The organism is Streptomyces hyaluromycini (genome assembly GCF_002217755.1).
Classification (GTDB): Bacteria; Actinomycetota; Actinomycetes; order Streptomycetales; family Streptomycetaceae; genus Streptomyces; species Streptomyces hyaluromycini.
In genome coordinates this window covers 342,183-399,853 of the sequence record NZ_BCFL01000023.1, presented here as the reverse complement: position 1 = coordinate 399,853, position 57,671 = coordinate 342,183, and the positions used below count along the sequence as shown (strand labels likewise).

Annotated in this window: 43 protein-coding genes and 1 pseudogene (2 of these 44 cut by a window edge); 22 read left to right on the top strand and 22 right to left on the bottom strand. The window is 70.7% G+C overall.

Annotated elements, in window-relative coordinates; genetic code table 11:
• A protein-coding gene (locus tag SSP29_RS30675; RefSeq protein ID WP_438363819.1) for a DedA family protein crosses the window boundary here: on the bottom strand, positions 1-296 show its 5' end (the start). Its footprint begins 340 nt before the window's first position; the window shows 296 of its 636 coding nt (coding positions 1-296); it begins with the start codon at positions 294-296; the stop codon falls past the left edge of the window.
• Positions 297-301: 5 nt separating this feature from the next.
• Positions 302-1,075, bottom strand: coding sequence for an MBL fold metallo-hydrolase (locus SSP29_RS56675; protein WP_089104083.1), 774 nt, complete (start codon positions 1,073-1,075; stop codon positions 302-304).
• An 84-nt stretch (positions 1,076-1,159) separates the two neighbouring features.
• Here SSP29_RS56675 and SSP29_RS56670 point away from each other — a divergent pair, with 84 nt between their 5' ends.
• From SSP29_RS56670 to SSP29_RS30650, 4 genes are all read left to right on the top strand, one after another.
• Positions 1,160-1,591 (top strand): hypothetical protein, encoded by a 432-nt coding sequence (locus SSP29_RS56670; protein WP_089104082.1) that lies wholly within the window; start codon positions 1,160-1,162, stop codon positions 1,589-1,591.
• Between the two features lie 131 nt (positions 1,592-1,722).
• Positions 1,723-3,783, top strand: a complete 2,061-nt coding sequence (locus SSP29_RS30660) for an alkaline phosphatase family protein (protein WP_150135210.1) — start codon at positions 1,723-1,725, stop codon at positions 3,781-3,783.
• Positions 3,784-3,967: 184 nt separating this feature from the next.
• Positions 3,968-5,029 carry an ATP-binding protein gene (locus tag SSP29_RS30655; RefSeq protein ID WP_089104081.1) on the top strand — a complete coding sequence of 354 codons (1,062 nt, stop codon included), beginning with the start codon at positions 3,968-3,970 and terminating at the stop codon, positions 5,027-5,029.
• The gene (locus SSP29_RS30650) at positions 5,026-6,834 is read left to right on the top strand and encodes a vWA domain-containing protein (protein WP_089104080.1); all 1,809 of its coding nucleotides are present in this window, start codon (positions 5,026-5,028) and stop codon (positions 6,832-6,834) included. The genes SSP29_RS30655 and SSP29_RS30650 overlap by 4 nt, the downstream gene beginning before the upstream one ends.
• Before the next feature lie 20 nt (positions 6,835-6,854).
• Here SSP29_RS30650 and SSP29_RS60990 read toward each other — a convergent pair whose 3' ends face one another.
• Together SSP29_RS60990 and SSP29_RS30640 are read right to left on the bottom strand one after the other, a co-directional pair.
• A complete protein-coding gene (locus SSP29_RS60990) occupies positions 6,855-9,266 on the bottom strand; it encodes a VWA domain-containing protein (protein WP_145968970.1) in 2,412 nt (803 codons plus the stop codon).
• An 88-nt stretch (positions 9,267-9,354) separates the two neighbouring features.
• Complete coding sequence (locus SSP29_RS30640) at positions 9,355-10,134, bottom strand: tetratricopeptide repeat protein (RefSeq protein WP_150135208.1); 780 nt, start codon at positions 10,132-10,134, stop codon at positions 9,355-9,357.
• A gap of 148 nt (positions 10,135-10,282) precedes the next feature.
• Between SSP29_RS30640 and SSP29_RS30635 the strand changes: the two genes are divergently transcribed.
• Complete coding sequence (locus SSP29_RS30635; protein WP_089104078.1) at positions 10,283-10,708, top strand: OsmC family protein; 426 nt, start codon at positions 10,283-10,285, stop codon at positions 10,706-10,708.
• 138 nt (positions 10,709-10,846) lie between these two features.
• Positions 10,847-12,694, top strand: coding sequence for a molecular chaperone DnaK (gene dnaK, locus SSP29_RS30630; RefSeq protein WP_089104077.1), 1,848 nt, complete (start codon positions 10,847-10,849; stop codon positions 12,692-12,694).
• A gap of 54 nt (positions 12,695-12,748) precedes the next feature.
• Here dnaK and narJ read toward each other — a convergent pair whose 3' ends face one another.
• The 6 genes from narJ to SSP29_RS30600 form a co-directional block, all read right to left on the bottom strand.
• Entirely contained in the window at positions 12,749-13,243 is a 495-nt protein-coding gene (gene narJ, locus SSP29_RS30625; protein ID WP_089104076.1) for a nitrate reductase molybdenum cofactor assembly chaperone, read from the bottom strand.
• Positions 13,243-14,847, bottom strand: coding sequence for a nitrate reductase subunit beta (gene narH / locus SSP29_RS30620; RefSeq protein ID WP_089104075.1), 1,605 nt, complete (start codon positions 14,845-14,847; stop codon positions 13,243-13,245). The genes narJ and narH overlap by 1 nt, the downstream gene beginning before the upstream one ends.
• Positions 14,847-18,455 carry a nitrate reductase subunit alpha gene (locus tag SSP29_RS30615; protein ID WP_089104074.1) on the bottom strand — a complete coding sequence of 1,203 codons (3,609 nt, stop codon included), beginning with the start codon at positions 18,453-18,455 and terminating at the stop codon, positions 14,847-14,849. Before SSP29_RS30615 ends, narH begins: the two co-directional genes overlap by 1 nt.
• 78 nt (positions 18,456-18,533) lie before the next feature.
• The gene (locus tag SSP29_RS30610; protein ID WP_089104073.1) at positions 18,534-19,349 is read right to left on the bottom strand and encodes an SAM-dependent methyltransferase; all 816 of its coding nucleotides are present in this window, start codon (positions 19,347-19,349) and stop codon (positions 18,534-18,536) included.
• A gap of 17 nt (positions 19,350-19,366) precedes the next feature.
• Positions 19,367-20,230 (bottom strand): Sco1979 family transcriptional regulator, encoded by an 864-nt coding sequence (locus SSP29_RS30605; RefSeq protein WP_089104072.1) that lies wholly within the window; start codon positions 20,228-20,230, stop codon positions 19,367-19,369.
• An 86-nt stretch (positions 20,231-20,316) separates the two neighbouring features.
• The gene (locus SSP29_RS30600) at positions 20,317-21,147 is read right to left on the bottom strand and encodes a helix-turn-helix domain-containing protein (RefSeq protein ID WP_089104144.1); all 831 of its coding nucleotides are present in this window, start codon (positions 21,145-21,147) and stop codon (positions 20,317-20,319) included.
• A 130-nt stretch (positions 21,148-21,277) separates the two neighbouring features.
• On the opposite strand from SSP29_RS30600, the gene SSP29_RS56665 reads away from it, so the two are divergent.
• The 3 genes from SSP29_RS56665 (at position 21,278) to SSP29_RS30585 (ending at position 24,375) form a co-directional block, all read left to right on the top strand.
• Positions 21,278-21,583, top strand: coding sequence for a 4a-hydroxytetrahydrobiopterin dehydratase (locus tag SSP29_RS56665; RefSeq protein ID WP_089104071.1), 306 nt, complete (start codon positions 21,278-21,280; stop codon positions 21,581-21,583).
• Positions 21,584-21,588: 5 nt separating this feature from the next.
• Complete coding sequence (locus tag SSP29_RS30590) at positions 21,589-22,374, top strand: class I SAM-dependent methyltransferase (protein ID WP_089104070.1); 786 nt, start codon at positions 21,589-21,591, stop codon at positions 22,372-22,374.
• A 120-nt stretch (positions 22,375-22,494) separates the two neighbouring features.
• Positions 22,495-24,375 carry a rhamnogalacturonan lyase gene (locus SSP29_RS30585; protein ID WP_089104069.1) on the top strand — a complete coding sequence of 627 codons (1,881 nt, stop codon included), beginning with the start codon at positions 22,495-22,497 and terminating at the stop codon, positions 24,373-24,375.
• 6 nt (positions 24,376-24,381) lie between these two features.
• Here SSP29_RS30585 and SSP29_RS30580 read toward each other — a convergent pair whose 3' ends face one another.
• The 4 genes from SSP29_RS30580 to SSP29_RS30565 form a co-directional block, all read right to left on the bottom strand.
• Positions 24,382-25,368: a MerR family transcriptional regulator gene (locus tag SSP29_RS30580; protein WP_089104068.1), complete on the bottom strand. Its 987-nt coding sequence runs from the start codon at positions 25,366-25,368 to the stop codon at positions 24,382-24,384.
• Positions 25,369-25,386: 18 nt separating this feature from the next.
• Entirely contained in the window at positions 25,387-25,974 is a 588-nt protein-coding gene (locus SSP29_RS30575) for a dihydrofolate reductase family protein (RefSeq protein WP_089104067.1), read from the bottom strand.
• Positions 25,975-25,992: 18 nt separating this feature from the next.
• Positions 25,993-28,656 carry a cellulose binding domain-containing protein gene (locus SSP29_RS30570; RefSeq protein WP_089104066.1) on the bottom strand — a complete coding sequence of 888 codons (2,664 nt, stop codon included), beginning with the start codon at positions 28,654-28,656 and terminating at the stop codon, positions 25,993-25,995.
• Between the two features lie 122 nt (positions 28,657-28,778).
• Positions 28,779-31,697 carry a glycoside hydrolase family 48 protein gene (locus SSP29_RS30565; RefSeq protein WP_089104065.1) on the bottom strand — a complete coding sequence of 973 codons (2,919 nt, stop codon included), beginning with the start codon at positions 31,695-31,697 and terminating at the stop codon, positions 28,779-28,781.
• A gap of 279 nt (positions 31,698-31,976) precedes the next feature.
• Here SSP29_RS30565 and SSP29_RS30560 point away from each other — a divergent pair, with 279 nt between their 5' ends.
• Complete coding sequence (locus SSP29_RS30560; protein WP_089104064.1) at positions 31,977-33,464, top strand: cellulose binding domain-containing protein; 1,488 nt, start codon at positions 31,977-31,979, stop codon at positions 33,462-33,464.
• Between the two features lie 33 nt (positions 33,465-33,497).
• Positions 33,498-35,213, top strand: coding sequence for a glycoside hydrolase family 6 protein (locus tag SSP29_RS30555; protein ID WP_089104063.1), 1,716 nt, complete (start codon positions 33,498-33,500; stop codon positions 35,211-35,213).
• A gap of 95 nt (positions 35,214-35,308) precedes the next feature.
• Here the strand turns inward: SSP29_RS30555 and SSP29_RS30550 are convergent, their stop codons facing one another.
• Positions 35,309-36,085 carry a phytanoyl-CoA dioxygenase family protein gene (locus SSP29_RS30550; RefSeq protein ID WP_245883290.1) on the bottom strand — a complete coding sequence of 259 codons (777 nt, stop codon included), beginning with the start codon at positions 36,083-36,085 and terminating at the stop codon, positions 35,309-35,311.
• A gap of 123 nt (positions 36,086-36,208) precedes the next feature.
• Between SSP29_RS30550 and SSP29_RS30545 the strand changes: the two genes are divergently transcribed.
• The gene (locus SSP29_RS30545; RefSeq protein ID WP_089104061.1) at positions 36,209-37,132 is read left to right on the top strand and encodes a class I SAM-dependent methyltransferase; all 924 of its coding nucleotides are present in this window, start codon (positions 36,209-36,211) and stop codon (positions 37,130-37,132) included.
• 280 nt (positions 37,133-37,412) lie between these two features.
• Here SSP29_RS30545 and SSP29_RS30540 read toward each other — a convergent pair whose 3' ends face one another.
• Complete coding sequence (locus tag SSP29_RS30540; RefSeq protein WP_089104060.1) at positions 37,413-38,108, bottom strand: glycoside hydrolase family 75 protein; 696 nt, start codon at positions 38,106-38,108, stop codon at positions 37,413-37,415.
• 227 nt (positions 38,109-38,335) lie between these two features.
• Between SSP29_RS30540 and SSP29_RS30535 the strand changes: the two genes are divergently transcribed.
• Positions 38,336-38,947, top strand: a complete 612-nt coding sequence (locus tag SSP29_RS30535; protein WP_089104059.1) for a hypothetical protein — start codon at positions 38,336-38,338, stop codon at positions 38,945-38,947.
• A 126-nt stretch (positions 38,948-39,073) separates the two neighbouring features.
• On the opposite strand, the gene SSP29_RS30530 is transcribed toward SSP29_RS30535, so the two are convergent.
• The gene (locus SSP29_RS30530) at positions 39,074-39,910 is read right to left on the bottom strand and encodes an aldo/keto reductase (protein WP_089104058.1); all 837 of its coding nucleotides are present in this window, start codon (positions 39,908-39,910) and stop codon (positions 39,074-39,076) included.
• A 332-nt stretch (positions 39,911-40,242) separates the two neighbouring features.
• Between SSP29_RS30530 and SSP29_RS58670 the strand changes: the two genes are divergently transcribed.
• The 5 genes from SSP29_RS58670 to SSP29_RS30510 all read left to right on the top strand — a co-directional run bounded on the left by SSP29_RS58670 (position 40,243) and on the right by SSP29_RS30510 (position 48,436).
• Entirely contained in the window at positions 40,243-40,383 is a 141-nt protein-coding gene (locus SSP29_RS58670; protein ID WP_167450036.1) for a hypothetical protein, read from the top strand.
• Between the two features lie 206 nt (positions 40,384-40,589).
• Positions 40,590-41,786 carry a glycoside hydrolase family 88/105 protein gene (locus tag SSP29_RS30525; RefSeq protein ID WP_089104057.1) on the top strand — a complete coding sequence of 399 codons (1,197 nt, stop codon included), beginning with the start codon at positions 40,590-40,592 and terminating at the stop codon, positions 41,784-41,786.
• Positions 41,787-41,811: 25 nt separating this feature from the next.
• On the top strand, positions 41,812-45,051 hold the full coding sequence (locus SSP29_RS30520) for a glycosyl hydrolase family 28 protein (protein ID WP_089104056.1): 3,240 nt from the start codon (positions 41,812-41,814) through the stop codon (positions 45,049-45,051).
• Positions 45,048-46,394, top strand: coding sequence for a glycoside hydrolase family 27 protein (locus tag SSP29_RS30515; RefSeq protein WP_089104055.1), 1,347 nt, complete (start codon positions 45,048-45,050; stop codon positions 46,392-46,394). The genes SSP29_RS30520 and SSP29_RS30515 overlap by 4 nt, the downstream gene beginning before the upstream one ends.
• Positions 46,395-46,405: 11 nt before the next feature.
• A complete protein-coding gene (locus tag SSP29_RS30510; protein WP_089104054.1) occupies positions 46,406-48,436 on the top strand; it encodes a PQQ-dependent sugar dehydrogenase in 2,031 nt (676 codons plus the stop codon).
• Between the two features lie 7 nt (positions 48,437-48,443).
• On the opposite strand, the gene SSP29_RS30505 is transcribed toward SSP29_RS30510, so the two are convergent.
• The gene (locus SSP29_RS30505) at positions 48,444-50,270 is read right to left on the bottom strand and encodes an AMP-dependent synthetase/ligase (RefSeq protein WP_089104053.1); all 1,827 of its coding nucleotides are present in this window, start codon (positions 50,268-50,270) and stop codon (positions 48,444-48,446) included.
• A gap of 354 nt (positions 50,271-50,624) precedes the next feature.
• On the opposite strand from SSP29_RS30505, the gene SSP29_RS30500 reads away from it, so the two are divergent.
• On the top strand, positions 50,625-51,605 hold the full coding sequence (locus tag SSP29_RS30500; protein WP_174856023.1) for an Lrp/AsnC family transcriptional regulator: 981 nt from the start codon (positions 50,625-50,627) through the stop codon (positions 51,603-51,605).
• 88 nt (positions 51,606-51,693) lie between these two features.
• On the opposite strand, the gene SSP29_RS30495 is transcribed toward SSP29_RS30500, so the two are convergent.
• Entirely contained in the window at positions 51,694-52,557 is an 864-nt protein-coding gene (locus SSP29_RS30495; protein WP_089104052.1) for a LysR substrate-binding domain-containing protein, read from the bottom strand.
• A gap of 186 nt (positions 52,558-52,743) precedes the next feature.
• Here SSP29_RS30495 and SSP29_RS30490 point away from each other — a divergent pair, with 186 nt between their 5' ends.
• Positions 52,744-53,766 carry a bile acid:sodium symporter family protein gene (locus tag SSP29_RS30490; protein ID WP_245883293.1) on the top strand — a complete coding sequence of 341 codons (1,023 nt, stop codon included), beginning with the start codon at positions 52,744-52,746 and terminating at the stop codon, positions 53,764-53,766.
• Positions 53,767-53,879: 113 nt separating this feature from the next.
• Positions 53,880-54,407: an isochorismatase family protein gene (locus SSP29_RS30485; RefSeq protein WP_089104050.1), complete on the top strand. Its 528-nt coding sequence runs from the start codon at positions 53,880-53,882 to the stop codon at positions 54,405-54,407.
• A gap of 4 nt (positions 54,408-54,411) precedes the next feature.
• Here SSP29_RS30485 and SSP29_RS30480 read toward each other — a convergent pair whose 3' ends face one another.
• A complete protein-coding gene (locus SSP29_RS30480; protein WP_089104049.1) occupies positions 54,412-55,131 on the bottom strand; it encodes an SDR family oxidoreductase in 720 nt (239 codons plus the stop codon).
• Positions 55,132-55,269: 138 nt separating this feature from the next.
• Here SSP29_RS30480 and SSP29_RS30475 point away from each other — a divergent pair.
• A pseudogene (locus SSP29_RS30475) lies at positions 55,270-56,137 on the top strand (LysR family transcriptional regulator).
• A 71-nt stretch (positions 56,138-56,208) separates the two neighbouring features.
• Here SSP29_RS30475 and fdhD read toward each other — a convergent pair.
• Both fdhD and SSP29_RS30465 read right to left on the bottom strand, forming a co-directional pair.
• The gene (fdhD, locus tag SSP29_RS30470) at positions 56,209-57,057 is read right to left on the bottom strand and encodes a formate dehydrogenase accessory sulfurtransferase FdhD (protein ID WP_089104048.1); all 849 of its coding nucleotides are present in this window, start codon (positions 57,055-57,057) and stop codon (positions 56,209-56,211) included.
• A 7-nt stretch (positions 57,058-57,064) separates the two neighbouring features.
• Positions 57,065-57,671: the 3' portion of a 2Fe-2S iron-sulfur cluster-binding protein gene (locus tag SSP29_RS30465; RefSeq protein ID WP_089104047.1), read on the bottom strand. The gene runs 254 nt beyond the window's last position; only the last 607 of its 861 coding nucleotides appear in the window; the start codon falls outside the window, past its right edge — the gene reads right to left on this strand; its stop codon occupies positions 57,065-57,067.

Here is a 57,671-nt window from a genome sequence, read left to right as displayed (position 1 = left end):
CACCGCGACCCGTTCTTCGACCCCATCCCGCGCCGCCCCAGCCAGTACAGCGCCGCATCCCCCAGGAACGCCGCCAGCGACGCCGTCACGAACACCAGTGCCAGCGCGAACGGCGCCGTCTGATGGAACGCCACCACCGCCGCCGAACTCACCAGCGCCCCCGTCGGCACCACCGGCACCAACGCCCCGATCAGCACCAGCAGGAACAGCGTCGGATACCCGATCGCCTGCTGCGCGGACTCGGTAGAGGTGGAGGTCGCCGCCGTGGAGCCGGCGGCGGCCGCCAGGACCACCAGCAGTCTCACCGCGCGACCTCCAGCCGCACGCTCTCCCCGTGGCCGAGCCTGTGCACCGCCACCTGCGGCGCGTACTCGGCGGCCAGGCGCACGAACTCCTCGCCCGGCGCATGGAATTCGTGCGGGCGCACCGCGTCCATGCCGATCGGCCAGTACGTTCCGTAGTGCACCGGCACCGCACTGCGCGGCGACAGCAGCGCCAGCGCCCGCGCCGCCCGGCCGGCGTCCAGATGCCCCTCGCCGAGGTGCGGCCCCCACCCGCCGACCGGCAGCAGGGCCACGTCCACCGGCCCGACCGCCTCGGCCATCTCGTCGAACAGCCCGGTGTCCCCGGCGAAGTACGTCCGCGCCGCACCCTCGACGACGTATCCGAGGGCGGGGGAGCGGTGCGGGCCGACCGGCAGCCGACGCCCGTCGTGCCGCGCGGGTACGGCTCGTACGACGAGGGGGCCGACGGATATCTCGTCGCCGACGTCCACCTCGGTGATCCGCAGCTGACGGAGCCGACGGAGCGCGGGGACCGCCCGTGGTGCGCCCCGGGGCACGAGCAGGCGCGTGCCCGGGGCGAGCCCGGCGAGCGAGGGCACGTGCAGATGGTCCGCGTGCAGGTGGGAGACGAGCGCGAGGTCCGCGTGACGGGCCTCGGGCGGCGGCGGGGCACCCCGGCGGCGGCGCAGGTGCGCGAGCCGGCGCGCGAACAGAGGATCGGTGAGCAGACGTATGCCCGAATCCTCGATCGTGCAGGTGGCGTGACCCCACCAGGTGATCTCCACCGGCACCTCTTTGCCTCCTTCGCGCGACTCCCCGAAGCCTACGTGCAGGAGTAGGGTCGGCGGCGAAACCCGGAGGTGAGGGGGGACGCCATGGGACAGGTGCGGGGTGCCTCCGTCGGGCTCGTGCCGGTGCGGGTGACCGCGATCGCGAGTCTGACGCCCCTGGAGGAACTGGAGATCGACCCCTTCCTGGTCGACTCCCGCAGCCAGCACGCGATGTGCGCGCGCTGGGCCGTGGAACACGGATACGTCATCGCCCGCGAACTCCTGGTCCGCGGCCTGCGCCACGACCACAGCGCCCTGTGGACGGGCGTCCGCCCGGGCCTCGACGTCTTCGTCGCCCCGAGCAGACGGGTCCTGGAGAGCGCGCTCTCGTCGGTCGAGGACTTCATGGCGGAGTGCGCGAGACGCGGGGTCCGGGTGGAGACGGTGGGCTGCGCGGAACCCCGCTACGACGCCCGGATGAAGGCCATGGTCCACCGCCGCCTGTCGATGCCGACGGCGGGCTACGACGGCAGGTAGGGCCCCCGCCCGCCCGCACTGATCGCCCGCACTGATCGACGCTCACCCGCATCCGGCGCACAGCCGTGTGACAGTGTGGACGGCGGCAGACCCGCGGCCGGCGCGGGTCGCGGACGTGAGGTCGGTGGGGCGTGCGGTGGCGGCGGGTCGTCAGCCAGGTCGGACGGAGCGTCACGGTGTGGGCGGTCTCCACCGTCACCATGCTGGTCCTCGCCGGCATCCTGCCCGACTTCCAGCTCCAGTCCGCCGACGGTGACAGCGCCACCCGCATCGCCGTGACCGCGGCCCTCGGCGCCGGCGCCTTCGGTGTGCTCTCGGCCGTGGTCTGGCCCCTCCTCGTACGGCTCCTGCTGCTCGTGCCCGCCCTCGTCCTCGGCCTGCTCGTCTTCTTCCTCAACGGCTCCCTCCTCCTCGTCGCCCTGCGCATCAACCCCTCCGGGCAGAGCGAGGCGGCGCCGGAGACCGCCGTGATCGTGGCCGCCGTGATGTCCGCCGTCGCCTCCGCCACCGGCGGTGCCCTCGCCGTCCGCGACGACGACGCCTACCGCCGTCGGCTCTCCCGCCTCGCCACCCGCCGCCGCAGATCCCACCCGCCCTGCCCGGCCACCCCCGGCACCGTCTTCCTCCAGCTCGACGGGGTCGGCCACGACGTCCTCACCGCCGCGGTCGCCAAGGGCCTGATGCCGACCGTGGCCGGCTGGCTGGGCGCCGCGGAACAGCAGCCCACCCACCGGCTCACCCCCTGGCGCACCGACTGGTCCAGCCAGACCGGTGCCAGCCAGCTCGGCATCCTGCACGGCTCCAATTTCGACGTCCCCGCCTTCCGCTGGTACGAGAAGGAGCACCGGGAGGTGATGGTCTGCAACCGGCCGACCAGCGCCGCCGAACTCCAGCGCCGGGCGATCGAGCGCACCGCCGACGGGGGGCTGCTCACCCTGGACGGCGCCAGCCGCGGCAACCTCTTCAGCGGCGGCGCCGACGAACAGGCCCTCGTCCTGTCGATAGCCGCCCGCCGCCGCGGCCGGGAGAACCGTTCCCGCGCCGGCTACTTCGCGTACTTCTCCGACCCCGCCAACGCCGTCCGCACCGCACTCTCCTTCTTCGCCGAGGTCGCCCGCGAGATCGGCCAGTCCGCCACGGCCCGGCTCCGCAGGCAGCGCCCGCGCGTCAGACGCGGCGGCCTCTACCCCTTCGTCCGCGCCTTCGCGACCGTCGTCGAACGCGACGTCGTGGTCGCCGCGGTCATGGGCGACCTGCTCGTCGGGCGCAGCGCCGTCTACGCCGACCTGGTCGCCTACGACGAGGTCGCCCACCACTCCGGCCCGCACAGCCGTGACGCCGAGAAGGTGCTGCAACGCCTGGACCGCGCCCTCGCCCTGATCGAGAAGGCCGCGGAGCACGCCCCCCGGCAGTACCGGATCGTCGTCCTCTCCGACCACGGCCAGAGCCCCGGCGAGACCTTCCACACCCGCTACGGCCTCAGCCTCGGCGACCTGGTCCGGGCCGGGTGCGGACTGCACGTGCCGCGGCGCGCCGAGCACACTCACAGCGGCACGGAGGCGCGGGCCGCCGTCCGCGCGGCGCTGCGCAGGCCCGTCGAGGAGCGCGGCGAGAGGCACCGGCCGACCCGGCGCTCGGAGCCGATCGTGCTCGCCTCCGGCAACCTCGGGCTGGTCTCCTTCCCGGACGTGCCGCACCGCATGACCAAGGAGGAGCTGGACGCCCGCCACCCGGCGCTGCTCACCACCCTCGCCAACCATCCCGGCATCGGGTTCCTGCTGGTCCGCAGCGAGGAGCACGGCGGGGTGGTGCTCGGCGCGTACGGCGCGGAGATCCCGCTCGACCGGCTCGACGGCCCTGCGGGGCCGCTGGCCGTGTTCGGGGCGGGCGCCGCCGATGCCGTGCGGCGGACGCACTCCTTTCCGCACACCGCCGACATCATGGTGAACTCGTGGTACGACCCGGAGAGCGGCGAGGTGCTCGCGTTCGAGGAGCAGATCGGGTCGCACGGAGGGCTGGGAGGCGCGCAGGGGCGGCCGTTCCTCCTGTCGCCGGTCTGCGTTTCCGAACCGGTAGGGGAAAGAGAGGAGCTCGTGGGGGCCGAGGCCGTGCATCGGGTGCTGCGGCGGTGGCTTCGGGAGGCGGACGGGCCGCAGGTTCCGTTGTCTGCGGAGGAGGAGAGGGCCGCGTAGTTCGTTCACCGCGGGCCGGTGGGGGCTGGTCGCGCCCACGCGGCGGAGCCGCAAATTGACACAGCCCCGCGCCCCTGAAGGGGCGCTGCAGGCGAGGCTCCTGGAAATTCAGCTGCGTTCGTCATGGCCCCGGCTCACACTGTTCGGGTCGCAAATCTCTCGAACACTCCCAAGGAGCAGCCTCTTGCAGGCAGCCGTGACCGTCACCCCCTCTCGTATCCCCGAACTCCTCCTCGGGCTCGCCACCGTGCGGCCCGTCTTCATCTGGGGCGCGCCCGGGATCGGGAAGTCCTCGCTGGTGCGGGAGTTCGCCGAGTCGCTCGGGCTGGAGTGCGTGAGTCTGCTGGGTACGCAGCTCGCGCCCGAGGACCTGATCGGCGTGCCGCAGATCCGGGACGGGCGATCCGTCTTCTGTCCGCCCGAGTCGATCGCCCGGGACGAGCCGTACTGCCTGTTCCTGGACGAGCTGAACGCGGCCACCCCTGATGTGCAGAAGGCGTTCTACTCGCTGATCCTCGACCGGCGCATCGGGAACTACGAGCTGCCCAAGGGGTCGATCGTGATCGGTGCCGGCAACCGGGCCACCGACAACGCCCTCGCCCGGCCCATCGCCTCCGCGCTCGTCAACCGGCTGGCCCACGTCCATCTGGAGGCCTCGGCGCACGACTGGCTCGCGTGGGCCGCGGGCAACGGCATCCACCCGTGGATCCTGGACCACCTCACCGACCGGCCCGACCACCTGTGGTCCAAGCCGCCGAAGACCGAGGAGCCGTTCTCCACGCCGCGCTCCTGGCACATGCTCTCCGACGCCCTGCACTCCTTCGGGCGCGAGCTGGACGAGGAGACGCTGAAGGTCCTGGCGCACGGCACGCTGACGCCCGCCCACGCCACCGCCTTCTGCGGATACGTCAAGATCGTGCGCAGCCGGTTCGGGATCGAGGCGATCCTGAAGGGGGACGCGGGGTGGCCGAACCGGATCGAGGACCGCGACCTGCTGTACTACCTGGCCGAGTCGTTCCGGGGACGGCTGGTCAAGGAACTGCCCGCCGACAAGGAGCACATGTCGGCGAACGGCCGGCAGACCGCGTACCGAGCCAAGTCGCTGCTGGTGCAACTGGCCGAGATCTCCGTCGAGGTCGCCCAGACCGTCATCGCCTCCGACCCCGACGGCAACCCGGTGCTGCCCGCCTGGTTCCTGATCGAGGCGGCCCGGGACATGCCCCGGCTGGTGGAGGCCAGGCGATGAGCCGAGCCGCCGCCCGCAAGGAGCAGCCGAAGAAGAAGGACCCCGCCGCCGAGAACTTCGCGGCCGGAGTCGAACTGCTGCGTGCCAACCCCGCTCTGCGCGCCGTCGAGTTCACCATCTGCCGGCACGAGAAGTGCGAACTGGCTCCCCACGAAGGGCTGGTGCGCGCCGACTCGGACGGCGTGCTGCACGCGCACTCCACCCGGCGTGCCGAACCCGCCGAGTGGGCCTGGGCGTTGGCGCACTGCACCATCCACCTCGGCTTCGGGCACCTCCCGGCCGCCACCGGGCCGCGCACCCAGCCCGACCGCTACGACCTCGCCGCCCGCTGCGCCGTCGTCAACCGCTTCCTGCAGACCTTCCCGGTCGGCGAGGCCCCCGACCACCTGCCCGTCTCCTACCCGGAGGGCGACGAGGAGCGGCTCGCCGCGGGCTGGCGCCGGACCGGCGGCATCCCGGCCGCCTACGAGCGCGGCGGGACCAGTGGCGGTGAACCCGACCAGCTCCTGCTCTCCTGGAACCAGTGGGCCGGCCAGGTCCCCGACTGGCAGGTGGGGTTCGCGCACGCGCTGACCCGCACCATGTCCCGCGCGATGGACCTGGCCGGCGGCCGCCGCACCTCCATGTCAGGGCCGCCGACCCCGCTGCGCCCCTGGGAACAGGCGCTGAGCTGGTTCGTCTCCTCCTACCCGCTGCTCGGCGGCATCGCGGCCGGCATCAGACTGGTCGCCGACGCCGAACTGGCCCGCGCCCACGACATCGCGATCGCCGCCGTCAACCCCGAGGCCGGCGAGATCTACGTCAACCCGCTCCGCACGATGGACGACGAGGAGTGGCGGTTCGTCCTCGCCCACGAGATGCTGCACGCCGCCCTGCGCCACGGCGACCGCCTCGGCGCCCGCGACCCCTACCTCTTCAACATCGCCTGCGACTACGTCATCAACGGCTGGCTGGTCGAGATGCGCGTCGGCATCATGCCCGAAGGGCTGTTGTACGACCCGGAGTTGAAGGACCTGTCGGCGGAGGAGGTGTACGACCGGATCGCCGGCGACCTGAGAAGGATGCGGCGTCTGGCCACGTTGCGCGGCAAGGGGCGCGGTGACGTGCTGGGCGCACCGATCGGGCCGCCGGGCGCCCGTGTCGACCTCGACGAGTTCTACCGCCGGGGCCTGGGACAGGGCCTGGACCTGCACCGCTCGCAGGGCCGGGGTCTGCTGCCCGGCGGCCTGGTCGAGGAGATCCGCGCGCTCAGCCATCCGCCGCTGCCGTGGGACGCCCGACTCGCCCGGTGGTTCGACGAGTTCGTGCCGCGCCCGGAGGCCGTACGGTCGTACGCCCGCCCCTCGCGCCGGCAGTCGTCGACCCCGGACATCCCGCGCGCGGGCCGGTACTTCCCGCCCGAGGAGGTCGCCCGCTGCACCTTCGGGGTGGTCCTGGACACCTCCGGCTCCATGGACCGCACCCTGCTCGGCAAGGCCCTCGGCGCGATCGCCTCCTACGCCGAGGCCCGTGACGTACCGGCCGCGCGCGTCGTCTTCTGCGACGCGGCACCGCACGACGCCGGCTATCTCCCGACCACCGAGATCGCCGGCCGGGTCCGGGTGCACGGCCGCGGCGGTACCGTCCTGCAGCCCGGCATCGACCTGCTCCAGCGCGCGGACGACTTCCCGCCCACCGCGCCGGTCCTGGTGATCACCGACGGCTGGTGCGACGTCCTGCGGGTCCGCCGCGAGCACGCATACCTGATTCCGGACGGCCGCCGCCTGCCGTTCACCCCCCGTGGGCCGGTCTTCCGGGTGCGGTGAACAGCCGGCGGCTTCCTGTCTCACCAGCGGGGGGAGTACCCCGAGCGCATCCGCCCGAACTCGTTCATCCCATGGATCGCGGAAGCGAATCCGCCGCCGTGCGCATGATCGCTGAAGGACATCACGGTGCCGAGACTGTCGGCGAGCGTCATGAACTTGCGCAGGGTGACCGAGTCGTCCCTGAACTCGGGGGCCGGCACATGGCGATGGGCGATCTGCAGCGTGTTCAGATGGCGCTCCAGCCGTTTCTTCGCCGCCTCCTTGTCGCGGTCGTACAGGTCGTCCAGGGCGTAGAAGGTGACCTCGCTGGTCCACAGGCCGACACCGTGCACCAGTACCGTCTCCTCCGCGAGGGCGTGCCCCAGGGCCAGGTCGAGGGTGTGCCGGCGGCTCTCGCGGGCCTGTGTGTCCACGTACTGCACCACCGCCGTTCCCAGGCCGGCCAGATCCCGGTCCGGGGGCACCCGGACTTCGAGGACCACCCAGTACGTCTCCTCGAAGGCCAGGTCCGGGGCGAAGATCCGGATGCCGCTCTCGCCGGTGATGATGTCGGGCAGCGCCTCCGTGCCGTAGTCCTCCCGGGCCCGGGCGGCCGCCTGCCCGGCCGCCCGGATCACCTCGGCCCTGGCCCTGGGGTCGGTGACCAGGTCGTGCCCGTACACGTGCCAGATCTCGACGGCCGGGTCGATGTCCAGCCGGAGCTGGATGTCGATGGCCGCCAGGTGGTCACGCCGGTTCAGGTCCCCGAGGAGGTCGGCCTTGACCTGCTCGGGCCGGGTCACGAAGGTCGAGTGGCCGCCGGCCAGGCCGGCCAGGGCGGCGAGCTCGGGCATCCGGGCGTCGGAGCCGAAGCCGAAGCAGGACAGGGTGAGATCGCCGCGCAGCCGGGCCGCGATGTTGGTGCGGATCTTGATCCAGTCGCGTTCGCCGGAGGTCGGGTCGCCGTCCGAGAAGAGGTACAGGCAGTTGACCGTGCGGCCGTTCACGGCGTTCCGGCTGATCTCGTCGATGCCGTAGCTCACGCCGAGGTTGATGTCGGTGCCGCCCTCGGCTCTCAGCGCGGAGAGGGCCGCGGTGAACTTGCCGGACCGCTCCAGGTCCTCCTTCGTCGCGGCGGGCAGCACGGTGCGCACCCCGTGGTCGAAGGTGATGATGCCCAGACAGTCCGTGGGGCGGAGCCGGCCGTAGATGGTGTGCAGGGCGGACCTGACCGTGTCGAGTTTCTCCCCGTACATCGAACTGCTGGTGTCCACGACGAAGACGAAGTTGACGGGGAGCGGCTGGGCGGCGGGGCCGGGATCGGACGGGGTCGGGCCCGCCTTGAGCGCGATCTCCACGAAGTGGGTGGTCGCCTCGTTGGCCTTGAACTCACCGGAGACGGCGGCGAGCCCGTGACTCACGGCGACCGCCTCACCGGCTCCCGGCCCGGGTACCTGGCCGTCCCGGGACACCACGAAGTCGTCGAACCGGATGTGCTCCTGGCCGATGATGACCCCCTGCTCGATCAGCTCCTTCGCCCCGAGCACGGAACGCGTCCCGAAGGCGTTGTTACGGCGGACGTAGAGACCGTCGTGGGGGAGGGGACGGCTGGTGTCACGGGGGGTGTGGAAGGGGCCGCTCGGGGGCGAGTAGGGGGAGGCGGGCCGGAGGGGCGAGAGGTGGCTGTAGATCTCAGAGGCCGGGGCGCCCAGCCGCGCGCGAGGTGGCGGGGCCACCCCGGCCGTCGTGGCGGCCGGGGCGGGGGCGGCCGGGGAAGGCGGTGCCCCGTGACTCCGGGGCCTGCCCAGAAGGTAGTTCGTGTGCTCTTCGGCCACTCGGAGTTCCGGCGCCATGGCGCCCGAACTCGTCACGAAGAGGCCGCGTCCGGTCCCGGCCGCCGGATCCGTCAGATCCCAGGAGGCGATCAGCACTCCCCGCCGTAGCCACGGCCACAACCGTGCGTCCGGATCGGACGGTTCCGGGGCGGTCGTGTCCGGGTGGACGAGCACCGTCCACGCCCCGCGGCCCGGGCGGGTACGTGTGGCGGCGAACCGGCCGGCCGCCCGCCATGCGCCGTCGCTGCCGTCAACCGTGAGTTCGACGAACAGGCCGAGCGTGTGCGCGGCTTCTTGGCAGTCACGTTCCCGCGCCTGTTCGGCCAGAGCGATCGCCGAGTACCCGAGTAGCGGCCGGAGTGCCCGTCCCGCCTCGCTCGTGGCCTGCCCCGGAGCACACATCCAGAGTGCCGCGCCCGCACGCAATAAGCTCCACAGCACTGCCCCGCTCTCCGGGTCCGGTACGGCGGGCCCCGGCTCGGGACGGACCAGGAGCACGGCGTCGGGATGGTCCGCGAGCAGTGCGTCGACCTGTTCCGGCGTCCGTGCCACCGGCTCCACCGGGACCAGCCCCAGCGGCAGCGCCTGCTGGCGCACTGCGTAGCCCCGCCGGCTCACCTCCTCGTCGGTTTCACCGTTCCACGCCGGACCGGCATAGAGGATCGCCGGCCGCACAGTCGTCCCCGTTGTGTCTTCACTCGGCTCTTCACTCGGCATGAGTTCTCTCCGTCGTACGCGTGGGCAGCGGACACCGGGCCTGCAGCTGCGTCCGGGTGCGCATACCGTCGTCGAACATGTTTTCCGCCCGCAGGCGCCTCAGCCAGGCGTCGAGCTCGGGGCTGAGCCCCGTGCTCTCCTCGGCCAGACGGGAGGCCCGGTCACGTCCGGCCGTGTCGTTGCCGAGCAGCAGGAGCATGATCTTCAGGGCGAGGCTGTACGGGTTCGTCCGGTCGAGCTTCAGGGCCTCCTCGACGTACCCGGAGGCGACCGTGAGATTTCCCCGGGTCAGGGCGATCCGGGCCTTCCAGTACCAGAACTCCTCGGATTCCCGGTCGAGACGCGAAGCCTCCAGGGCGCGTTCCGCCGCGTCGGGCTCGTCGGCCTCCACATGGCGGCGCACCGTCGCCGTCGACCGCCCGGCGCCGGTCCCGGTGCCGTCCGGGCGAGGTGCGCGCGGGCCCGTGGCCACTCGTACCACGATGAGCAGGGCCGCCAGCAGGAACAGCAGCAGCATCCCCACCAGTACCAGGAACTGGAGTACGCCCTTGCTCTCGGCGAGCGTGGCGAAGACGCCGAGGACGGCGACGACGAACGCGAGGACGACCACCGTGCCGAACAGTGCGGAGGCCTGCCCGGCGCTGAGGGTCCGGAACATCCGGTTGCGGATGATGTCGCGTACGAGGTCCCGGTAGAGCAGGTACAGAACGCCGAGGGCTATCCCGCCAAATCCAGCTATTCCCCCGAGGACTTGGAAGAGTTCCACCATGGGAGGGACTGTAGGGCCTCCGATAAGCGTCCGGGACGGGATTCACAGACCTTTCCCGGCAGGTCGACGCCCCGATCTGGGGGTGGAGGCGAGATGAATGTGATCGGATGGGAGCCCAAGGACCAGCCAGAGTTCGGAAGGATCCATCGTGGCAACCACGCGCACCGCACACACCGTCTGGGAAGGCAACCTCCTTGAGGGCAACGGTGTCATCACCTTCGACTCCTCCGGTATCGGCGAGCAGCCCGTCACGTGGGCCTCGCGCTCCCAGGAGGCGAACGGCAAGACCAGCCCCGAGGAGCTGATCGCGGCCGCCCACTCCAGCTGCTTCTCCATGGCGCTGTCGCACGCCCTGGCCGGCGCCGGCAACCCGCCCACCAAGCTGGTCACCAACGCCGACGTCACCTTCCAGCCGGGCACGGGCATCACCGGCATCCACCTGACCGTCGAGGGCACGGTCCCCGGCCTGGACGAGGACGGCTTCGTCGCCGCCGCCGAGGAGGCCAAGAAGAACTGCCCGGTCAGCCAGGCCCTGGCCGGCACCACCATCACCCTGTCGGCGAAGCTCGCCTGAGCGTCGTACCCACCGCGATGCCGCGCCCCCTGCTCGTGGGGCGCGGCATTGTTGTTTACGGGGCACCCGGCATTGACAACGGCTCGCTCAAGTTTTGTGCTGGAGTCGGGGAAGCGCCCGGGTGGAGAGGGGACGGACATGGCACGTGCGGTCGGTATCGACCTCGGTACGACGAACTCGGTGGTGGCCCTGCTGGAGGGCGGTGAGCCCACCGTCGTCGCCAACGCCGAGGGGGCGCGCACCACCCCTTCGGTGGTGGCCTTCGCGAAGAACGGCGAGGTGCTGGTCGGGGAGGTGGCCAAGCGGCAGGCGGTGACCAACGTGGACCGCACCGCCCGCTCGGTGAAACGGCACATGGGGGACGCGGCCTGGCGGTTCCCGGAGCGCGGAAGCGTCGACGGCACCCGGTTCCGGGCCCAGGAGCTCTCGGCACGGGTGCTGCAGAAGCTCAAGCGGGACGCCGAGGCCTACCTCGGCGAGGACGTCACCGACGCGGTGATCACCGTACCCGCGTACTTCGACGACGCCCAGCGGCAGGCCACCAAGGAGGCCGGGGAGATCGCCGGTCTGAAGGTGCTGCGGATCATCAACGAGCCGACCGCCGCCGCGCTGGCCTACGGACTGGACCGGGGCGAGGAGCAGACGGTCCTCGTCTTCGACCTCGGGGGCGGAACCTTCGATGTGTCGCTTCTTGAGATCGGCGACGGGGTGATCGAGGTCAAGGCCACCAACGGCGACACGCTGCTGGGCGGCGACGACTGGGACCAGCGGATCGTCGAGCATCTCGTGAAACGGTTCAAGGGGCAGTACGGCATCGACCTGAGCAACGACAAGATGGCCGTGCAGCGGCTGCGCGAGGGTGCCGAGAAGGCGAAGATCGAGCTGTCGTCGTCGACGGAGACGTCGGTCAACCTGCCGTACATCACCGCCTCCGCCGAGGGACCGCTGCATCTGGAGGAGAAGCTGACCCGGGCCCAGTTCCAGGAGCTCACCGCCGACCTGCTGGACCGCTGCAGGAAACCCTTCCACCAGGCCGTCAAGGACGCGGGCGTGCGGCTGTCGGCGATCGACCACGTCATCCTGGTCGGCGGCTCGACCCGGATGCCCGCCGTCACCGACCTGGTCCGCGAACTCACCGGCAAGGACCCGCACAAGGGCGTCAACCCGGACGAGGTGGTCGCGGTCGGCGCCGCCCTCCAGGCGGGTGTCATCCGCGGTGACGTGAAGGACGTGCTGCTGCTCGACGTCACCCCGCTGTCCGTGGGCATCGAGACCAAGGGCGGCATCATGACCAAGCTCATCGAGCGCAACACCACGATCCCGACCCGGCGTTCGGAGATCTTCACGACCGCGACCGACAACCAGCCCTCGGTGGGGATCCAGGTCTACCAGGGCGAGCGGGAGATCGCCGCGTACAACAAGAAGCTGGGCGTCTTCGACCTCACCGGTCTGCCGCCCGCACCGCGCGGCGTGCCCCAGATCGAGGTGGCCTTCGACATCGATGCGAACGGGATCATGCACGTCTCGGCGAAGGACCTGGCGACCGGGCGCGAGCAGAAGATGACCGTGACCGGCGGCTCCGCCCTTCCGAAGGACGACATCGACCGCATGATGCGGGAGGCCGAGCAGTACGCCGAGGAGGACCGCAAGCGCCGCGAGGCCGCGGAGACCCGCAACCAGGCCGAGCAACTCGTCTACCAGACGGAGAAGTTCGTCCGGGAGAACGAGGAGCGGGTGCCGGGCGGTACGAAGGCCGACGTGGCGGCGGCGATCGCCGAGCTCAAGGCGCTGCTGGAGCGGGACGCCGACACCGCCGAGCTGCGGCAGGGGGTGGAGAAACTGGCGAGTGTGAGCCAGCAGATGGGGCAGGCCATGTATGCGCATGCCTCCGGCGGTTCGGCTGCGGAAGAGCGGGCGCCCGAGGCCGAGGAGGAGGGTGTGGTGGACGCCGAGATCGTGGACGACGAGAGGGGTGCGGCCGGGTGAGGCACCGCCGGGTTCCGCCGTAGTGGAGGACGAGGCCGGCGGCCGGGCGGGTGGTCATGGGCGGATTCCGGTGGGCGCGGTCGGCAGGGTGGCGCAGACCGCGTCCAGGACGGACGCGTACGGGGTGCCGAAGTCGGAGAGCCGGCACCGGAGTCGGGCCAGGCAGTCGCGGTGCTCGGTGAGCAGGTCGGTGTTGCCGGTGCGGGCCGTGAACTCCAGGACGGCGGGGAGGAAGTCCGGCAGTTCCTCGCCGGTGAACTCCATGCCGTACGCCTCGTAGATGTCCTGGAACCGGACCAGGGACGCGCCCCGGCGCCGGGTGTCGCCGTCCCGCCACCAGCTGAGGTAGAGGCTGTGCCGGTTCCTGAAGTCGAAGACCTGCACGTAGTGCGCGGCCAGCTCCTGCGGTGGGGTCACCGTCGCGTGGTCGGTGAACTCCCGCAGCTGCGGGGCGGCTTCGCGCAGCAGCGGCAGCCGGGCGACGAAGTCGTCGTCCGGGTAGGTCAGACAGAGCGCCGCCGCCTGGTAGAACACCGCGTCCGAGGGCATCAGTCCTCCTTCGCCTCGTCGGGAGTGCCGGCGGTCTGCCGTCTGCGCAGACCGTGGAAGTTCGCCACCGACACCACAGGGAGCAGTTTCCGCCCCGAGTCCTGGCCGAAGGGGCCGTCGCCGCCCATGCCGGGGCCGCCGTCGAAGTCGAGGCTGCACCCGTCGGGCAGCGCGGACTCCTCCAGGCGGCGGGCGTCGCCGGCGGCCGCCGGCGGGATCACGTACCGGTCCTCGTACTTGGCGACCGCCAGCAGCCGGTACATCGCCTCGATCTCCTCCGGCCGCATCCCGACCGCGGCGCCGATCTCCGGGTCCGGCTCCTCGCCCAGGTTGAGTGCCCGCATGTGGGAGCGCATCGCCGCGAGCTTCTCCAGACAGGCACGGACCGGGGCGGGGTCGCCCGCGGTGAACAGCTCGGCCAGATAGGCGAGGGGGATGCGCAGGGTGTCGATCGCGGCGAACAGGTTGTCGGCGTCCTCGCCGTCGTGACCGGTCTCGGAGAGCGCGTCCACGACGGGGGACAGCGGCGGGATGTACCAGACCATGGGCAGCGTGCGGTACTCCGGGTGCAGGGGCAGCGCCACCCGGTACCTGCTGATCAGCGCGTGGACTGGGGAGCGGCGGGCCGCCTCCGTCCAGTCGTCCGGGATGCCCGCCGCCGCGCAGGCCAGCCGCACGGCCGGATCGTCCGGGTCGAGGAAGACGCCCAACTGGGCCTCGTACAGCGCCTTCTCGTCCTTGGTCCCGGCCGCCGCCGTCACCTTGTCGGCGTCGTAGAGGACCACCCCGAGGTAGCGCAGCCGGCCCACACAGGTCTCCGAGCAGACCGTGGGCAGGCCGGCCTCGATCCGCGGATGGCACAGGGTGCACTTCTCGGCCTTGCCGGTGGCGTGGTTGAAGTAGACCTTCTTGTAAGGGCAGCCGGTCACGCACATCCGCCGGCCCCGGCACCGGTCCTGGTCGACCAGCACGATGCCGTCCTCGGACCGCTTGTACATCGCCCCGGACGGACAGGCGGCCACGCACGACGGGTTGAGGCAGTGCTCGCAGATGCGCGGCAGGTAGAACATGAAGGTCTGCTCGAACTCGAACCTCACCTTGTCCGAGGCCTGTTGGCGGGCGCGTTCGATCATCGGGTCCAGGTCGCCGTGGGCGGGGGCGCCGGACAGGTCGTCGTCCCAGTTCGACGACCACTCGATCTTCATCGGCTTGCCGTCGAGCTGGGAGACCGGGCGGGCCACCGGGTAGTCGTCGCCGGGCGGGGCGTCGGTGAGGTTGCGGTACTCGTACGTCCAGGGCTCGTAGTAGTCCTTGATCTCCGGGAGCCTGGGGTTGGCGAAGATCCCGGCCAGTTTGTGCAGCCGGCCGCCGGCCTTGAGCTTCAGCGCGCCGCGCCGGTTCAGCTCCCAGCCGCCGCGCCATTTCTCCTGGTCCTCGTAGCGGCGCGGATAACCCTGGCCGGGGCGGGTCTCGACGTTGTTGAACCAGACGTACTCCATGCCCCGCCGGTTGGTCCACGCCTGTTTGCAGGTGACCGAACAGGTGTGACAGCCGATGCACTTGTCGAGGTTCATGACCATCGCGATCTGGGCCATCGGGCGCATCAGTGCTCGACCTCCTGGGCGCGGCGGCGGATCACCGTCACCTCGTCGCGCTGGTTGCCGGTCGGGCCCAGGTAGTTGTAGGCCCAGGACAGCTGGGCGTAACCGCCGATCAGGTGCGAGGGCTTGAGGAGCAGCCGGGTGAGCGAGTTGTGGACGCCGCCGCGCATGCCGGTGGTCTCCGTCCTCGGGACGGCCACCGTGCGCTCCTGGGCGTGGTGCAGGTAGACCGTGCCGGCCGGCATCCGGTGTGAGACGACCGCCCGGGCCGTCACCACGCCGTTGCGGTTGACCGCTTCGACCCAGTCGTCGTCCCCGACCCCGATCGCGTCCGCGTCCTGCGGGGACATCCAGATGTTCTGGCCGCCCCGGGAGAGCGCGAGCATGAACAGGTTGTCCTGGTACTCGGAGTGGATCGACCACTTGCCGTGCGGCGTCAGGTGACGGACCGTCACCTCCCGCTGCCCGTCCGGGCCGAGGCGCGGTTCGCCGAACAGCCGGTTCATGTCCAGCGGCGGCCGGTAGACCGGCAGCGCCTCGCCGAGCTCGTGCATCCAGTCGTGGTCGAGGAAGAAGTGCTGGCGGCCGGTGAGTGTGTGCCAGGGCTTGAGGTGCTCGGTGTTGAGGGTGAACGCCGTGTACCTGTGGCCGCCGGACTCGCTGCCCGACCACTCATGCGAGGTGATCACCGGGACCGGCGCGGCCTGCGTGTCGGCGTACGTGATCCGCCTGCCTTCGTGCTCGGCGGCCAGCTGGGCCATCGGCTGCCCGGTGCGCTGCTCCAGGGTGCGGAAACCCTGGGCGGCAAGACGGCCGTTGGTGGTGCCGGAGAGCGCGAGGATGGCGTCCGCCGCCTTCACCGCGGTGTCGAGGGAGGGACGGCCCTGATATCCGACTCCGTTCACCTCCTGTAGAAGGGCGACCTCTTCGTCCGGCCTGAGAGTGATTCCCTTTGCGGGCAGGCCCAGTTGCTCCACCAGCGGGCCGAGTGCCGTGAACTTGGCGCCGACCGCGGCGTAGTCCCGTTCGACCACGACCAGGTGCGGCATGGTCTCCCCGGGCACCGGCTCGCACTCCCCGTGCTTCCAGTCCCGCACCACCCCGCCGGGCTGGGCGGTCTCGCCAGGGGTGTCGTGCTGCAGCGGCACGGCCACCAGGTCCCTGCGCACCCCGAGATGGCGCACGGCCAGCTCGCTCAGCCGCTCCGCGAGCGCCTTGAAGGCGTCGAAGTCGGTGCGCGCCTGCCAGGGCGGGTCCACGGCCGGGGTGAAGGCGTGCACGTAGGGATGCATGTCGGTGGACGACAGGTCGTGCTTCTCGGACCAGGCGGCAGCGGGCAGCACGACGTCCGACAGCAGGGTGGAGGAGGTCTGCCGGAAGTCCAGGGAGAGAAGCAGGTCGAGCTTGCCCTCGGGTGCCTCGTCCCGCCAGGTCACGTCCCGGGGGCGCCGGCCCGGGGTTGCCTCCTCGGCGCGCAGGGAGGAGTGCGTGCCGAGGAGGTGCTTGGTGAAGTACTCGGCGCCCTTCTCCGACGAGCCGAGGAGGTCGGCCCGCCAGAGGGTCAGGACGCGCGGCCAGTTCTCCGGGGCGTCCGGGTCCTCGCACGCGAACTTCAGCGTCCCCGACCGGAGTTCGGCCACTGCCCTGGCCACGGGGTCGCCGGACACCTCGCCGAGTTCGAGGGGATTGCGGTCGAAGGTCGGGTACGACGGCATCCAGCCCGAACGGGCCGACAGCGCGAGGCAGTCGGCGCCGGTCATCCCGGCGAACCTGCCCTCGCCCAGGGGTGAGGCCAGGACGTCGGCGCCGAACCGGTCGTAGCGCCACTGGTCGGTGTTGAGGAACCAGTAGGCCGTGCCGGTCATCTGGCGCGGCGGCCGCGACCAGTCGTTGGCGGAGGCCAGGCAGGCCCAGCCGGTGACCGGGCGGCACTTCTCGTGGCCCTCGTAGTGCGCCCAGCCGCCGCCGTTGCGGCCCTGGCAGCCGGTGAGCTGGAGCAGGGCCAGGAAGGCCCGGTGGATGGTCTCGGAGTGGAACCAGTGGCTGGTGCCGACGCCCGTCAGGATCGTGCAGCGGCCCTTGGAGCGTTCGGCGGTCCGGGCGAACTCCCGGGCGATCTTCACGCATCTGGCGGCCGGGACCGAGGTGTGCCGCTCCTGCCAGGCGGGGGTGCCCGGGGCGTCGGCGTCCTCGTAGTGGGTGGGCCAGCCGCCCGGCAGCCCGTGCCGCCACACGCCGTACTGGGCGAGCAGCAGGTCGTAGACGGTCGTCACCAGCGGGCCGTTCGCACCGCCGAGGCGGGTCGCCGGGACCCCGCGCCGCAGGACGTCCCGGCTGCCCTGCCCGTGCTCGCCGCCGTCCGTGTCGAAGCGTGGGAGCAGCACCTCGACACCGGCCGCGACTGCGCTGCCGTACAAGGTCAACTGCGGCTCGATCTCGCCGAGTTCCAGGTTCCAGCGACCCTTGCCGGGATCCGTCCAGCGGAAGCCCAGGGAGCCGTTCGGGACGACCGCGCGGCCGGAGGCGGCGTCCAGGACGACGGTCTTCCACTCGGCGCCCGCACTGTCCTGGCCGAGGCCGGCGGCGCGCAGGAACTTGCCCGGCACGTACGCGCCGTCCCGCTCGGTGAGCGTCACCAGGAACGGCAGGTCGGTGAACCTCCGTACGTAGTCCGCGAAGAACGGGGTCTCGCGGTCGACGAAGAACTCCTTGAGGATCACGTGACCCATCGCGAGGGCCAGCGCGCCGTCCGTCCCGGGGTACGGGTGCAGCCACTCGTCGGCGAACTTGGCGTTGTCCGTGTGGTCGGGGGAGACGACCACGACCTTCTGGCCGCGGTAGCGGGCCTCCGCCATCCAGTGCGCGTCCGGGGTGCGGGTCGCCGGGACGTTCGAGCCCCACATCATCAGATAGGCCGCGTCCCGCCAGTCGCCCGACTCCGGCACGTCCGTCTGGTCGCCGAAGACCTGCGGCGAGGCCACCGGAAGGTCCGCGTACCAGTCGTAGAACGACAGCATCGGGGCGCCGATCAGGGAGTGATAGCGGGCGCCGGCCGCGTGCGACACCATCGACATCGCGGGGATGGGGGAGCAGCCCGCGATACGGTCCGGGCCGTACGTCTTGATCGTGTGCACCTGCGCGGCGGCGACGATCTCCACCGCCTCGTCCCAACTCGCCCGCACCAGACCGCCCTTGCCGCGCGCCCGCTGGTAACGGCGGCGGCGCTCGGGGTCGTTCTGGATGTCAGCCCAGGCCAGTACCGGGTCCGTGAGCCGCTGCTTCGCCTCCCGGTACATCTCCAGGAGCACGCCCCGGACGTACGGATGACGCACCCGCGTCGGCGAGTACATGTCCGTCTCCTGGGTCTCCCAGGTGATGGTCCCGTCCCTGACGTACACCTTCCAGCGGCACGAGCCGGTGCAGTTCACCCCGTGCGTGGAGCGCACCACCTTGTCGTGGCTCCACCGGTCCCGGCAGAAGGCGTCCGCCTCCCGGCCGCCGGTCAGGGCCGCACTGCGCAGATCGGGCGCGGGCGTGCCGGGCCGGAAGAACCGGGCGGCGCTCAGCAGCGCCGCACCCGGCTCCTTCGGCGGTGTCCGCGTGTCGGTCACGTCCGCTCCCTCGCTCACCCTTTGCTTCGACGCTAGGGGCGGGCACGGGAACGCACCTGTTCAGGGCGCCCGGACGGGTCAGAGCTTGCGGGCGACACCGCCGTACACCGGCACGATGCCCTCCGCCTGGACGGCCACGTCCACCGGCTCCGGACGCCAGCCGGAGACCGGGATCACCCCGGGGCCGAGCAGCTCCAGGCCGTCGAAGAAGCGGTAGAACTCGGGCAGCCCACGCGGGTGGAAGGGCGTCCCGCTGCGCCGGAAGTTCGCGGCCGCCTGCTCTATGGCTTCCGGGCTGAGATCCGGGGTGACCTGGGACAGGATCAGATGGCTGCCCGGGGCGAGCGCATCGACGTACCTGCGCAGCAGGCCGTACACGTCGTCGCCGTCCGGGTCGTCGTCGAGGTAGTGGGTCAGCGCCACCAGCGACAGCGAGACGGGCTCCTTGAAGTCCAGGGTCTCGGCGGCCCGCGCCAGCAGGGTGTCGACGTCCCGGACGTCGGCGTGCACATACGCGGTGCTGCCCTCTTCGGTGCCCCGCAGCAGCGCCTCCGCGTGGCGCAGCACGATCGGGTCGTTGTCCGCGTACACCACCTTCGACTCCGCTGCCACGCCCTGCGCCACCTGGTGCAGGTTCGGCTCGGTCGGGATGCCCGTACCGATGTCCAGGAACTGGCGGGTGCCGGACTCGGCGACGGTGCGCACGGCCCGCTGCATGAACCGGCGGTTGGCACGCGCCCCGCGCAGCACGGTGCCGTCCACGGCCAGGATCCGCCGGGCCAGCTCCTCGTCCACCGGGTAGTTGTCCTTGCCGCCCAGCCACCAGTCGTACACCCGTGCCGGGTGCGGCCGGCTCGTGTCGATCGAGGTCGGGGCGGGCTCGGGTGCGGTCACAGTCTGTGCTCCTCGGATCAGATCTTGTCGCGGTACTCGCGCAGCAGTTCCTCGGTCCGCTGCGCCGAGGCCGCCCGGGCCGTCATGTGGTCCAGGACCTCCAGATGCGCCCCGACCTCGTCACGGGAGTCCAGGTAGAGGGCGCCGGTCAGATACTCGGTGAAGACCATGTCGGGCAGCTCCGGCTCGGCGAACCGGAACAGGGTGAACGGCGCGTACGTCCCCGGGTGCGGGCCGCTCGCGAACTCGGCGAGCTGGAGGGTTATCCGGTCCCGCTCGATGTAGGCGAGGAGCTTGTCGACCTGGTCGCGCATCACCTCGCAGTGGATGCTCACCGGGCGCCGCAGCACCGTCTCGTCCATGATCACCCACAGGTGGGGCGGATCGCCCTGCTCCAGCAGCCGCTGCCGGGTCATGCGCAGCGCCACATGCCGCTCGACGGCCGTGGGGTCGCTGTGGCCTATCGTCCCGGCCTCCATCACGGCCCGCGCGTACGCCTCGGTCTGCAACAGGCCCGGAAAAAAGTGGGGCTCGTAGGAGCGGATGACCCGGGCGGCGCCCTCCAGGCTCACGTACAGGCTGAACCAGTCCGGCAGCACGTCGTGGAACCGCTGCCACCAGCCCGGCTGGTTGGCCTCCTCGGCCAGCCGCACGAACGCGGCCTGCTCCTCCTCGGCCACTCCGTACGTCTCCAGCAGCACCTGGATGTACGGGATCTTCAGCGCGACCTCGGCCATTTCCATCCGCCGCACGGTCGCCTGTGCCACCCGCAGGACCCGCGCAGCCTCGTCCCGGCCCAGGCCGGCCGCCTCGCGCAGCTCCTGGAGCCGCTTGCCGAGCACGACCTGCCCGACTGTGGGCGCAGCACGCCGCTCACTCACGCCACGCCTCCCCTACGTGCACAAGTACGGGGAGCAGTGTGCCATGCGATGCCGCGTCGCACACCTGGTCGAGAGAACTGCTTACGTCAACTTACCAACGAGTTCAGGTACTTGGCGGTCGCCGGATCCGCGGGCAGAAACGTCTCGATGGCCAGCTCGGCGACCGTCACGTCCATCGGCGTGTTGAACGTCGAGATCGACGACACGAACGACAGCACCCGCCCCGCGTGCTCGATCCGCATCGGCAGCGCGAAGTACGCAGCGGGCTCCGCGGGCTCACTGTCGCCCAGGCCGGCCGGCGCCGGATAGGCGGCGACCTCCTCGTACAACTCCCGCAGCGCCGCCGAGCGGCGCAGGGCGATCTGGCGTTCCATCTGCGCCAGCAGATGCCCGCGCCACTCGCGCAGGTTGCGGATGCGCGGTGCCAGCCCGTCCGGGTGCAGGGTCAGCCGCATCGCGTTCGGGGCGGGCGCGAGCAGCGACTCGGGCACGCCCTCCAGGAGCATCGCGATACCCCGGTTGGCCGCGACCACCGTGTACGTGGCGTCCACGACCAGCGCCGGATACGGCTCGTAGCCCTGGATCAGCCGCTCCATGCCGTCGCGCAACGCGTCCAGCGCCGGGTCGTCCAGCGGGGTCTCCGGGTAGTGCGGGGCGTAACCGGCCGCCAGCAGCAGCGCGTTGCGCTCCCGCACCGGCACGTCCAGGTGCTCTGCCAGCCGCAGCACCATCTCCTCGCTCGGCCGCGCCCGGCCCGTCTCGACGAAGCTGATGTGCCGGGCCGAGGAGTCGGCACGCAGTGCCAGCTCCAGCTGGCTCACCCGCCGCCGCTCCCGCCACGCGCGCAGCAGCGGGCCGGCGCCCTTGCCGTCGGGGGCGGTCGGGGTGGCGGCGGGACCGGGCGCGGCAAGGGTCATGCCGACGACCGTAGCCGAGGCCCCGGACACGCGACCGTCCTCGCCGCCCGGAATCCCTGCCGGAAGGCCTGTTCATGGCAGGCTGACCGCACGTACGCAACTCGCTGGTCACCGGGAAGGAAGCCACACCATGGCCGTCGCACCGCTGTCGCAGAAGGAGATCGAGGACCGGCTGGCCGAGCTTCCCGGCTGGGCGCTGGACGGCGACCGGCTCGCCCGCGCCTACCGCCTCGACTCGCACTTCGCCGCCGTCGCCCTGGTCGTGCACATCGCCCACATCCAGGACGAACTCGACCACCACTCCGACCTCACCCTCGGGTATCACACCGTCACCCTCACCGTGAACACCCACAGCGTGGGCGGCGCCGTCACCGCCAAGGACTTCGAACTCGCCCACAGGGTGGAGGACATCGCCCCAGGCCACGGCGCACACTGAGCCATGTGCTCGACTACGACAAGGAAGCCGGCGCCTACGACGCGACACGCGGCGGCGAGGCCCGCGCCGAGGCGTCCGCCGACGCCGTCCTCACCCTGATACCCGACGGCAGCCACGGTCCTGGCAGCACCGAAAGCCCCGCCCGCCCCACCCGACTCCTCGACCTCGCCTGCGGTACCGGCATCGTCACCCGCCGGCTCGCCGCCGCCCGCCCCGCGCTCCGGGTCACCGGCGCGGACCGCGCACCCGGCATGGCGCGGATGGCGGCGGCCCGGCTGCCGGGATCGGTCCTGCTGGCCGACAGCCGTCGACTCCCCTTCGCCGACGCCACGTTCGACGCCGTCACGACCGTCTGGCTGCTCCACCTCGTCGCGGACACCACCGAGGTCCGTACCATCGTCGCCGAGTGCGCGCGGGTGCTGCGGCCCGGCGGGGTGTACGTCACCACCGTCGACAAGGCCGCCGCGCACGACGTCGGCAGCGACATCGACGCCGTCCTCGCCGCCCGCCCGCGCCGCCCGGCGTCCGACGCCGCCGCGGACGTGAGCGCGTACGCCCTGGCGAGCGGCCTGCTGCCCGCCGGAGAGGCTGCCTTCACCGGCGTAGGCCAGGGCCGCAGCCCCCGCTCCACCCTCGCCGACCTGCGGCGCGGCTGGTTCACGATGCTCCCGCCCGATGATCCCCGCGTCGAGGGGTTCGCCGAGCGCTTGGCGGCCCTGCCCGACCAGGACCGCCGCAGGCCCGATCCCCGCTTCGGCGTACGGGCGTACCGGAAACCGGTGGCCGACTGAGACTGCGCGCCGAACCGGCCGGAAGAAACGCCAAGTTGGCGCAAAGCAACGGCAACGAGACGGCGATCGGCGGCGACGGAGTGTGCGGAACCCCGTCCGCATGCTCTGGAGGTTCGTCCCGTGCAGCACCCGCACCCGCACCCACACCGCAGACGCCGCGCCCTCCTCCCGGCGGTCACCGCGATCGCGGCCCTGATCGCCGCCGGCCTCACCGCTCTCTCTCCCACCACCGCCGCAGCGGCCACCGCCCGGCAGGTCGAAGCTCTCGACCGGGGCGTGGTCAGCGTTCACACCGACGCCGGGAACCTGGTCAGCTGGCGCTGGCTCGGCACCGACCCCGACGACGTCTCCTTCAACGTCTACCGCGCCGGTACGAAGGTCAACTCCACCCCGATCACCGGCGCCACGGACTACTTCCACTCCGGTGCCCCCGCCCAGGCCGACTACACGGTCCGCGCGATCGTGGGCGGCGTCGAACAGGCCGACTCCGTCCATGCGATCCAGTTCCGCACCGGCTACAAGGACGTCCCGATCACCCCGCCCGCGGGCGGCACCACCCCCGACGGCGTCGCCTACACCTACGAGGCGAACGACGCCTCGGTCGGCGACCTCGACGGCGACGGCCAGCTGGACTTCGTCCTCAAGTGGCAGCCGACGAACGCCAAGGACAACTCCCAGTCCGGCTACACCGGCGACACGATCCTCGACGGCATCAAGCTCGACGGCACCCGCCTGTGGCGCATCGACCTGGGCCGCAACATCCGCTCCGGCGCGCACTACACCCAGTTCCAGGTGTACGACTACGACGGCGACGGCAAGGCCGAGGTCGCCACGAAGACGGCGGACGGCACGGTCGACGGCACCGGCACGGTCATCGGCAGCGCGACCGCCGACTACCGCAACTCCAGCGGCTACGTCCTGTCCGGCCCGGAGTACCTGACCATGTTCAACGGCCAGACCGGCAGGGCGATGAGCACCGTCGACTACGTCCCGGCCCGCGGCACCGTGTCGTCGTGGGGCGACTCCTACGGCAACCGCGTCGACCGGTTCCTGGCCGGCACGGCGTATCTGGACGGTGCCCGGCCTTCGTTGATCGAGGCGCGGGGCTACTACACCCGCACCGTCATCGCCGCGTGGGACTGGCGGAACGGCGCCTTCACCCGCCGCTGGACCTTCGACACCAACTCCTCCACCAACACCGGCAAGGGCTACGACGGCCAGGGCGACCACCAGCTGTCGATCGCCGACGTCGACGGCGACGGCAGGGACGAGATCGTGTACGGCTCGATGGCCGTCGACGACAACGGCTCGGGCCTCTGGACGACGAAGAACGGCCACGGCGACGCGATGCATGTCGGCGACCTCGACCCCGCCCGGCCCGGACTGGAGGAGTTCAAGGTCGACGAGGACAGCTCCAAGCCGTCCTCCTGGATGGCCGACGCGAAGACCGGCGAGATCCTCTGGTCGACCGACCCCGACGGCGACAACGGCCGGGGCGTCGCGGGCGACATCTGGGCGGGCAGCGCGGGCGCCGAGTCCTGGTCCTCGCACGCGGACGGGGTCCGCAACCCGCAGGGCACGGTGGTCGCGAGCCGCAAGCCCTCCAGCACCAACTTCCTCGCCTGGTGGGACGGCGACCCGGTCCGCGAACTCCTCGACGACACCCACATCGACAAGTACGGCCCCTCCGCCGACACCCGCCTCCTCACCGCCGCCGACGTCCACTCCGACAACGGCACCAAGGCCACCCCGTCGCTCGCCGGAGACATCCTCGGCGACTGGCGCGAAGAGGTCGTCTGGCCGACGACGGACAACACGGCCCTGCGGATCTACTCCACCCCGTACGAGACCAGTACGAAGATCACGACCCTGCTCCACGACACCCAGTACCGCACCGCCCTGGCCTGGCAGAACACCGCCTACAACCAGCCTCCCCACCCGAGCTTCTTCATCGGCGACGGGATGCCGACCGCACCTCGGCCGGCGGTCTACACCCCCTGAGACCGACTACGCGCCCCGGCGCAGGGCGGCGGCCATCCACTCGCGGATTGCCGCCGCCCGCTCCGGGTCCGGCGCGGGCGTGCCGTTGACCGTTGCCACCAGGGACTGGTACCTGGTCAGCAGCTTCAGACCGGTCACCGCGGCCAGCCGCTGCGCCGCCTTGCCGTTCCCGTCGAACTCGACGATGCTGCGCCGGGCCCTGCCGACGTCGTGCTCCCCTGTCATGGCGGCGACCAACTCGGCCGAGTCGGCGGCCACCCGCTCGGCGATGTCCCGGGCCTGCGGTGAGTCGGCGGGCACGCCGGCCTGCTGGGAGGCCCGTGCCTCCAGGACAAGCGTCCGATGCCGCTCGATGCGGGCCATCATCTCCGGTGACGCCATCAGCCTGCCCTGCTCGGTGCCGAAGGTGCGGTGGAAGAAGTCCCGCAGTGCGGTGCGGAACTCCTCGTCCTGCACGATCTCGGCGAGTTCGATCCAGGCCTCCAACTGCTCGGTGGACGGCTCCTCGGGCAGGTGCGGCCGCAGGCCGTACAGCCGCTCGACATAGCCGGGATGGACGTCCAGGCCGTCGGTGACGAAGTCCCAGAACCGGTCGACGAGCCGGTCGCGGTCGTCGTCGGACATCGACACGAGCTTGCGCATCAGGCTCACCTGCTCTGTCGTGGTGTGCTGCCGCACGATCGTCCGCAGCACGGTACGACGCGCCCGGAACTGCCGTAACTGGTCCTCGACCAGCCGCAGATGCGTGACGGCCAGGTCGTGCAGGGTGGTCTCCGCGGCCAGCACCCGGCGGATGTCGTCCAGGCCGGCGCCCAGGTCACGCAGGGTGCGCACGAGTTCGAGCCGGGCGATGGCGTGCACGTCGTACAGCCGGGAGCCGCCGTCGGTGAGGCCGGTGGGCGCGACGACGCCCTCGTCGGCGTAGAACCTGATCGCGCTCACGCTCAGACCGGTGCGGCGGGCGACGTCCCCGAAGGAGTAGAGCTCGTTCACAGCCGCCACTATGGGATCTCAAGCGACTTGAGAGTCAAGGGGGCCGGTCACGCGGTAGCGGAGCCAGACGACTCGCGAGCCGAAGGTGCGGGTCTCGACGAGTTCGAGATCCACCCGGCGCCCGCTCCGGGGAAAGAACGGAATGCCGCCGCCGACGAGTACCGGGTGGACCCTGATCCGGTACTCGTCGATCAGACCGGACGCGGCCGCCTCGGCGGCGAGGGTCGGGCCGCCGAGAGCGATGTCGCCCTCACCGGGCTCCGCCCGCAACCGCTCGATCTCCGCCGCCAGACCGCCGGCGGCCAGGCGGGTATTGCCGCCCTGCACTGCAGACAGCGTGGTGGAGAACACCACCTTCGGGAGCGCCTTCCAGAGCGCGGCCCACGTGAGCATCGAGTCGTCGAGCGACGGATCCTGGTCGGCGGTCTCCCAGTACAGCATCGTCTCGTACAGCCGCCGTCCCAGCAGGTGGACGCCGACCTGCCGGATCTCGTCGGTGACGAAGCGGAACACCTCGTCGTCGGGCGCCGCCCAGCCGAAGTCGCCGTCCGGCCCGACGATGTAACCGTCGAGTGAGACACCCATCGAACAGGTCACGCTGCGCATCTCCGGATCGTACGCCCGTCAGGCGATCGTGCAGCTCTGGCCGCCCAGGGCGAAGGCCGTCGGTTCGGTGTTGGTGCCGGTCCAGGTGCCCGTGAAGCCGAAGGACACCGAGGAGCCCGGGGCCACCGTGCCGTTCCAGCTGACGTTCCTGGCTGTCACGGCCGCGCCGGACTGGGTCCAGTCGGCGTTCCAGAGCTGGCCGACGGTCTGTCCGTCGGGGAAGGACCAGCCGAGGGACCAGCTGCTCCACGCCGCCGAGCCGGTGTTGGTGAGGCGGACGTCCGCCTGGAAGCCGCCCGTCCACTGGTTGGTGACGGTGTAGGCGACCGAACAGGCGCCGGAGGGGGTGGGGTCGGTACCGCCTCCGCCTCCTCCCCCTCCGCCGGGGTCGGACGTGTCGCCGTAGATCACGCCCCGGCCGTTCGTCGAGACGTACACCCGTCCGTACACGCGCGGGTCACCCGTGATGGCCGCGCCCGTCCAACCCCACTGGTGGGCGTCGTCGTTGATGCGGGTCCAGGTCGAACCCTCGTCCGTGGAGCGGAAGATGCCGCGGACCCCGCCGATCTTCGCGCTGGTGTAGAGCGTCTGGTACGAGGCTCCCGTCGCCGCCTTGCCGAAGCCGATGGTGTCGGCCTGGCCGACGTTCGCGAGCTTGGCGAAGGTCGCGCCGCCGTCGGTGGAGTGCCACAGCCCGTACGCGCCGTCCGCCGCACCGCCGGCCAGCCACACGTCGCCCTTCGTCCCCGGCAGCGCCTTGAACCGCACGCTGTCACCGCTCGGCAGACCCGCCGCGGCGGACGCCGTGAAGGTCGCCCCGCCGTCCGTACTCACGTAGAACTTCCCGGACTTGAAGCCGTAGAAGGTCTTGGGATCGACCCGGTCGGACTCGACGACCGCGCCCGCCGGAATGCCGCTCGACGCCGACCAGGACGAGCCGAAGCCCGTCGTGTACTGCACGCCGGTACCGGCCGGGCTCCACACGAACCGGCTTCCGTCGGCGGCGGCCGCGACCGTGCCGCCGCCGCTCACTGCCGACGGGTCCGTCCCCGCGAACCAGTCGGCCCCGTTGTCCGTCGAGAACGCGATGTGCGGGCCGGAGTCCAGATCGCCCACCCGGACCACCGTGTTCGGGTTCGACTCGGCGAAGTCCAGGCTCGTGGTCGTCGTGAAGGTCGGGGACGTGTACATCATCGAGGGGACCTTGGTGAGGTCCGTGTGGCGGAAGCCGCCGATGTCACCGAGCGCGCTGAAGAGCTGGGTACCGCCGGACGGGGGAGCGGCGAGATCATTGACCGAGGTCTCCTCCAGCCCCTGCACCATCGGCCTGACCGCGAACCGGCCTCCGCTGTCCCACTTCGTCAGGTCCTCGGTGCCGTACAGCGTCGCCCCCGTCCCGTACATCATCCGGTCCGAGTCGAACGGGTCGATCTCCAGCGCCTCCGTCATCCACCCCAGTTTCGGGCTCTGTTCGGGCGGCGACGGGTTCGCCCCGAAGGTCAGCCAGGGGGAGGACGAGACGTCGATCGTGTAGCGGTCCGAGCGGTTCGGGTACGACGTGTAGTCCCAGGCCTTCGTCCAGGTCGCCCCGCTGTCCGTGGAGCGGAAGAGCTGGGTGTCCGGCCACCAGGAGCTGTAGGCCGTCGCCATCACCGTGCCGGGGTGCTGCCGGTCGACCGTCAGCCCGGAGAAGCCGTAGTAGGTGTCGGCCTCCGCGACCGGGCTGATGTTCGTCCACGTACCGGTGGCCGTCGCGTACCGCCACAGCTGCCCCTTGCCGCCGTCGTACGGGCCGCCCTTGTCGCTGTAGGCGAGGTAGAGACAGCCGTTCTTCGCGTCGAGTACGCCCTTGTGGGCCAGGTACCCCGTCGGCTGACCGGCGAGCCTGGTCCAGGTCGCGCCCGCGTCCGTCGAGCGGTACACCGCGTTGTCCTTGTCGGCGACCCCGACGTAGACCGTCTTCGTCGCCGAACCGGCCGTACCGGTCGACTCGTCGAAGGTGACCCACACGATGCCCTGGTTGTCCGAGGTGTAGCCGGTGGTGTCGGTCGGGTCCTGCACGTAGTTGCCGACGTCGGGGAAGTTCGTCACCTGCGACCAGGTCACCCCCGAGTCCGTCGACCGCCACAAACCCTTGCCGCTGGGCGCGCCCAGGTACAGCACGCTGTCCTTGTTCGGATCGACGGCCAGCCGCTCGCCCATGCCCCGGCCGGGCATGTTCCCGCCCAGCTTGAACGGCAGGTCGGTCTTCTGCCAGCTGGCGCCCCGGTCGGCGGAGCGCAGCACGGCACCGTTGGTCGGGTCCCAGCTGTTGGTGTACGTCCCGACGGCCGCGTACACCTTGCCCGGGTCGACGGAGTCGGAGGCCAGGCTGACGACACCCGTGTGCCCCCACTCGGCCCAGCCGACCGAGTCCAGCAACGGAGTCCAGGTCTTCGTCGACTCCGACCAGCGGTAGGCGCCGCCGATGTCGGTGCGGGCGTAGGCGAGGTTCTTCTCGGTGCGGTTGAAGACGATCCCGGGAACGAAACCGCCACCGTCGATCCGGGCGTTGCTCCAGGTGTAGCTGTCGGCGGCGACTGTGACTTCCGCGGCCTCATGGGCGGCGAGCGCGGGCGGGGTGCCTGCGAGCAGGCCGGCGGCGAGGGCCAGGACGGCGGTGAGGATGCGGGTTCTTCGCACGGGAGAAGTCCTCTCCAGAGGGGGGAAGGGCGGCCCCTAGTGCGGGTAGGGGCCGCCCACTGGAGCGCCCCGTAAGGGGCGCGGGGAACTGCGCGACCAGCCACGAACAACCCGCAGCCGAACTACTCCAGCAGCTCCGCATACGACCCCATGGCCAGCGCGATGTCCGCCTGAGCCCAGAACCGGTGATACGTGAACACGGGCGCGGCCCCGCCCGCCAGATAGCTCTGGATCTTCGACCACGCCGGGTCGTTCTGGTAGAAGGACCGCAGCGAGGCGAACGTCGACGAAGAGCTGACCGCGTCGCCGTTCGGCATCTTCCCGCTCCACCCGCTCGGGACGTACACGCTGTCGTCGAAGCGGTTGTAGTCGGCCCGCGTCTCCGGCACCGCGATCCCCAGGCTGTCCTGGTAGTTGTTCCACATGCCGTCCAGCAGCGCCTTGGCCGTGGACTTCGCCGTCGCGTCACCGGACTTGGCGGCGTAGTACGTCAACGTCTTGGCGTACGCGGCGGCCACGCCCACGTCGTTCGTGTAGTCGGCGACCGTGACGTGAAGTCCGCTGTTCGAGCCCGGACTTGACGCGTTCCAGGTGTCGGGCTGCCCCGACCACTGGAGGGTCGACGGGATCAGATACGTGCCGTCCGGGTTGATCGTGGTCTTGGACAGCGCCCACGCCACCCACTTGTCGAGGATCGTCTTCGCGGTGGCGTTGCCGGTCTGCTGGTAGTACTCGGCGACCCGCTCCATCGACCAGGCCTGGAAGCCGAACCACTGGTTGGACGGCGGGTCGTGGTAGACCGGCTCCCAGTCGTAGTACATGCCGTAGAAGGTCGACGTACCGGACGGCGGGCTCGCGTACCGCCCCTGCCAGCTGTTGGTCGCACCGCCCGCGATGGCACCCTCGGACGACTGCAGCCAGCGGTAGAACTCCAGTTGCCGGGTCAGGGAGGTACCCCAGTCCGTGGCGCCGGTGGCCGACTTGGGCTTCAGGTCGGCGTACGAACTCAACGCGTAGGCGGCCAGCGGGTTCTGATAGCCGCCGTGCACATGGCTGGAGCCGATCCGCCATGCCCATCCGGCACTGCTGTCGGTCGCCCCGCCCCACGCGTAGTACCAGGAGAGCAGGTAGTCCGAGGCGTCCTTGCCGGTGCCGGCCGCGCAGGTCGTCGGCCCCACGCAGTTGCCGATCTTCTTGAAGTACTTGTCGTACATCGCGTAGCGCAGGTAGTCGCCCATCTTCGCCGCCTTGCCCACGGTGGCGGAGACGTCACTGCCCTTGCCCTGCTCCTTGGCCCACACGTCCGCCCAGTACGCGGCCTGCACCGCACGCGCGTCGGCGTCCGGGGCGTCCGTGTACTTCCACTGCCTGGCGTAGGACGAGTCGCCGGTGAAGAGGTCCAGGTAGCCGTTCGTGCCGCCGTACTTGAAGGCGTCGCAGGTCGGCTGCGGAACGGTCTCCCACACCGACTCCTGCGGACCGCGCTGGAAGGTGTTGATGTAGGAGGGCCCTTCGGCCGTCGGACCCGCCTCGCACCCGCCGCCCGGCGTGTCGCCGTAGCCGTAGACGTTGTCGACGTCCTCCAGCCAGTGCATGCCGTACACGTCGTCCGTGCCGTAGGCGGTCTTCAGCTCACCCGCGATCGGATCCGTGCCCACCGACACGGACGTGTCCAGCTTCGCCGGGTACTCGTTCGGCGTGTCCAGTTCCGGTGCGTACGTCGCCGGTTTCGACGCGTTGTAGAAGGAGTTGGTCGGCTGGTCGGCGTGGGTCGGGATCATGTACTTCTCCATGAGGGCCCACGCGCCGTTGAACCTGGACCAGTCACCGGTGACCTTGCCGTACATGGCCTGCAGCCAGAGAAGGTAGCTGTACGCCTCCGACGTGGTCTCGTGGCCCTGGTCAGGGGCCTCGACGATCAGCGTCTCGACCGAGTGGTAGGGGATGCCCTCGGGGGAGAAGTAGCCGTTCGCCGGGTTGGTGATCTTCCCGTAGAGGTCCAGGAAGCGCGCGTCGTACGCCTTCGACGCGGCCAGTTCGGTCACGGTGACCGTGGCTCCGGTGTAGCCGGTCGCCGAGGCCGTGAAGGTCGCGGTGCCGGTGCCGGCGGAGTCCGCGGCCACGGTCACGTTCTGCGCGGTGCTCCAGTTGGACGGCGTGAACGTGAGCGACGATCCGGCGCTCACGGACAGCCCGGTGTTGCCGGCCGTGCGGGCCACGGACACCGTCACACTGGCGCTCGGCTGCTTCGAGAGCCTCACCCCGAACGTGCCCGTCGCACCCTGCTGGATGCCCAGCTGGGTCGGCGAGGCCACCACCGCGGGGCCCGAGGCGACCGTGATGCCGACCGGCGTCGAGGACGCGGACGCGCCCAGGCTGTCGTACGCCTTCGCCACCAGAGAATGACTGCCCACGGGCAGGCTTGAGACCGAGAGCGAGTACGGCGCCGACGTGTCGGTCCCCAGCAGCGTGGTGTCGTCGTAGAACTCCATCTTGCTGATCGTCGCGCCGTCGGCCGCCGCCGCGGTCGCCGCCAGCGGAACGGCGTCGCCCTGGGTGTAGACCGCGCCCGCGCTCGGGCTGGTCAGCACGGTGATGGGCGGCTGGTGCGCGCCGGCGCAGGTGGTGCCGTTGACCGCGAAGGCGGTCGGCGCCGCGTTGGCCCCGGTGTACGAGAACTGGGCGCCCGTCGACACCGCCGCGCCCGCTGCGATCGTGCCGTTGTACGACGCGTTCTGCACGGTGACCGAGGTGCCGGACTGGGACCAGGTGCCGTTCCAGCCGCTGACGAGCTTCTGGTTTCCCGTGTACGCGTACGTCAGCGTCCAGCCGTTGATCGCGTCGGTGCCGCGGTTGGTGAGGGTCAGGGCCGCGGTGAAGCCGGAGCCCCAGTCGTTGGTCGTGTAGTCGACGCTGCACTGGACCGTCGCCGCCTGGGCGGGGGTCGTGCCGGTCGCGAGCATCGACAGGGGCAGGGCGAGGGCCGCGACGACGGCCGTCCACAGCCGTCGCACGGCTCTGCGTCTCCGCCCGGGGTGCATGGCATATCCGGGTCGCATGTGCTGGTTCCTCCTTGCGCTTGCGGCTCGGGGAGAAGTCAAGGCTTGAACCAGTGGGAGCGCTCCCATAGTGGAGACGTGGCATGGTGCGGTCAAGGCCGTTGAAGAGTCGAAAAGATTCGACGGACGCCACTGCGGAAAAGTCAAGCAACTCCCCTGTTCTTTGCCCGCACTTGGCGCTACCTTCCTTCGCACCAGTGGGAGCGATTCCGTTCAGTCGACGCGTCCGTCACGACGCGCCCGAGCTGCAAGGAGTCGCTCATGCGACACCCCCCGCGTTCAGTTCTTTTAGCCGTCGCCGGTGCGGCCGCCCTCGTCGGGTCCGCACTGGTGCCGGTGGTGTCGGCGTCCGGGGCGACGCCGGCCTGCACGGTGGTGTACGCGGTCACCAGCCAGTGGGACACCGGCTTCCAGGGCTCCGTGACCATCACCAACAACATGGCCGCCATGAGCAGTTGGAGCCTGGGCTTCGACTTCGCGGGCGGCCAGAAGGTCACCCAGGGCTGGAGCGCCAAGTGGTCCCAGTCCGGTACGACGGTCACCGCGGCCAACGAGAGCTGGAACGGCTCCCTCGCCACCGGTGCGAGCGTCAGCGCCGGGTTCCTCGGCTCCTGGTCGGGGAGCAACCCCGTACCGACGGCGTTCAGGCTCAACGGCACCACGTGCAACGTCGATGCGGAGCCCACGCCGACACCCACACCCACCCCGACGCCGACCGAGCCGCCCGCCGGAGGGACGGCACCGGCCCTGCACGTCTCCGGCACCAAACTCGTGGACGCGAGCGGCACGGCCCGTCGCCTGCTCGGGGTGAACCGCTCCGGCGGCGAGTTCATGTGCGTGCAGGGCTACGGCATCTGGGACGGCCCGGTCGACGACGCCGCCACCAAGGCGATCGCCGACTGGAAGGCCAACGCGATCCGCATCCCGCTCAACGAGGAGTGCTGGCTCGGCCTGTCCAACGTCAAACCCGAGTACGCGGGCGCCAATTACATCAGCGCCGTGAAGGACCTGGTGGCCCGTGTCGAGTCGTACGGTCTGACGCCGATCCTCGAACTCCACTGGTCCTACGGCCAGTACACCGGCAACTCGGCGGGCTGCTCCGACGTGCACGCCACCTGCCAGAAGCCGATGCCGGACGCGCAGTACACCCCGTCCTTCTGGTCGTCGGTGGCCGGCACCTTCAAGGACGACCAGGCGGCCGTCTTCGACCTGTTCAACGAGCCCTACCCGGACCGGGCGACCTCCACGGTCACCCAGGCCTGGCAGTGCTGGCGGGACGGCGGCACCTGCCCGGGCATCGGCTACGAGGTCGCCGGCATGCAGGACCTCGTGGACAGCATCCGGGGCGCCGGTGCCACGAACGTCATCATGATCGGCGGGCTCGCGTACTCCAACGACCTGAGCCAGTGGCTGACGTACAAGCCCACCGACCCGGCCGGCGATCTCGTCGCCGCCTACCACGTCTACAACTTCAACACCTGCGCCAGTGAGAGCTGCTGGAACTCCACGCTGGCACCGGTGGCGGCCCAGGTCCCGCTGGTCGCCGGGGAGATCGGCGAGAACACCTGCTCGCACGCCTTCGTCGACCAGGTCATGAAGTGGTTCGACGACCGCGGCCTCTCCTACCTGGGCTGGACCTGGAACACCTGGGACTGCTCCGCCGGCCCGTCCCTGATCTCCGACTACAGCGGTACGCCCACGGCGTACGGCGTCGGGCTGCGCGACCACCTGAAGGCCATCAACCCCTAAGCACGCCCACCGAAGAAGAAGGAACCCGCACTCATGAGTCGTACCAGAACAGCGGTCTTCGCCGCCCTGGCGCTCGTCGCCGGGGTATCGGGTCCGGCGGCCGCCGTGACCCCCTCCTCCCAGGCGGCGATCTCCGCGATTCCCTGCACCGTCGACTACAAGATCCAGAGCGACTGGGGCGCCGGCTTCACCGCCGCCGTCACCGTCACCAACAACTCGGCAGCGAAGTCGAGTTGGTCGGTGAAGTGGTCGTACGCCGGAAACCAGCAGGTGACCAGCTACTGGAACACCAAGCTCACCCAGAGCGGCACCGCCGTCACCGCCAACAACGAGACCTACAACGGCACCCTGGCGGCCGGCGGTTCGGTCAGCTTCGGCTTCAACGGGTCCTACAGCGGGACGAACGCGATCCCGACCGCGTTCACCCTGGACGGCGTCGCCTGCAACGTCGACGACGGCAGCAGCGGTGGTGGAGGCGGCGGAGGCGGGGGCGGCGGCACCCGCGTCGACAACCCGTACTCCGGCGCCAAGGTGTACGTGAACCCGGAGTGGTCCGCCAAGGCCGCCGCCGAACCGGGCGGCACCCGCGTCTCCAACCAGCCCACCGGCGTCTGGCTCGACCGCATCGCCGCGATCAACGGCACCAGCACCAGCATGGGTCTGCGCGCCCATCTCGACGCGGCGCTCGCCCAGAAGGGCAGCGGCGAGGAAGTCGTCCAGCTGGTCGTCTACGACCTGCCCGGACGCGACTGTGCGGCCCTCGCGTCCAACGGCGAGCTCGGCCCGACGGAGATCGACAAGTACAAGACGCAGTTCATCGACCCGATCGCGGCGATCCTCTCCGACAGCAAGTACGCCTCGCTGCGGATCGTCACCACCATCGAGATCGACTCGCTGCCCAACCTGGTCACCAACACCGGCAGCCGGGCCACCGCCACCGCCAACTGCAACACCATGCTGGCCAACGGCAACTACGTGAAGGGCGTCGGCTACGCCCTCGCCAAGCTCGGCGCGATCCCCAACGTCTACAACTATCTCGACGCCGGCCACCACGGCTGGCTCGGCTGGGACGACAACTTCGCCCCCGCCGCCCAGCTCTTCTACCAGGCCGCCAACGCCGAGGGCGCGACCGTCGACGACGTCCAGGGCTTCATCACCAACACGGCCAACTACAGCGCCCTGAAGGAGAACAACTTCACCATCAACGACACGGTGAACGGCACCTCCGTCCGCCTGTCGAAGTGGGTCGACTACAACCGCTATGTCGACGAGCTGTCCTTCGCCCAGGCCTTCCGCACCGAACTGGTCTCGGTCGGCTTCAACTCCGGCATCGGCATGCTGATCGACACCTCCCGCAACGGCTGGGGCGGCAGCGCACGGCCGGCCGGTCCCGGCCCGACGACCAGCGTGGACGCGTACGTCGACGGCGGCCGCTACGACCGCCGGATCCACGTCGGCAACTGGTGCAACCAGGCCGGAGCCGGCCTCGGCGAGCGCCCGCAGGCCGGCCCGGCCGCCGGGATCGACGCCTACGTCTGGATGAAGCCGCCGGGTGAGTCCGACGGCTCCAGCACTGCCATCCCGAACGACGAGGGCAAGGGCTTCGACCAGATGTGCGACCCGACGTACACGGGCAACGCCCGCAACGGCAACAACATGTCCGGCGCCCTGCCGAACGCGCCGCTGTCCGGGCACTGGTTCTCCGCGCAGTTCCAGCAGCTGATGGCCAACGCGTACCCGCCGTTGTAGGCCCGTCGGCTGAGCTGAGATCGACGCTGCGGGCCGTATGTGGCTGGTCACGCAGTTCCTCCCCCAGCCTTCGGCCGGGGGTACCCCCAGCGCCCCTACGGGGCGCGGGACAGGCCCCGGCGGATCGCGTGCTCCACCGCCGAGTAGTCACCGTCCGGCCGCTCCAGCTCGTAGGGAGCGGCCGGCATCAACGGTGGCTGTGCCATGAAGCGGGGGCGGGTGCCGTGGTGAGGCTGGGCCGCGTGTACCAGGAAGGGGTGGCAGAGGTAGACGTCGCCGGGGCGGCCGGTGGCGTACGCGAGGGGGCGGTGGGCGGAGGCCTCGACGATCGCCGGGGCGATCTCCAGCATGGAGACGCCCTCCTCGCCGTACGGCTCCAGAATCGCCGGGATGTCGAGGTGCGAGCCGACGCGGATCCGGGTGGGCGCATCCTGCTCGGTCACCTCGGAGAAGAGGAACAGCATCAGCAGCGCGCGGTCGCGGGAGCGCAGGTTCGTGAAGTACCAGCGGGTCTCGACGCCGTCCGGGAGGTAGCTGCCTTCTATGTGCCAACCGGCGTCGTCCGGCTCCTCCGGGTGCGGGAACCGCAGCGGAAAACTTCCCAGCGAATACCGGGGGACCCAGCGGCCCTCGCCCACCAGCAGATCGAACGCCCGGTGCAGTTCCGTGGAGTTGGCGGCCGCCGCGAACGGGCCCTGCGCCATGCCGCCCACCCACACCACGGGGTCCTTCCAACTGCCCGGGGCTTCCGGGTCGTACCCCGTCTCCCGCCACAGCAGCCGGGCGCAGTCCTCCGCGACGCGCGGCGGGAACGCGCCCTCGATCTTCACGAAGCCGTCGGTGAGGAAGCGCTCCACCAGCTCGTCGTCCATCCGGCCATCGTGGCCCGACCGCCTTGCCGTCCGCATCCCCTTTTTTGCCGCACCGGCAACAGAACTGGCCCCCGGGCGGTGCGTCGGAGCACGCTGGCGGCACCCGGACGAGAGGCTGACCCCATGGCGCACGACCACCACCACACGGACACCCCCAAGCACACCCACACCCACACGCAATCCCATGACCACGCCCACTCGAACACCGACATTGACTGGGCCGAGATGGCCGGTCATCTGGAGTCCCAGGCGGAGCTCTTCGCGCCCCTCTACGAGAGCGCGCTGAGCTGGCTGGGCAAGGAGGTCACCGAGCCGGGGCTGATCGTCGACGTCGGCAGTGGGCCGGGGGTGGTGTCCTGTCTGTTCGCCGAGGTGTTCCCGGGCGCGCGGGTGCTGGCCGTGGACGGCAGCGTACCGCTCCTCGACCGGGCGCGGGCCCGCGCCGAGCGGCAGGGCGTGGGCAACCGCTTCGGTGTGCTCGCCGGTGAACTCCCGGGTGTGCTCGACGAGTTGGACTACCCGGCGGACCTGCTGTGGGCCGGGCACAGCCTGCACCACCTCGGCGACCAGCGGGCCGCGCTCACCGCGTTCGGCGAGCGGCTGGCCCCCGGCGGCACCCTGGCGATCCTCGAAGGGGGCCTGCCCAGCCGCTTCCTGCCCCGGGACTTCGGCATCGGCCGCCCCGGCCTCCAGGCACGGCTCGACGCACTCCAGGAGAAGTGGTTCGAGCAGATGCGCACCGAACTCCCCGGCTCGGTCACAGAGGCCGAGGACTGGCCTGCGCTGCTGTCCTCCGCCGGCCTCAAGTACGCCCGCACCCGCAGCTTCCTCCTGGACCTGCCCGCCCCGGCCTCCGACCGCGCCCGCGCCTACGCCGCCGAGATCTTCTCCCGGCTGCGGGACTCGGTCGCGGACGACCTCGACAGCGACGACCGCGCCACCCTGGACCGCCTCCTCGACCCGGCCGACCCGGCGAGCGTGCACCGCAGGCCCGACCTGTTCGTCCTCGGCGTCCGGACCGTACACACGGCGGTACGGCCCGCCTGAGCGGGGCCGACGAAGTCCGCTACGGTTCGGCAGCGCCCCGAAGGGGCGCTGGGGGTACCCCCGGCCGAAGGCTGGGGGAGGAACTGCGCGACCAGCCACGACGGCGCCGCAGTCGACCGACGGCATATATCGCGGCACTTCCCGCGGAGCGCCGGGCAGCGGCGCGCGTACACGCTCACCCGGTGAAGCGCTCGACGCGAGGCGCCGGAACGGCCCGGTACCGGGTGGGTACCGGGCCGTCCGCCCTCCCCGGGCCGGTGGTGGCGCGCAAGGGCCTCGGTCAGTTGTTGGCGAGGAACTGCTTGGCCAGCTGGTCACCGAGGGACACCGCCGCGCTGTGGCTCTCGATGGGGGAGACCTTGGAGTTCTTGAACAGGATGTATGTCACGCCGGAGTCGGCGCCGCCGGTCGCCGGGTCGGGGTCGATGCCGAGCGCCTTGGCGGTGGCGTACGAGGCCTCACCGATGATGTTGGTGGGGCCGGTGTCGCCGACCACCGCGTACTCGACCTTGTTGTTGTAGATCACGGCGACGACTCCGCCGCCCTTGATGCCGGCGCTGGAGTAGTTCCATATGCTGCTGGAGCTGGGGACCACGATGTACGGCAGCGACTCGGCCTTGAGCGGCTGGCCGTCGGACTGGTGGAACGCGGTGTCGTCCTGGTACCAGGGGTCGCGGTCCTCGTTGCAGTTGGTGGTGCGCTGCCCGTCGCAGTCGATGTCCATGTCGGCCTTCCAGAAGACCGCGCCGTTCTTGCCGCAGACGGGGATCGTGGCCGACGTCTCGTCGTCGGTCCGGTACTTGCCGCTGGAGATCTGGGAACAGGACGTCACCTTGGCGAGCAGGCTCGCCGCGCTGACCGAGCCTTCCTGGGCGGACTTCGGGACGGAGGCGCCGGACGCGCTCGCGGGAAGCACTCCGGCGGCGAGCAGTGCGGCCCCGGAGGCCGCGGCAAGGGTCAGTGTTCGGATGCGCACTGTGGGGGGTCCCCTTCTGTTAGGAAAGTTTCCTGACCGGGTGTCGTACAAGGTGGACCCGACTGCATGTCCGCGTCAACCCCTGCATGTCAACTCGACCGTTTGTTGCACATTGCGGTGTTATGTACCCCGGGGAAGACTGGTGGGACAGGGCATTCCGGATATATACGCAGGAGCCGTGCGGAGGTTGAGCCGTGGCTCCGATGGCTCCTGGGAGACGAGGGGTCATGTTCGTACGCGCGGTGTACGTCACCGGCGACCCGGCGAAGCTTGAGGCGGCCATCAGGGGCCTGAACAGCGAGGGGCGCGAACTGCTGGAGGAACGTCCCGAGTACCGGGGTGCGGACGTCCTCGTCGACCGGGATCTGGGCAAACTGCTCGCGGTGAGCTGGTGGGGCTCCGAGGGGGCCCGGCGCAACAGCGACCAGGTGATGCGCGAGCGGCGCGGGCCGATGCTGGAGCCGTTCGCGGGCACCGTCGCCGTCGAGAACTACGAGGCGGCCGTCTTCCGCTCGGTGCAGCTGCCGAGGGCGGGCGGCGGTATGCGGTACACCCGGGTGGAGTTCGACCCGGCCGACACCGACCTGTTCGCCGAGACGTTCCGCTCCTCGGCGGTACCCCGGCTGGAAGCGCTGCCCGGCTTCGCCCGGTGCGCCGTGCTCGTCGACCGGGAGCGGGGCCGGGGCATGGTCGGCTCGATCTTCGTCGACCGTGCCTCGATGGCCGCCTCGCGCGCCGGGCAGGCGGAGGCCCGGCGCGCGGACGCCGCCAAGGCGCACGTGACCGTGGTCGGCCTGGAGGAGTTCGAGGTCGTCCACGCGGACGTGCACCCCGACTGAAGTGCCCCGTGCGGGAGTCGGCGAAGGCGAACGGAGCCGGCGAACGCGAACGGCCGCCCCACCGTGCGCACGGCGGGACGGCCGGGGTGGACGAAGCTCTCGCTCGGCCCTTGTCGCGGTGCTCGCTCAGCCCATGTCGAAGGTCGCCGGGTTCGGGCCGATGCGCCGGTCCTCGTTGAGCGCGCTGATCGCCGCGAGGTCCTCGGTGTCCAGACTGAAGTCGAACACCGCGATGTTCTCCTTGATCCGGGACGGCGTCACGGACTTCGGGATCACCACGTTGCCCAGCTGGATGTGCCAGCGGAGCACGACCTGGGCCGGGGTGCGATTGTGCTTCTGTGCGATCGCGACGATCGCCGGTACTTCCAGCAGCCCCTTGCCCTGGCCGAGCGGCGACCAGGCCTCGGTGGCGATGCCCTGCTCGTTGTGGAACTCCCGGGACGCGTGCTGCTGCAGGTGCGGGTGCAGCTCGATCTGGTTGACCGCGGGGATGACCGACGTCTCCTCGATCAGCCGTTCCAGGTGCTCCGGGAGGAAGTTGGAGACGCCGATCGCCTTGACGAGGCCGTCCGTCAGCAGCTGCTCGAACGCCTTGTACGAGTCGATGTACTTGCCCCGGGCCGGCAGCGGCCAGTGGATGAGGTACAGGTCCAGGTAGTCCAGACCCAGCTTCGCCAGCGACGCGTCGAAGGCACGCAGCGTGGCGTCGTACCCCTGGTCGGCGTTCCAGAGCTTGGTGGTGACGAAGATGTCCTCACGCGGAACGCCGGAGGCGGCGATCGCCTTGCCGGTGCCCGCTTCGTTGCCGTAGATCGCCGCTGTGTCGATGCTGCGGTACCCGGCCTCCAGCGCCGTGACGACGGCCCGCTCGGCCTCGTCGTCCGGCACCTGCCACACGCCGAAGCCCAGCTGGGGCATCTCGACACCGTTGTTGAGGATTTTCGGGGGGACCTTGCTGCTCACGAGCTCTCGATCCTTAGGTTGTCGACAGGTGGTACACCCATCGTCAACGATCACCGGCCCCGATGCATTCCTGACCGCGGAATCCGCCGGAACTGACCGGCGGGTCAGCCGCTGCGGGCGGAGATTGGCCGGAAACGCATCCGACGTTATGGGTCCGGACCATTGACCGCGGCCGGTTTCTGCGGAGACTCTGGTGCGCATCGTCGGACGTATCGCTGAACCCGGTGCAGGGATGTGAACATTCCTGTGGGTTCGCCGATGGATCCCTGTGAACGAGAAACCTCTCTCTGCGCTCTGAGACCCCCCAACCTCAGGAAAGCAGGTACCCACCCATGAACGAGATCACCTCCGAGGGCCATCAGTCGAAACCCGGTGCCGCGCAGACATCGGATGAAAAGGTCTGGCGAAGCCCTGGTTACCAGCTCATGGAGACCGCCCTGGAAGTGACCGGCTGCGCCCTCGGTGACCGCTGACCCGCCCGGCGCCCCGGTCGGCCCCGACGGCCACCGTCGAGCCGCCCCGGGCGCTGCTCGCCGGGCTCACCCATGCCTGTCCGCTGCGCTGCGGGTATTGCTCGAACCCGATCCGACTGATTGGTCGGTCAGTGGAGTTGACGTCCGGACAGTGGGCGGACCTCCGCTGCCGCCGCCCGCAGAGAAGTTCTCGGTGAAGGAGGACCATGAAACGCCTGCGAGCCGCCTTCGCGGCCGTCGCGCTCACCACCGCCACCCTGGCCGCGCTCCCCGCGGCCGTACCCCCGCCCGCCGTCGCCGTCGACGCGGCCGTCGTCCCGGTCGGACCGGCCGCCGCCACCGACTGGTCCGCCGCGGTCGTCGAGTCCACCATGGCCCGCTACACCCCGAGCACCATCGGAGGCTGGTCCTACCCGGTCGGCCTCTACCTCTACGGCCAGTACCTCACCTACCGGCGCACCCACGACGCCCGCTACCTCGCCTACATCAAGAACTACGTCGACCGGTTCGTGAAGAGCGACGGTTCGATCGACCAGTCCTTCGGCAGCCTGGACAGCATGCAGGCGGGCCGTCTCCTGGTGATCCTGCACCACGAGACGGGCCAGGACCGCTACCGCAAGGCGGCACAGAAGATCCGCGACCGCCTGAACACCTACCCGCGCACGAGCGACGGCGGCTTCTGGCACGCCGACACCAGCAGCCGCGCTCATCAACTCTGGGCGGACGGCGTCTACATGATGAACCCGTTCCTCGTCGAGTACGGCGAGGAGTTCGGCGACAGCGCGTACGCCGACGACGAGGCGGCCAGGCAGCTCGCCGTCTACGGCGGCCACCTCCAGGTCGCGAACGGCCTGCTCAAGCACGCCTACGACGAGTCGAAGAGCGCGAGCTGGGCGGATCCGGCGACCGGGCTGGCTCCCGAGCACTGGTGCCGGGCGGTCGGCTGGTATGCGATGGCGATCGTCAACGTGCTGGACGCCATCCCGGCGAGCCAGCCCCGCCGCCCGCAACTCCTCACGATATTCGGCAAGTTGGCGGCTGCCTTGGAGCGGTACCAGGACCCGGCGACCGGACGCTGGTTCCAGGTGATCGACAAGGGCGGGCGCGGCGACAACTGGACCGAGACCTCCTGCTCCAGCATGTTCGCCTACGCCCTCGCGCGCGGCGCCCAGCAGCACTACCTCGACCCGCACTACGCGGACGTCGCCCGCCGCGGCTACCGGGGCGTGCTCGCCGAACTGTCGGTCGGCGCGGACGGCCGCACCGACCTCGCGGGCATCTCCGTCGGCACCAACGTCGGCGACTACGCGTACTACGTCGCCCGCACCCGGGCCGTCAACGACTTCCACGGCCTCGGGGCCTTCCTGATCATGAACGAGCAACTGCGAAGTGGAGTGTCATGAGCACGATATTCAGAAGGGTGGTTCCATGAAACCCCCCACCGCTGCACGGCACAGTGCCGCCGCGACCGTCCTCTTCGTCCTTGCTGTCGTCCTCGGGCTCTCCCACCCCGCCGCCCTCGCCGCACCGCGGACCGCCGCACCACGCACCGGTGCCGTCTACGACGTACGCGACTACGGCGCCAAGGGCGACGGCTCCGCCAACGACACCCCCGCCGTCGACAAGGCCGTCACCGCCGCGAACTCGGCGGGCGGCGGCACCGTCCGCTTCACCGCCGGCACCTACAGGTCCAGGAACACCATCCACATGAAGAGCCATGTGACGCTCCAGCTCGACAAGGGCGCCACCCTCCAGGGCTCCGGCGCGGACACCTACGACAAGGCCGAGTCCAATCCCTACGACGCCTACCAGGACTACGGACACAGCCACTTCCACGACGCGATGATCTACGGCGACCGGCTCACCGACATCGGCTTCGTCGGCCAGGGCGTCATCGACGGCGCGGGCGACCTGATCACCGGCAACCCGAAGACCGGCGAGGCCGACAAGATCCTCTCGCTCACCAGGTGCGACGGCCTCCGGATCGGCGACGGCCTCACGCTCCGCCGCGGCGGCCACTTCGCGGCCCTGATCAACGGCTGCAACAACGTGACGTCCGACCACCTGACCATCGACACCGCGAGCGACCGCGACGGCTGGAACGTCATCTCCACGACCGACGTCACGATCACCAACGCGACGATCCACGCCAACGACGACGCCCTGGTCTTCAAGAGCGACTACGCGCTCGGCGCCAAGCTGCCCAACGGGCATGTGCGGGTGAGCGGTTCGACGCTGGGCGCCAAGTGCTGCAACGCCCTGATGTTCGGCTCCGAGACCTGCGGCGACTTCTCGGACTACCGGTTCGAGAACATCCGCATCGACGGTGCCGGCAAGTCGGGCCTCGGCATGGTCTCCATGGACGGCGCGAAGATCTCCGACGTCCACTACCGCGACATCACGATGACGAACGTCCACTCGCCGATCATGGAGAAGATCGGCACGCGGAAGCGGTGCGGCAACAGCCCCGGCGTCGGATCGATCAGCGATGTCACCTACGACAACATCACGGCCACCGGCAACAGCCCGTCCTTCAGCCCGACCCTGTGGGGCGAGAACGGCCACCGCATCAGCGACGTGACCTTCGACAACGTCGACATCACCGTCCCCGGCGGCAACGGCACCATGTCCACGGGCGTGCCCAGCAACGACCCCGCCGACTACAACCCCAAGGCCATCGGCACCCGGCCCGCCTACGGCTGGTACCTGCACAACGCCGACCACGTCCAGTTCACCGACAGCAGCGTGAAGTTCGCCGCGAACGACGGCCGTCCGGCGGTCATCGCCAACGCTGCAAGGGACCTCCGCCTCACCCGCTTCACCGCCCAGAAGGGCGGCGACTCCCCGTACGACATCGGCCTCCAGGACGTCTCGGGAGCCTGCCTTGCGGACAGCCACAACACCTCCGGCGGAGCGCTCCGCGTCTCCGGCGGTCAGGACTGCGCCGGTACGGCCGTGAAACCGCTCGACCCGGAGAACCCCCGCCAGGACTTCCTCCGCGACTCCGTCGGCGGCCTCTTCCTGCACTGGGGCCTGCGCACCGCCCCCGCCCACACCAGCTGCACCGGCTGGGAGAACGACGTCACGAACGGCGGCTGGACCCCCGGCTACTGGGTGAACGAGGCCCAGAAGCTGCACACCCAGTACCTGGTCCTCGCCACCTTCCACAGCCGCCTCGGCTACGCTCGCCCCTGGCCGTCGAAGATCCCCGGCTCCTGCTCCACCAAGCGGGACTTCCTCGGCGAGCTGATCACCGCCGCCAAGGCCAAGGGCATGAAGGTCATCCTCTACATGACCAACGACCCCCAGTGGCACGACGAGGGCGGCCACGAGTGGCTCGACTCCGCCGCCTACTCCGCCTACAAGGGCAAGAACATCGACCTGACCACCAACGACGGCTTCGGGCAGTTCAGTTACGACAACTTCTTCGAGGTCATGGACCGCTATCCCGACCTCGGCGGCTTCTGGATCGACAACGACAACGCGTACTGGGAGAGCCACGACCTCTACCGGCAGATCTACGAGAAGCGCCCGAACTACACGCTCAGCAACAACAACGAGGACACGCCGATCATGGACATGGTCAGCAACGAGCAGAAGACGGGGATGACACCGGCCTACGACTACCCGCAGGCCGTCTACACCGCACAGCCCCGTCTGACCGAGGCCGACTTCAAGCTGCCCTCGACCGGTGCCTGGTGGTACGACGGCTCCGACCCGGCCGTCGACCGGAAGCTCACCCTCGGCCGCCTCGTCACCGACGCGGGCTCCTCGGTGAAAGCCCTGATGGCCGAAACCGCCCAGGTCAACGGCAAGTTCCCGGCGAACCAGGCCGCCTTCAACAACTTCGCGAACTCCTACCTCGACCCCGTCTGGGGGTCCCTGCACGGCACCGAGGGCGGCGGCTACCTGTACGGCGGCCTCAAGCCCGGCTTCTGGAACGACGGCGCCCACGGCGTGACGACGATCGCCAAGGACGACCCGGACCGCCAGTACGTCCACGTCCTGACCCCGCCGTCGACGAGCACCCTGCGGATCCGCGACAACGGCTACCGCATCGCCTCCGTGACGAACCTCCGTACCGGCAAGGCGGTCTCCTGGTCGCAGGCCGGCGGGGTGCTGACCCTGACCGGGCTCGGCGACTGGGACCCGTACGACACCGTCTTCAAGGTCACCACCGCCGGCCGCCAGGGCATCCTCACCGGGGTCAAGGTGACCGCGAGCGCGGCGGCGAGCGGCCACGCCGGCTCAGCCGCCGGGGACGGCGACTACCTCACCTACTGGGACAACGACAAGACCCTGCCCGTGAGCCTCAGCTTCGACCTCGGCTCGGCGAAGAAGGTGCAGTACATCGGGCTCAACCAGCGCGAGGACTCGGTCGCCTACGCCCGCTCGGACACCGAGCAGTCGGCGCGGATCAAGGACTACAAGGTGTACGTCAGCAACGACGGCACCACCTGGGGGAGCGCGGTCAGGTCCGGGCAGCTGCCCAGCCGGCGCGGCATCCAGGGCATCGACCTCACCGCCGCCACGGCCCGCTACGTCCGCCTGGAGGTGGACTCCACCTGGGCCGCCGCCACCGACACCACCCGCTACCAGCGACTGCGGGTCGACGAGGCGTGGATCGGCACGGCCTACGCGACACCCGTGACCGGAGGACGCCCGTGACCAGGACCAGAACCCTCACCGTGGCGGCCGCCGCCACGCTGCTGGCCGCGGCGGCGGTGCCGCTCCTGAGCCCCGACCACCCGGCCCCCGCCTCCGACAACGGCCAGGCCGTGCGGCCCGCGATGGGCTGGAGCAGCTGGAGCTATGTGCGCCGGTGGCCCACCCAGGCCAAGATCGAGGCCCAGGCCGACGCGCTCGCCGCGAGCGGCCTGAAGGACCACGGCTTCGTCCAGGTCAACCTCGACGACTTCTGGCAGAAGTGCGACGCGAACGGCTTCACCGTCGACTCCTACGGCCGCTGGGCCGTCGACACCGCCAAGTTCCCCGACGGCATCAAGGCCCTCGCCGACTACGTCCATGCCCAGGGCCTGAAGTTCGGCTTCTACGTCACGCCCGGCATCGCCAAGAACGCCGTCACCCGCAACACCCCGATCGAGGGCACCTCGTACCACGCCAAGGACATCGCGGACACCTCGAAGACCGAGAAGAACTACAACTGCAAGAACATGTACCACATCGACTACTCCAAGCCGGGCGCGCAGGAGTTCGTGAACTCCTGGGCGAAGCAGTTCGCCTCCTGGGGAGTCGACTACCTGAAGATCGACGGGGTGGGCAGCCAGGACATCCCCGACGTCCAGGCCTGGTCCAAGGCCCTGCGCGTCACCGGCCGTCCCATCACCTTCGCGCTCTCCAACAACCTCGCGATCGCCGACGCCCCGACCTGGAGGTCCCTCGCCAACAGCTGGCGCACCCAGGGCGACGTCGAGTGCTACTGCGGGCCCGGCGACAACGGCAGCGGCTACCCGCTCACCGACTGGTCGCACGTCTCCGCCCGCTTCAACACGGCGGCGAGCTGGCAGCAGTACGCAGGACCCGGCGGCTGGAACGACCTGGACTCGCTGGAGATCGGCAACGGCGACCAGGTGGGCCTCACCGCCGACCAGCGGCGCTCCCACTTCACCCTCTGGGCGATGGCCGCCGCGCCCCTGCTCCTCGGCACCGACCTCACCCACCTCGACACCGTCGACAAGGCCATGCTCACCAACGACCGGCTGATCGGCGTCGACCAGGACGGGGCGGCCGCGAAACGGATCGTGAACAGCGGGGTCAAGCAGGTCTGGAGCAAGAAGGAGAGCGACGGCCAGTACGTCGTGGCCCTCTTCAACACCGGCACCTCCGGCAGCTCCACGGTGAGCGTGGACTGGTCCCAGGTCGGCTTCACCGGCTCCGGGGACGTCACCGACCTGTGGTCCGGCTCCCACAAGGGCACCGTCGCCACCACCTACAGCGCGACCCTGCGCCCGGGCGAGACCCGGCTGATCCGCGTCCGGCCGCTCGGCTGAGGAGGACCGTCATGACACCCAGAACCCTGCTGGCCCGCGCCCTGCCACTGGCCCTCGCCCTCCCGCTGGTCGCCCTGCTGCCGGGGACCGCGCGGGCGGCCACCGACTACCAGGCCGAGGATGCGACGATCTCCCAGGGCGCCGTGGCCACCAACCACACCGGCTACACGGGCACCGGCTTCGTCGACTACACCAACGTCAAGGGCTCGTATGTGGAGTTCACGGTGAGCGCCGCCACCGCCGGCACCTCCGCGCTCGCCCTGCGCTTCGCCAACGGCACCGCTGCCGACCGGCCGTTGGACATCTCCGTGAACGGCACGGTCGTCGCCGTCGGTGTCTCCTTCCCGGCCACCGCCGACTGGAACACCTGGGCGACCAAGACGGTGACCGTCCCGCTGACCGCGGGCAGCAACAAGATCCGCGCCACCGCCACCACCGCGAACGGCGGCCCCAACCTGGACAAGGTCAGCCTCGCCGCGGCGGCCGACACCCAGGCCCCCACCCGCCCGGGCCAGCCCTCCTGCTCCGGCATCGGCGAGGACGCGCTCACCCTCGCCTGGGGCGCCGCCACGGACGACGTGGGCGTGACGGCGTACGACCTCTACGAGCACGGCAACAAGATCGGTGAGGCGCCCGGGAGTTCGACCTCGAAGACGCTCACCGGGCTCGCTCCGAACACCACTTACGACCTCACCGTCATCGCCCGCGACGCGGCCGGCAACACCTCGCCGGCCAGCCCCGTCGTCGACTGCACCACCGAGCCGAGCAGCGACAGCACCCCGCCCACCGCCCCCGGCACCCTGTCCGCGGCCGGCATCACCGCGAACACCGCCGACCTCGGCTGGGGCGCGTCCACCGACGACCGGGCGGTGACCGCGTACGACATCCGCAGCGGGACCACCGTCTACAAGACGGTCACCGGCGGCACGACCACCACCCTCACCGGGCTCGCCTGCGACAGCCCCTACACGCTGGACGTCGTCGCCCGGGACGCGGCCGGGAACGTCTCCCAGCCGAGCAACGCCGTCACCTTCACCACCAAGGCGTGCGCCACCGACGGCGGGGTGCCCTCCTCCGTCGCCACGCTCTCCAGCGGCTGGACGATCCCCTGGGGCACCTACTGGCTGCCCGACGGCAAGACCGCGCTGGTCACCGAGCGGGACGACTTCCGGGTCTGGAAGGTGACCAAGGACGGCACCCGGACCCAGGTCGGCACCGTCCCGAACGCCGTCACCACCAACGGCGAGGGCGGCCTGCTCGGCGTCGCCGTCGACCCCAAGTGGGAGACGAACCACTACGTCTACTTCATGCACACCGCGGACGAGGGCAACCGGGTCGTGCGCATGACCTACGACGGCAGCACGCTCGGCGACTACAAGATCCTGCTCCAGGGCATCAAGAAGAACCGTTACCACAACGGCGGCAGGCTCCTCTTCGGCCCCGACGGCTACCTCTACGTCTCGACAGGGGAGGCCCAGACACCGGACCTGGCGCAGGACAAGAACTCCCTGAACGGCAAGATCCTGCGGATGACGACCGACGGGAAACCGGCCCCGGGCAACCCCTTCGGCAACTACGTCTACAGCCTCGGCCACCGCAACCCGCAGGGCCTCGCCTTCGACCGGGGCGGGCGGCTCTGGGAGGCCGAGTTCGGCAACAGCTCCAAGGACGAGCTGAACCTCATCAAGCCGGGCGCGAACTACGGCTGGCCGACCTGCGAGGGCACCTGCTCGGTCGCCGGGATGACCAACCCCAAGGCCACCTGGAACGTCTCCGAGGCCTCCCCGAGCGGCATCGCCATCGTCCGCAACGTCGTCTACATGGCCTCGCTGCGCGGCGAACGGCTGTGGCGCATCCCGATCAACGGTGACGCGGAGAGTGTCGGCACGCCGACGGCGTACTACGTGGGCACCTACGGCCGGCTGCGGACCGTGACCAAGGTGCCGGGCGCCGACCAGCTGTGGCTGTCCACCACCAACTGCGACAACAACGGCAACCAGCCGGACGGATCCGACAAGATCTTCCGGGTCAGCATCAGTTGACGGTGCGTCAGGCCCGGTACAGGGCCTCGACCTCGTTGGCGTAGGCGTTCTCGATCGCCTTGCGCTTCAGCTTCAACGACGGGGTCAGCAGGCCGTGTTCCTCGGTGAACGGCTGGGCGAGGATACGGAACGTACGGATCGACTCGGCCTGCGAGACCAGGGTGTTGGCGGCCACCACCGCGCGCCGCACCTCGGTCTCCAGGTCGGCGTCCCGCACCAGCTGGGCCGCGGACATCTGGGGCTTGCCGCGCATCTGCAGCCAGTGCTCGACCGCCTCGGTGTCGAGGGTGACCAGGGCGGCGATGTAGGGGCGGTCGTTGCCGACGACGATGCACTGGTTGACCAGCGGATGGTCGCGGACCCGCTCCTCCAGGACACCGGGGGAGACGCTCTTGCCGCCGGAGGTCACCAGTATCTCCTTCTTGCGGCCGGTGATGGTCAGATAGCCGTCCTCGTCCAGGGAGCCCAGGTCGCCGGTGGCCAGCCAGCCGTCGTGCAGGGTGGCGTCGGTGGCCTTCTGGTTGTTGAGGTAGCCCTGGAAGACGTTGCCGCCGTGCAGCCAGATCTCCCCGTCGTCGGCGATGTGCACGGTGGTACCGGGGATGGCCTGGCCGACCGTGCCGTAGCGGGTCTGCTCGGGCGGGTTGGCCGTCGCCGCCGCCGTCGACTCGGTCAGGCCGTAGCCCTCGTAGATCTGCACGCCCGCGCCGGCGAAGAACAGGCCGAGCCGGCGGTCCATGGCCGAGCCGCCGGACATGGCGTTGCGGATCCTGCCGCCCATCGCCGTCCGCACCTTGGCGTAGACGAGCTTGTCGAAGAGCTGGTGCTGCATGCGCAGCGACGCCGACGGACCGGGCCCGGTGCCCCACGCCTTCGCCTCGACGGCGTCCGCGTACTTCACCGCGATCTCGACCGCCTTCTCGAACGGCCCGCCCTTGCCCTCCTTCTCCGCCTTGCGCCGCGCCGCGTTGAACACCTTCTCGAAGATGTACGGCACGGCCAGGATGAACGTCGGCCGGAACGCGGCCAGGTCGGGCAGCAGCGCGGCCGCGTGCAGCTGCGGCTGGTGCCCGAAGCGGACCCCGTGCCGGATCGCCGCCACCTCCACCATGCGGCCGAAGACGTGCGCCAGCGGCAGGAAGAGCAGGGTGGAGACCTCCTCGCCCTTCTTCGCGCGGAACACCGACTCCCAGCGGGCCACGACCGTGTCCGCCTCGTACATGAAGTTCCCGTGCGACAGCACACAGCCCTTGGGGCGGCCCGTGGTGCCCGAGGTGTAGATGATCGTGGCCGTCGATTCGGGCGTGACCGCCTGCCGGTGCCGGTGCACCACCTCGTCCTCGAGATGCGCGCCCGCGTCGTACAGCTCCTGCACCGCGCCCGAGTCCAGCTGCCACAGCTGGCGCAGCTGCGGCAGCCGGTCGATGACGGTGGCGATCGTCATCGCGTGGTCCTCGTGCTCCACGATCGCCGCCGTGCACTCGGCGTCGTACAGCATCCAGAAGCACTGCTCCGCCGACGAGGTCGGGTAGACCGGCACCACCTGGGCGCCGATCGTCCACAGCGCGAAGTCGAACAGCGTCCACTCGTAGCGGGTGCGGGACATGATCGCGACCCGGTCGCCGAACCGGATGCCACGCGCGAGGAGCCCCTTGGCCAGGGCGAGGACCTCGTCGCGGAACTCGGCGGCGGTCACGTCACGCCACTGGCCGAGCTCGTCCTTGCGGCCCAGGGCGATGTGCAGCGGGTCCGTCTGGGCATGCTCGAACACGCAGTCGGCCAGACCGCCGACCGGCGGTGCCGACGCCAACGGCGGGTTGGTGAACTCGCGCAAACCCCGCTCCCCGCTCCTCGCTCCACAGTGACGGTCGTGACGCTCCGCACAGCGCCGTGAAAGCTACCCCACCGGAAGACCGTTCGGGAGGGGGTGAGAAAACGAGCATTGCTCTCGTATGACCGCGCTCACGTAGGGAAAATACGCCCACATGGGGAAGGGCCGGACAGAATCCCTACGGTTCAGTAAGTTCCGGCTCCGTAATCTCCACGGAATCTGTACGTCCCGATTACGGCCCCCGGCCGGTTACCCGTCGGTCGGGCGCGAGGCGCCGCGGCCCCCTTTGAAGACAGCGCCGACCCGGCCGATTCCGTCACTCCGCCCGCCGCTCCCTCGCTCCGTAGGATGGCCGCCATGCTGGAGCTGGAATCCGACACGCTGGATCCGCTGGACGTGCAACTGCTCAGCGCGCTGGAGGTCGACGGCCGCGCCTCCTTCAGCCGGATCGGGGCCGTGCTCGGCGTCTCCGACCAGACGATCGCCCGCCGCTACCGACGGCTGTGCGCCGAGGCCGGGCTGCGGGTCGTCGCGGTCCGCGACGCCGAGCGGCTGGGCCAGGACCAGTGGATGCTCCGGCTGCGCTGCGCGCCCGACGGCGCCACCGTCATCGCCGACGCGCTCGCCAAACGCCCCGACACCGCCTGGATCGGGCTGGCCTCCGGCGGCACGGAGATCGCCTGCATGACCCGGCCGCGCCACCCCGGCGACCACGACGACCTGCTCCTCGGCAAGCTGCCGCGCACCCCGAGTGTGGTGGAGATCCGTGCGCAGCAACTGCTGCACCGGTTCTACGGGGGACCGACCGGATGGGTCCGGAAGTTCCGGGCGCTGTCGGAGGAACAGGCGGCGGCGCTGCGGCCGGCGCCGCCGGAGGCCGACGGGCCCGCGCGGCTGGAGCCCGAGGACGCGCCGCTGCTCGCCGCGCTGGAGCGGGACGGGCGGGCGACGTATCCGGAGTTGCAACGGGCAACGGGACGGTCCGAGTCGTCGGTGAAACGGCGGCTGGCCGCGCTGCTCGCCTCCGGGGCGGTGTACATCGATGTCGAGTACCGGTCCGAGGTGCTGGGATTCTCGAAGTCCGCGCTGCTGTGGATCACCACCACGCCGGCCGCGATGCACTCCGTGGGTCAGGCCTTGGCGGTCCATGACGAGGTGGCGTTTGCTGCGGCTACCGCCGGGCCGTCTCATGTCGTGGTGACGGCGGTGCTGCGCGACACGGCCCACCTGTACGCGTACCTGAGCGGGCCGGTGGGGCGGCTGGAGGGGGTGCAGCATGTGGAGGCGATGCCGTTTTTGCGGCGGGTGAAGCAGTTGACGTATGTGGGGTCGTATTGAGAGTGCCGGCCGGTGGGGGTTGATCGCGCCCACGCGGCGGCAGCCGCATATCCGGTACAGCCCCGCGCCCCTTCGGGGGCGCCTCCGGTCAGGGGCGTCTCAAGCGTGCTCCGCTGGTCAGGATTGCCGCCGCCAAGGCGTCTGCCGCCGTCTGTGCCGGTGTGCGTCTCGGGCCGTGTACGAGAACGAAGTCGACCTTGCCCAGTTCCGGCAGCCCCGCCCGGTCCGGGACTCGGAACAGGCCCGGGGGGATCAGGCCCCTGGAATGGGCCATCACGCCCAGGCCCGCCCTCGCCGCCGCGATCAGGCCGTTGAGGCTGCCGCTCGTGCAGACGATGCGCCAGTCGCGGCCCTCGCGCTCCAGCGCCTCCAGGGCCAGGGCGCGGGTGATGCCCGGCGGGGGATAGACGATCAGCGGGACCGGACGGGCGGGGTCCAGGCGGAGCCGCTCCGCGCCGATCCACACCAGGTCGTCGTGCCAGACCAGCTCGCCCAGCGGATCCTCGGCGCGCCGCTTGGCCAGCACCAGGTCCAGCTTTCCGGCGGCCAGCTGCTCGTGCAGGGTGCCCGAGAGCTCCACCGTCAGTTCGAGGTCGACCTCGGGGTGGTCGTGGCGGAAGCCCTCCAGGATCTCCGGCAGCCGGGTGAGGACGAAGTCCTCCGACGCGCCGAAGCGGAGCCGGCCGCGCAGCCGGGTGCCGGTGAAGAAGGCCGCCGCCTGCTCGTGCACCTCCAGGATCCGGCGGGCGAACCCGAGCATCGCCTCGCCGTCCTCGGTCAGCTCCACGGAGTGGGTGTCCCGGGAGAACAGCTGGCGGCCGGCCGCGTCCTCCAGGCGCCGCACATGCTGGCTCACCGTGGACTGGCGCAGCCCGAGCCGCCGGGCGGCCTGGGTGAAGCTGAGCGTCTGGGCCACCGCCAGGAAGGTGCGGAGCTGTGAAGGGTCATACACTCCAACATGTTATCGCGGAACGCGATGGCAGTCAGAGCGGTACAACGGATTCCCGATCACCTGCCGGAGGAGGACGATGGAGAGGGCCCTTCCGGCCCCGGCGAGAACCCGGCCGATCACGCCGGCACGACACCCTGACCGACCCGCAAGTGGAGCACCGTGAAACGCCTGAGCTGGCCCAGTCGGATGCCGATCGACCCGTACGTCCTGCTGTTGCTCGGGACGGTGTGCCTCGCCGCGCTCCTCCCGGCCCGGGACACGGCCGCCGATGTGGCCTCCGGTGCCTCCACGGCCGCGATCGCCTTCCTCTTCTTCCTCTACGGCGCCCGTCTGTCCACCCGCGAGGCCGTCGACGGGCTGCGGCACTGGCGGCTCCATGTCACGGTCCTGGTCTGCACCTTCGTGATCTTCCCGGTGCTCGGACTGGCGGCCCGCGGGCTGGTGCCGGTCCTGCTCACCCATCCGCTCTACCAGGGCTTCCTCTTCCTGACCCTGGTGCCCTCCACCATCCAGTCGTCGATCGCCTTCACCTCCATCGCGCGCGGCAACGTGCCCGCCGCGATCTGCGCCGGTTCCTTCTCCTCGCTGGTCGGCATCGTCCTCACACCGCTGCTCGCCGCCGCGCTGCTCGGCAACAGCGGGGGCGGGTTCTCCGCCGACTCGATCGTCAAGATCGTGCTCCAGCTGCTGGTGCCGTTCGTCGCCGGGCAGCTGCTGCGGCCGTGGATCGGCGGCTTCGTCGCCCGGCACAAGAAGATCCTCGGGCTGGTCGACCGCGGTTCCATCCTGCTCGTCGTCTACACCGCGTTCAGCGAGGGCATGGTCCGGGGCATCTGGCACCAGGTCAGCGCCGTGCGGCTGGCCGGGCTCCTCGCCGTCGAGGCCGTCCTGCTCGCCGTGATGCTCCTGCTGACCTGGTACGGCGCCAAGGCGCTCGGCTTCGGCCGCGGGGACCGTATCGCCATCCAGTTCGCCGGGTCGAAGAAGTCCCTCGCCTCCGGGCTGCCGATGGCCAGCGTCCTGTTCGGCGCCCACGCCTCGCTGGCCGTGCTGCCGCTGATGCTCTTCCACCAGATGCAGCTCATGGTGTGCGCGGTCATCGCCAAGCGCCGCGCCCACGACCCCGAGGCCCAGGAGACGGCCGAACCCCCGGCCGCCCCCGCGGCGGAGTCACGGCCCGCGGTCGGCACCGGGACGCTCCGCCGCTGAGCCGTGGCGTACGGCTGCTGAACCGCGGCGTAAGGGCCCCGAACGCGACCAGTTCACGGGCCTGTTGATCCGGATTTCCGGTACGGACGGCTCATGAAGGCTAACGTTCCGTCATGACCGCACCCCTGGCGCTCGATCCGGCGCGCACCGCCCTCGTCCTCGTCGACCTGATGGACCGCATCGTCGCGCTGCCCCTGGAGCCCCGCAAGGGCACCGAAGTCCTGCACGCCGCCGAGGAGCTGGCCCACTCCTTCCGCGCCGCCGGCGCACCCGTGGTACTCGTCCGCGTCGAACGGCCCTCGCTGGCGGAGCAGCCGCCGGGCAGCGGACTCGTGGCCGGACTCCGGAAGGAAGGGGACGTGGAGATCGTCAAGCGGACGATCGGCGGCTTCCAGGGCACGGAACTCGACGCCCGGCTGCGCCGGCTGGGCGTCACCCGGCTGGTGTTCGGCGGCGTCGCCACCAACCTCGGCGTCGAGTCCACCGCCCGCGCCGCCGCCGACCTCGGCTACGACCTGGTCTTCGTCGAGGACGCCATGGCCGCCCTCACCGGCCCCGAGCACGAGGCGTCCGTGCGGCTCGACTTTCCGCGCCTCGGCACGGTCGTGACCGCCGCCGACGTCCGCCTCACCCCCGCCTGACGGCTCAGACCAGCGTCCCGCCGCCGTCCACGACCACCACCGACCCGGTGCTGTAGCCCCCACGCATCAGGTACAGGTACGCCTCCGCCACATCCGCCGGCTCACCGACCCGCCCCACCGGCAGCGACTCGGCGGACGACCGGAACAGCCCCTCCCGGTCCGCCTCCGGCAGCTCCCGCCACAGCTCGGTCCGCACCACCCCCGGCGAGACCACGTTGACCCGCACCGGCGCCAGCTCCACGGCCAGTGCCCGGGTCAGCGACTCCATCGCCCCGCACAGCGCCGACGCGACGCTCGAACCGGGCAGCGGCCGGCTCCCCGCCGTCCCCGTGGTCAGCACCACCGACCCGCCCGGCCGGATCGACCCGGCGCCGTACTTCACCGCCGCGTACGCACCCCACAGCCGGGTGTCCAGGAAGTTCCGGGCCGCCGCGATGTCCGTCGCGGCCACCGACTCCAGCAGGAGCGAGTCACCGGCCGTGTACACCAGGTGGTCGTAGGCTCCGACCCGCGTGAAGAAGCCGCGCACCGCGTCCTCGTCCGTGGCGTCCAGCACCTGCCCCTCGGCGTCCTCCGGCAGCACCTTCAGCGCCGCCTCGACACTCTCCTGCCGGCGCGAGGCGGCGACCACCCGCGCGCCCTCCCGTGCCGCGCCCTCGGCGACCGCGAGCCCGATGCCCGACGTACCCCCGATGACGACGACACGCTGTCCCTGCAGACCCATGGCTGATCCCTTTCCAAGCCGGTGTTCCGTCCCGTTCGGACGTCTCCAGCCTGCGGTCCCGCCGCATCCGCCGTCCAAGACCTCTTTCGGCGGTGGCGATACCCTGAAGACATCGCCACCCGGGAAGGAGCCGCGGTCATGGACCTGGATCTGCGCAAGGTCCGCTACTTCGCGGCGGTCGCCGAACTCCTCCACTTCGGCCGGGCGGCGGAGCAGCTGCACATCGCCCAGCCCGTGCTGAGCCGTCAGATCCGGGCGCTGGAGAAGGAGTTGGGGGCCGAGCTGTTCGTACGGGACAGCCACGGCGTGACCCTGACCGACGCCGGGCGTCAACTCCTTGAAGACGCACGGCAGTTGCTGGCCCTCGCCGACGGCACCCGGCGCCGGGTCGCGCAGGCGGCACACGGCCGGCGCCGGCTGGTCGTCGGCTTCCGCGCCGGTGTCGTCGTCACCCCGGCACTGCGCGCCTTCACCGCGGCACACCCGGACGTCGAGGCCAACGCCCGCCGGGTCATGGGGGCACCTCCCGCTCGAGCGTAGTCGAGAGTGGGGGAGGGACGACCAGGAGCAGCTGATCCTCGACGGCACCGTCGACATCGCGTACGTACGACTTCCGATCCGGGAGGAGGGGCTGGAACTGCGGCCCCTGTACAGCGAGCCCCGCGTCGCCATGCTCCCGGACCGGCACCGGCTCGCCGGGAAGCAGGAGATCTCCCTCTCCGACCTCGACGGCGAGCAGTGGCTGCGCTACAACGACCCCCGGCCCGGCGACCTGCCACTGCGCACCATCGAAGAGAAGTTCGAGTGCGTGGCCGCCGGCACCGCCATCACGATGGTGCCCCGCTCGGCCGCCGAGCAGTACTCCCGCCCCGACATCGTCTACGTCCCGGTCGTCGACGCCGAACCCGACCGGGTGCTGCTCGCCTGGGCGGCCGGCCGCCGCTCCCCGCTGGTCGCCGCCTTCGCCGAGGCCGCGGCGGGCGTCGGGGCGCCGGGCTCCGACTGAGGCGGGGCCCCTGCGGCGCAGGGGGCGCTCCCCGCCGGTCGGGGCCCCGCCGCCGTGACGCGGGGAACCGGTCAGCCCTGGGCGGCCGCGGCCCGCAGAGCGATGCGGTCCTCGCCCGCGTACACGTTCATGTTGCTGCCCCGCAGGAAGCCGACCAGGGTCAGCCCGGTCTCCGCCGCCAGGTCCACCGCCAGCGAGGACGGCGCCGAGACCGCCGCGAGCACCGGGAGGCCCGCCATCACGGCCTTCTGCGCCAGCTCGAAGGAGGCCCGCCCGGAGACCAGCAGGATCGTCCGGGACAGCGGCAGGTCGCCGTTCTGCAGGGCCCGGCCGACCAGCTTGTCCACCGCGTTGTGCCGGCCCACGTCCTCGCGGATGTCCAGCAGCTCGCCGTCCTCCGTGAACAGGGCCGCCGCGTGCAGCCCCCCGGTCCGGTCGAAGACCCGCTGCGCCGCGCGGAGCCGGTCGGGGAGGCTCGCGAGCAGCTCGGGTCCGACCCGGACCGGGGGAGTGTCGGCTATCGGCCAGCGGGCCGTCGTACGCACCGCGTCGAGGCTCGCCTTGCCGCACAGCCCGCAGGACGAGGACGTGTAGACGTTCCGCTCCAGGGTGAAGTCGGGCAGCTTGACGCCCGGCGTGGTCCGCACGTCGACCACGTTGTAGGTGTTGGAGCCGTCGACCGTGGCGCCCGCGCAGTACACGATGTTCTGCAGGTCGCCCGCGGCCGCCAGCACTCCCTCGCTCACCAGGAACCCGGCCGCCAGCGCGAAGTCGTCGCCGGGCGTGCGCATGGTGATGGCGAGGGGTTTCCCGTTGAGCCTGATCTCCAGCGGTTCCTCGGCGACGAGCGTGTCCGGCCGGGCGGAGACCGCTCCGTCGCGGATGCGGATGACCTTGCGTCGTTCCGTGACTCGTCCCATGTCCTGATCAGCCCCGGTTCTGTACGTGCTGGTAGCCGAAACGGCCCTTGATGCAGAGGTTGCCGTGGGTCACCGGGTTGTCGTGCGGCGAGGTGACCTTGACTATCTCATTGTCCTGCACGTGGAGGGTGAGGTTGCAGCCCACACCGCAGTACGCGCACACGGTGGTCGTCTCCGTCTGCCGTGACTCGTCCCAGGTGCCCGCAGCCCGCATGTCGAACTCCGACTTGAACGACAGCGCCCCGGTGGGACACACCTCCACACAGTTCCCGCAGTACACGCATGCCGAGTCGGTCAGCGGGGCGTCGTGCTCGACGGCGATCCGGGCGTCGAAGCCGCGCCCGGCCACCGAGATCGCGAAACTGTTCTGCCACTGGTCGCCGCAGGCGTCCACGCACTTGTAGCAGAGGATGCACTTGCCGTAGTCGCGCACATACAGATCGTTGTCGACCCTGGGCTCCTCGTCCAGGCGGGCCGCGTCGGGGCCGAAGCGGTCCGGCTTCGCCTCGTACTCCTTGATCCACTCGGCGGCGCGCGGGGTCGTCGACAGGTCCACCGAGGAGGCCAGCAGCTCCAGGACGATCCTGCGGCTGTGCCGGACGCGTTCGCCGCCG

Bases quoted from the DNA above. Each gene is read 5' to 3' on its own strand.
- SSP29_RS56670 (WP_089104082.1), top strand. From the start codon at position 1,160: ATGGGACAGGTGCGGGGTGCCTCCGTCGGGCTCGTGCCGGTGCGGGTG.
- SSP29_RS30650 (WP_089104080.1), top strand. From the start codon at position 5,026: ATGAGCCGAGCCGCCGCCCGCAAGGAGCAGCCGAAGAAGAAGGACCCC.
- SSP29_RS30640 (WP_150135208.1), bottom strand. From the start codon at position 10,134: ATGGTGGAACTCTTCCAAGTCCTCGGGGGAATAGCTGGATTTGGCGGG.
- dnaK (WP_089104077.1), top strand. From the start codon at position 10,847: ATGGCACGTGCGGTCGGTATCGACCTCGGTACGACGAACTCGGTGGTG.
- narJ (WP_089104076.1), bottom strand. From the start codon at position 13,243: ATGCCCTCGGACGCGGTGTTCTACCAGGCGGCGGCGCTCTGTCTGACC.
- narH (WP_089104075.1), bottom strand. From the start codon at position 14,847: ATGCGCCCGATGGCCCAGATCGCGATGGTCATGAACCTCGACAAGTGC.
- SSP29_RS30600 (WP_089104144.1), bottom strand. From the start codon at position 21,147: ATGACCCTTGCCGCGCCCGGTCCCGCCGCCACCCCGACCGCCCCCGAC.
- SSP29_RS56665 (WP_089104071.1), top strand. From the start codon at position 21,278: ATGGCCGTCGCACCGCTGTCGCAGAAGGAGATCGAGGACCGGCTGGCC.
- SSP29_RS30575 (WP_089104067.1), bottom strand. From the start codon at position 25,974: ATGCGCAGCGTGACCTGTTCGATGGGTGTCTCACTCGACGGTTACATC.
- SSP29_RS30565 (WP_089104065.1), bottom strand. From the start codon at position 31,697: ATGCACCCCGGGCGGAGACGCAGAGCCGTGCGACGGCTGTGGACGGCC.
- SSP29_RS30560 (WP_089104064.1), top strand. From the start codon at position 31,977: ATGCGACACCCCCCGCGTTCAGTTCTTTTAGCCGTCGCCGGTGCGGCC.
- SSP29_RS30555 (WP_089104063.1), top strand. From the start codon at position 33,498: ATGAGTCGTACCAGAACAGCGGTCTTCGCCGCCCTGGCGCTCGTCGCC.
- SSP29_RS30550 (WP_245883290.1), bottom strand. From the start codon at position 36,085: ATGGACGACGAGCTGGTGGAGCGCTTCCTCACCGACGGCTTCGTGAAG.
- SSP29_RS30545 (WP_089104061.1), top strand. From the start codon at position 36,209: ATGGCGCACGACCACCACCACACGGACACCCCCAAGCACACCCACACC.
- SSP29_RS30535 (WP_089104059.1), top strand. From the start codon at position 38,336: ATGTTCGTACGCGCGGTGTACGTCACCGGCGACCCGGCGAAGCTTGAG.
- SSP29_RS58670 (WP_167450036.1), top strand. From the start codon at position 40,243: ATGAACGAGATCACCTCCGAGGGCCATCAGTCGAAACCCGGTGCCGCG.
- SSP29_RS30525 (WP_089104057.1), top strand. From the start codon at position 40,590: ATGAAACGCCTGCGAGCCGCCTTCGCGGCCGTCGCGCTCACCACCGCC.
- SSP29_RS30520 (WP_089104056.1), top strand. From the start codon at position 41,812: ATGAAACCCCCCACCGCTGCACGGCACAGTGCCGCCGCGACCGTCCTC.
- SSP29_RS30510 (WP_089104054.1), top strand. From the start codon at position 46,406: ATGACACCCAGAACCCTGCTGGCCCGCGCCCTGCCACTGGCCCTCGCC.
- SSP29_RS30500 (WP_174856023.1), top strand. From the start codon at position 50,625: ATGCTGGAGCTGGAATCCGACACGCTGGATCCGCTGGACGTGCAACTG.
- SSP29_RS30490 (WP_245883293.1), top strand. From the start codon at position 52,744: ATGCCGATCGACCCGTACGTCCTGCTGTTGCTCGGGACGGTGTGCCTC.
- SSP29_RS30485 (WP_089104050.1), top strand. From the start codon at position 53,880: ATGACCGCACCCCTGGCGCTCGATCCGGCGCGCACCGCCCTCGTCCTC.
- SSP29_RS30480 (WP_089104049.1), bottom strand. From the start codon at position 55,131: ATGGGTCTGCAGGGACAGCGTGTCGTCGTCATCGGGGGTACGTCGGGC.
- fdhD (WP_089104048.1), bottom strand. From the start codon at position 57,057: ATGGGACGAGTCACGGAACGACGCAAGGTCATCCGCATCCGCGACGGA.